Origin of the sequence: Azospirillum himalayense (genome assembly GCF_042657465.1) — a bacterium.
GTDB lineage: Bacteria > Pseudomonadota > Alphaproteobacteria > Azospirillales > Azospirillaceae > Azospirillum > Azospirillum himalayense.
In genome coordinates this window covers 56,115-113,052 of sequence record NZ_JBHSLC010000111.1, presented here as the reverse complement: position 1 = coordinate 113,052, position 56,938 = coordinate 56,115, and the positions used below count along the sequence as shown (strand labels likewise).

General features: G+C 68.1%; 46 protein-coding genes (1 of these 46 running past the window's edge). 30 read left to right on the top strand and 16 right to left on the bottom strand.

Annotated features, from left to right (window positions below; translation table 11 throughout):
* From ACFPMG_RS29950 to ACFPMG_RS29935, 4 genes are all read right to left on the bottom strand, one after another.
* Window positions 1–562, bottom strand: partial view of a branched-chain amino acid ABC transporter permease gene (locus ACFPMG_RS29950; protein ID WP_137117655.1) — the 5' portion only. Its footprint begins 512 nt before the window's first position; the window shows 562 of its 1,074 coding nt (coding positions 1–562); its start codon is at window positions 560–562; the stop codon falls past the left edge of the window.
* A gap of 15 nt (window positions 563–577) precedes the next feature.
* A complete protein-coding gene (locus ACFPMG_RS29945) occupies window positions 578–1,465 on the bottom strand; it encodes a branched-chain amino acid ABC transporter permease (protein ID WP_376999089.1) in 888 nt (295 codons plus the stop codon).
* 190 nt (window positions 1,466–1,655) lie between these two features.
* On the bottom strand, window positions 1,656–3,587 hold the full coding sequence (locus tag ACFPMG_RS29940; protein WP_376999087.1) for a long-chain fatty acid--CoA ligase: 1,932 nt from the start codon (window positions 3,585–3,587) through the stop codon (window positions 1,656–1,658).
* Complete coding sequence (locus ACFPMG_RS29935; RefSeq protein WP_014241713.1) at window positions 3,587–4,474, bottom strand: ABC transporter ATP-binding protein; 888 nt, start codon at window positions 4,472–4,474, stop codon at window positions 3,587–3,589. Before ACFPMG_RS29935 ends, ACFPMG_RS29940 begins: the two co-directional genes overlap by 1 nt.
* A gap of 202 nt (window positions 4,475–4,676) precedes the next feature.
* On the opposite strand from ACFPMG_RS29935, the gene ACFPMG_RS29930 reads away from it, so the two are divergent.
* Complete coding sequence (locus tag ACFPMG_RS29930) at window positions 4,677–6,341, top strand: AMP-binding protein (protein WP_376999085.1); 1,665 nt, start codon at window positions 4,677–4,679, stop codon at window positions 6,339–6,341.
* A gap of 107 nt (window positions 6,342–6,448) precedes the next feature.
* Here the strand turns inward: ACFPMG_RS29930 and mmsB are convergent, their stop codons facing one another.
* Entirely contained in the window at window positions 6,449–7,339 is an 891-nt protein-coding gene (gene mmsB, locus ACFPMG_RS29925) for a 3-hydroxyisobutyrate dehydrogenase (RefSeq protein ID WP_376999083.1), read from the bottom strand.
* A 31-nt stretch (window positions 7,340–7,370) separates the two neighbouring features.
* On the bottom strand, window positions 7,371–8,510 hold the full coding sequence (locus ACFPMG_RS29920) for an isobutyryl-CoA dehydrogenase (protein ID WP_376999081.1): 1,140 nt from the start codon (window positions 8,508–8,510) through the stop codon (window positions 7,371–7,373).
* A 161-nt stretch (window positions 8,511–8,671) separates the two neighbouring features.
* On the opposite strand from ACFPMG_RS29920, the gene ACFPMG_RS29915 reads away from it, so the two are divergent.
* The 3 genes from ACFPMG_RS29915 (at window position 8,672) to ACFPMG_RS29905 (ending at window position 11,708) form a co-directional block, all read left to right on the top strand.
* Window positions 8,672–9,367, top strand: coding sequence for a GntR family transcriptional regulator (locus ACFPMG_RS29915; RefSeq protein ID WP_376999079.1), 696 nt, complete (start codon window positions 8,672–8,674; stop codon window positions 9,365–9,367).
* Between the two features lie 93 nt (window positions 9,368–9,460).
* Window positions 9,461–11,017 (top strand): malonate--CoA ligase, encoded by a 1,557-nt coding sequence (locus ACFPMG_RS29910; protein ID WP_376999077.1) that lies wholly within the window; start codon window positions 9,461–9,463, stop codon window positions 11,015–11,017.
* A 124-nt stretch (window positions 11,018–11,141) separates the two neighbouring features.
* Window positions 11,142–11,708, top strand: coding sequence for a TetR/AcrR family transcriptional regulator (locus ACFPMG_RS29905; RefSeq protein ID WP_137106107.1), 567 nt, complete (start codon window positions 11,142–11,144; stop codon window positions 11,706–11,708).
* A gap of 144 nt (window positions 11,709–11,852) precedes the next feature.
* Here ACFPMG_RS29905 and ACFPMG_RS29900 read toward each other — a convergent pair whose 3' ends face one another.
* From ACFPMG_RS29900 to galE, 3 genes are read right to left on the bottom strand one after another with little or no spacing between them, the layout of a single operon-like run.
* Window positions 11,853–13,031 (bottom strand): DUF2336 domain-containing protein, encoded by a 1,179-nt coding sequence (locus tag ACFPMG_RS29900; protein ID WP_376999075.1) that lies wholly within the window; start codon window positions 13,029–13,031, stop codon window positions 11,853–11,855.
* A gap of 50 nt (window positions 13,032–13,081) precedes the next feature.
* Window positions 13,082–13,603, bottom strand: a complete 522-nt coding sequence (locus ACFPMG_RS29895) for a MarR family winged helix-turn-helix transcriptional regulator (RefSeq protein WP_376999073.1) — start codon at window positions 13,601–13,603, stop codon at window positions 13,082–13,084.
* 14 nt (window positions 13,604–13,617) lie between these two features.
* A complete protein-coding gene (gene galE / locus ACFPMG_RS29890) occupies window positions 13,618–14,637 on the bottom strand; it encodes a UDP-glucose 4-epimerase GalE (protein WP_376999071.1) in 1,020 nt (339 codons plus the stop codon).
* 475 nt (window positions 14,638–15,112) lie between these two features.
* Here galE and ACFPMG_RS29885 point away from each other — a divergent pair, with 475 nt between their 5' ends.
* The 13 genes from ACFPMG_RS29885 (at window position 15,113) to ACFPMG_RS29825 (ending at window position 32,375) form a co-directional block, all read left to right on the top strand.
* Entirely contained in the window at window positions 15,113–16,834 is a 1,722-nt protein-coding gene (locus ACFPMG_RS29885) for a type I secretion system permease/ATPase (protein ID WP_376999069.1), read from the top strand.
* A complete protein-coding gene (locus tag ACFPMG_RS29880; RefSeq protein WP_376999067.1) occupies window positions 16,831–18,204 on the top strand; it encodes an HlyD family type I secretion periplasmic adaptor subunit in 1,374 nt (457 codons plus the stop codon). Before ACFPMG_RS29885 ends, ACFPMG_RS29880 begins: the two co-directional genes overlap by 4 nt.
* Window positions 18,205–18,297: 93 nt before the next feature.
* Entirely contained in the window at window positions 18,298–18,513 is a 216-nt protein-coding gene (locus ACFPMG_RS29875; RefSeq protein ID WP_174452364.1) for a hypothetical protein, read from the top strand.
* A gap of 735 nt (window positions 18,514–19,248) precedes the next feature.
* Complete coding sequence (locus ACFPMG_RS29870; protein ID WP_376999065.1) at window positions 19,249–20,070, top strand: calcium-binding protein; 822 nt, start codon at window positions 19,249–19,251, stop codon at window positions 20,068–20,070.
* Window positions 20,071–20,144: 74 nt separating this feature from the next.
* Window positions 20,145–22,496: a glycosyltransferase family 2 protein gene (locus tag ACFPMG_RS29865; RefSeq protein ID WP_376999063.1), complete on the top strand. Its 2,352-nt coding sequence runs from the start codon at window positions 20,145–20,147 to the stop codon at window positions 22,494–22,496.
* Window positions 22,497–22,500: 4 nt separating this feature from the next.
* Window positions 22,501–23,328: a class I SAM-dependent methyltransferase gene (locus ACFPMG_RS29860; RefSeq protein ID WP_376999061.1), complete on the top strand. Its 828-nt coding sequence runs from the start codon at window positions 22,501–22,503 to the stop codon at window positions 23,326–23,328.
* Window positions 23,325–24,626, top strand: coding sequence for a glycosyltransferase family 4 protein (locus tag ACFPMG_RS29855; protein ID WP_376999059.1), 1,302 nt, complete (start codon window positions 23,325–23,327; stop codon window positions 24,624–24,626). The genes ACFPMG_RS29860 and ACFPMG_RS29855 overlap by 4 nt, the downstream gene beginning before the upstream one ends.
* Entirely contained in the window at window positions 24,623–26,797 is a 2,175-nt protein-coding gene (locus ACFPMG_RS29850) for a glycosyltransferase family 2 protein (RefSeq protein ID WP_376999057.1), read from the top strand. Before ACFPMG_RS29855 ends, ACFPMG_RS29850 begins: the two co-directional genes overlap by 4 nt.
* Window positions 26,798–26,844: 47 nt before the next feature.
* Complete coding sequence (locus ACFPMG_RS29845; RefSeq protein ID WP_376999055.1) at window positions 26,845–28,158, top strand: glycosyltransferase family 4 protein; 1,314 nt, start codon at window positions 26,845–26,847, stop codon at window positions 28,156–28,158.
* A complete protein-coding gene (locus ACFPMG_RS29840) occupies window positions 28,158–29,450 on the top strand; it encodes a hypothetical protein (protein WP_376999053.1) in 1,293 nt (430 codons plus the stop codon). Before ACFPMG_RS29845 ends, ACFPMG_RS29840 begins: the two co-directional genes overlap by 1 nt.
* A gap of 63 nt (window positions 29,451–29,513) precedes the next feature.
* Window positions 29,514–30,701 carry a polysaccharide pyruvyl transferase family protein gene (locus ACFPMG_RS29835; RefSeq protein WP_376999051.1) on the top strand — a complete coding sequence of 396 codons (1,188 nt, stop codon included), beginning with the start codon at window positions 29,514–29,516 and terminating at the stop codon, window positions 30,699–30,701.
* Between the two features lie 163 nt (window positions 30,702–30,864).
* The gene (locus ACFPMG_RS29830) at window positions 30,865–31,635 is read left to right on the top strand and encodes a hypothetical protein (RefSeq protein WP_376999049.1); all 771 of its coding nucleotides are present in this window, start codon (window positions 30,865–30,867) and stop codon (window positions 31,633–31,635) included.
* A gap of 269 nt (window positions 31,636–31,904) precedes the next feature.
* Window positions 31,905–32,375, top strand: a complete 471-nt coding sequence (locus ACFPMG_RS29825; RefSeq protein WP_376999047.1) for a hypothetical protein — start codon at window positions 31,905–31,907, stop codon at window positions 32,373–32,375.
* Window positions 32,376–32,459: 84 nt separating this feature from the next.
* Here ACFPMG_RS29825 and ACFPMG_RS29820 read toward each other — a convergent pair whose 3' ends face one another.
* Window positions 32,460–34,172 (bottom strand): right-handed parallel beta-helix repeat-containing protein, encoded by a 1,713-nt coding sequence (locus ACFPMG_RS29820; protein ID WP_465252040.1) that lies wholly within the window; start codon window positions 34,170–34,172, stop codon window positions 32,460–32,462.
* A 500-nt stretch (window positions 34,173–34,672) separates the two neighbouring features.
* On the opposite strand from ACFPMG_RS29820, the gene ACFPMG_RS29815 reads away from it, so the two are divergent.
* The 4 genes from ACFPMG_RS29815 (at window position 34,673) to ACFPMG_RS29800 (ending at window position 38,854) form a co-directional block, all read left to right on the top strand.
* Window positions 34,673–35,746, top strand: a complete 1,074-nt coding sequence (locus tag ACFPMG_RS29815) for a Bug family tripartite tricarboxylate transporter substrate binding protein (RefSeq protein WP_376999043.1) — start codon at window positions 34,673–34,675, stop codon at window positions 35,744–35,746.
* An 84-nt stretch (window positions 35,747–35,830) separates the two neighbouring features.
* The gene (locus ACFPMG_RS29810; RefSeq protein ID WP_376999041.1) at window positions 35,831–36,337 is read left to right on the top strand and encodes a tripartite tricarboxylate transporter TctB family protein; all 507 of its coding nucleotides are present in this window, start codon (window positions 35,831–35,833) and stop codon (window positions 36,335–36,337) included.
* Between the two features lie 223 nt (window positions 36,338–36,560).
* On the top strand, window positions 36,561–38,051 hold the full coding sequence (locus ACFPMG_RS29805; RefSeq protein ID WP_376999039.1) for a tripartite tricarboxylate transporter permease: 1,491 nt from the start codon (window positions 36,561–36,563) through the stop codon (window positions 38,049–38,051).
* A gap of 98 nt (window positions 38,052–38,149) precedes the next feature.
* Window positions 38,150–38,854, top strand: coding sequence for a TerC family protein (locus ACFPMG_RS29800; protein ID WP_376999037.1), 705 nt, complete (start codon window positions 38,150–38,152; stop codon window positions 38,852–38,854).
* Between the two features lie 4 nt (window positions 38,855–38,858).
* Here ACFPMG_RS29800 and ACFPMG_RS29795 read toward each other — a convergent pair whose 3' ends face one another.
* Window positions 38,859–39,047 carry a hypothetical protein gene (locus ACFPMG_RS29795; RefSeq protein ID WP_376999035.1) on the bottom strand — a complete coding sequence of 63 codons (189 nt, stop codon included), beginning with the start codon at window positions 39,045–39,047 and terminating at the stop codon, window positions 38,859–38,861.
* A gap of 161 nt (window positions 39,048–39,208) precedes the next feature.
* On the opposite strand from ACFPMG_RS29795, the gene ACFPMG_RS29790 reads away from it, so the two are divergent.
* Entirely contained in the window at window positions 39,209–39,895 is a 687-nt protein-coding gene (locus ACFPMG_RS29790) for a CBS domain-containing protein (protein WP_376999032.1), read from the top strand.
* Window positions 39,896–39,931: 36 nt separating this feature from the next.
* On the top strand, window positions 39,932–40,690 hold the full coding sequence (locus ACFPMG_RS29785; RefSeq protein WP_376999029.1) for a GntR family transcriptional regulator: 759 nt from the start codon (window positions 39,932–39,934) through the stop codon (window positions 40,688–40,690).
* Window positions 40,691–40,852: 162 nt separating this feature from the next.
* Here the strand turns inward: ACFPMG_RS29785 and ACFPMG_RS29780 are convergent, their stop codons facing one another.
* Window positions 40,853–42,352 (bottom strand): CoA-acylating methylmalonate-semialdehyde dehydrogenase, encoded by a 1,500-nt coding sequence (locus ACFPMG_RS29780; protein WP_376999026.1) that lies wholly within the window; start codon window positions 42,350–42,352, stop codon window positions 40,853–40,855.
* A gap of 28 nt (window positions 42,353–42,380) precedes the next feature.
* The gene (gene aptA, locus ACFPMG_RS29775) at window positions 42,381–43,742 is read right to left on the bottom strand and encodes an omega-aminotransferase AptA (RefSeq protein WP_376999023.1); all 1,362 of its coding nucleotides are present in this window, start codon (window positions 43,740–43,742) and stop codon (window positions 42,381–42,383) included.
* Between the two features lie 124 nt (window positions 43,743–43,866).
* Between aptA and ACFPMG_RS29770 the strand changes: the two genes are divergently transcribed.
* The 3 genes from ACFPMG_RS29770 to ACFPMG_RS29760 all read left to right on the top strand — a co-directional run bounded on the left by ACFPMG_RS29770 (window position 43,867) and on the right by ACFPMG_RS29760 (window position 46,117).
* Window positions 43,867–44,781, top strand: a complete 915-nt coding sequence (locus tag ACFPMG_RS29770; RefSeq protein WP_376999020.1) for a LysR family transcriptional regulator — start codon at window positions 43,867–43,869, stop codon at window positions 44,779–44,781.
* A 110-nt stretch (window positions 44,782–44,891) separates the two neighbouring features.
* Complete coding sequence (locus tag ACFPMG_RS29765; protein ID WP_040136483.1) at window positions 44,892–45,452, top strand: hypothetical protein; 561 nt, start codon at window positions 44,892–44,894, stop codon at window positions 45,450–45,452.
* A 197-nt stretch (window positions 45,453–45,649) separates the two neighbouring features.
* Window positions 45,650–46,117 (top strand): DUF4112 domain-containing protein, encoded by a 468-nt coding sequence (locus ACFPMG_RS29760; RefSeq protein ID WP_376999018.1) that lies wholly within the window; start codon window positions 45,650–45,652, stop codon window positions 46,115–46,117.
* A gap of 9 nt (window positions 46,118–46,126) precedes the next feature.
* Here the strand turns inward: ACFPMG_RS29760 and ACFPMG_RS29755 are convergent, their stop codons facing one another.
* Window positions 46,127–46,852, bottom strand: coding sequence for a pyridoxamine 5'-phosphate oxidase family protein (locus tag ACFPMG_RS29755; protein ID WP_376999015.1), 726 nt, complete (start codon window positions 46,850–46,852; stop codon window positions 46,127–46,129).
* 100 nt (window positions 46,853–46,952) lie between these two features.
* Here ACFPMG_RS29755 and pdxR point away from each other — a divergent pair, with 100 nt between their 5' ends.
* The 4 genes from pdxR (at window position 46,953) to ACFPMG_RS29735 (ending at window position 53,438) form a co-directional block, all read left to right on the top strand.
* Window positions 46,953–48,395 (top strand): MocR-like pyridoxine biosynthesis transcription factor PdxR, encoded by a 1,443-nt coding sequence (gene pdxR / locus ACFPMG_RS29750; protein WP_376999013.1) that lies wholly within the window; start codon window positions 46,953–46,955, stop codon window positions 48,393–48,395.
* 313 nt (window positions 48,396–48,708) lie between these two features.
* Window positions 48,709–50,484, top strand: a complete 1,776-nt coding sequence (locus tag ACFPMG_RS29745) for an N-acetylglutaminylglutamine amidotransferase (protein WP_376999011.1) — start codon at window positions 48,709–48,711, stop codon at window positions 50,482–50,484.
* A 7-nt stretch (window positions 50,485–50,491) separates the two neighbouring features.
* On the top strand, window positions 50,492–52,258 hold the full coding sequence (gene ngg / locus ACFPMG_RS29740; protein WP_376999008.1) for an N-acetylglutaminylglutamine synthetase: 1,767 nt from the start codon (window positions 50,492–50,494) through the stop codon (window positions 52,256–52,258).
* Between the two features lie 16 nt (window positions 52,259–52,274).
* Entirely contained in the window at window positions 52,275–53,438 is a 1,164-nt protein-coding gene (locus ACFPMG_RS29735) for an osmoprotectant NAGGN system M42 family peptidase (RefSeq protein ID WP_376999006.1), read from the top strand.
* 161 nt (window positions 53,439–53,599) lie between these two features.
* Here ACFPMG_RS29735 and ACFPMG_RS29730 read toward each other — a convergent pair whose 3' ends face one another.
* Together ACFPMG_RS29730 and ACFPMG_RS29725 are read right to left on the bottom strand one after the other, a co-directional pair.
* A complete protein-coding gene (locus ACFPMG_RS29730) occupies window positions 53,600–54,853 on the bottom strand; it encodes an MFS transporter (RefSeq protein WP_376999003.1) in 1,254 nt (417 codons plus the stop codon).
* Between the two features lie 228 nt (window positions 54,854–55,081).
* The gene (locus tag ACFPMG_RS29725; RefSeq protein WP_035679491.1) at window positions 55,082–56,893 is read right to left on the bottom strand and encodes a carbon starvation CstA family protein; all 1,812 of its coding nucleotides are present in this window, start codon (window positions 56,891–56,893) and stop codon (window positions 55,082–55,084) included.
* Window positions 56,894–56,938 lie beyond the last annotated feature (45 nt).

The window sequence follows — 56,938 nt, the reverse complement described above, 5'->3', positions numbered from 1 at the left end:
CCACATAGACCAGCACGACGTAGAAGAAGCTCTCGTCGGTGTCGAAGGCGTAGCCGAACAGGCTGAACGGCTCCGCGATCGTGCCGGCGGTTCCCCCCGTGAACCAGTCCGCCCGCGAGAAGAAGTCCTGGAGGATGTACTGCGCCGCCAGCGTGGCGATGGCGAGGTACAGGCCCTTCAGCCGCGCCGCCGGGATGCCGAACAGCATGCCGACCGCGGTGGTCATCACGCCGGCCAGCGGGATGGCGAGCGCCACCGGGATGCCGAAGCTGTTCGACAGCCACGCCGACGAGAAGGCGCCGAAGCCGAAGAAGGCGGCGTGCCCGATGGAGATCTGGCCGGTGAAGCCGACCAGGATGTTCAGCCCCAGCGCCGCGATGCCGAGATAGCCGATCTGGATGCACAGGTTCAGCCAGTAGCGGTCCATGAAAGCCGGGCAGAGCAGCAGCAGCGCCACGCCCAGGATGGCGAAGTTGCGGCTGGTCCTGGTCGGGAAGATGGTCGTATCGGCGGCGTACCGGGTCTTGAAGTCGCCGCAGGGGATGAGACTGATGTTCGCCATGATTGCGGCCGCTCCTTACACGCGCTCGATGTCCTTGGTGCCGAAGAGGCCGTAGGGCTTGATCATCAGGATGACGATCAGGACGTAGAAGGGGGCGATCTCGTACATGTTGCCCCAGTTCAGCCACTGGCTGTCCAGGTAGTGCGCGAGATTCTCCAGCACGCCGACGATCAGGCCGCCCAGCACCGCTCCGGCCACGCTGTCCAGCCCGCCGAGGATGACCGCCGGGAAGACCTTGATGCCGAAGAAGGAGAGCGCGGAGGACACGCCGTTGACCACGCCGACCGTGACGCCGGCCACCGCCGACACCATGGCGGAGATGGCCCAGCTCATCGCGAACATGTGGCGGACGGAGATGCCGAGCGACTGCGCGACCTGCTGGTCGAAGGCGGTCGCCCGCATCGCCAGACCCATGCGCGAGTATTTGAAGAACCAGCCGAAGCCCGCCATGATCAGCAGCGAGATGACCAGGCTCATCACGTAGACGGTCTGCACGTCGAGCCCGAGGATGTTCACGGTCGGGCTGGCGAAGATGGTCGGGAAGGGTTTGGCGAAGACGCCGAACATCCACTTCATCATCGCCTGGAAGAAGATCGACAGGCCGATGGTGACCATGATGACGGAGATGATCGGCTCTCCGATCATCGGCCGCAGCACGACGACCTGAAGCACGATTCCGAAGACCAGCATGAAGGCCAGCGTGATCGGGAACCCGATCCAGAAGGGCAACTGCCAGGAGGTCAGCAGCCACCAGCAGGTCCAGGCGCCGATCAGCAGGAACTCGCCCTGGGCGAAGTTCACGATGCGGCTGGCCTTGTAGATCAGCACGAAGGACATCGCCACGACGCCGTACAGCGCGCCGACGATCAGTCCGTTGACGAGAAGCTGGAAGAGCAAGGTCATGGCGTGGCCTCGTTCTCAATCCCCTCTCCCGTCCCGGGAGAGGGTGGCGCGAAGCGCCGGGTGAGGGTGCATTCGAGGATCGAGAGCCGGCCCGTTGCCGGCACCCTCACCCTTCCCACGCCGGGGGCGTGGGCCCCTTCCCTCTCCCGGGGCGGGAGAGGGGAATACAGGCGCGTCATCCTCACCCCCCTCATGCCGCGGCCTGCGCCGGCTTCTTGGCCGGCGTGGGCAGCAGGTCGACCACCTTCAGCACGGTGCGGATGCGCTGCTTGGTGCCGTCCTGGAAGGTGATGGTGGTGTCCACGTCGATGGCCGGCTGGCCCGCGTAGATGGAGTCGATGATCTCGCCGTACTTCTCGGCGATCACGCCGCGCCGCACCTTGCGGGTGCGCGTCAGCTCGCCGTCGTCGGCGTCCAGCTCCTTGTAGAGCAGCAAGAACTTGGTGATTCGCTGGAACTCCGGCAGCGTCGCGTTCACCCGCTCCACCTCCTGGCGCAGCAGCTCGTAGACTTCCGGCTTCGACGCGAGGTCGGAATAGGTGGTGAAGGCGATGCGGTTCTTCTCCGCCCACTTCGACACGATGGGGAAGCGGATGCAGATGATCGCCGACAGGTAGGGCCGCTTGTTGCCCAGGATCACCGCCTCGGCCACGTAGGGGCTGAATTTCAGCTTGTTCTCGATGTACTGCGGGCTGAAGCGGTCGTTGTTGCTGGTGGTGGCGATGTCCTTGATGCGGTCGATGATGACCAGATGGCCCTTCTTGTCGAAGAAGCCGGCGTCGCCCGTGTGCATCCAGCCGTCGCGCAGGTCCGCCGTGGTCGAAGCCTCGTTGCGGTAGTAGCCGGCGAACATGTTGGGATGGCTGACGACGATCTCGCCGATGCCGTTCTGGTCGGGCTCGATCACCTTGACCTTGACGCCGTCGTCGAAGGGCACGCCCACCGTGTCGAAGTCCACGTCGTTGGAGCGGTGCACCGTGTAGGCGCCCATCGTCTCCGTCTGGCCGTAGATCTGGCGCAGCGGCACGCCCAGCGCCTGGAAGAACTTGAAGGTGTCGGGGCCGAGCGCGGCACCGCCGGTCGCCGCCGACTTCAGGTTGGTGAAGCCCAGGCGGTCTCGCAGCGCTGCGAAGAGAATGCGGTCGGCAACGGCGGAGCGGGTTCCGTTGGCGAGCGCCTCCAGCCCCAGCTTCATGCCGTAGTCGTACATCTTCTGCTTGAAGGGCGAGGCGTCCATCATGCGGGCGCGCACGTCGGCGGCGATCTGCTCCCACAGGCGGGGGGCAAACAACACGAAGCTCGGCCCGATCTCGCGGAAGTCGTTCATCATCGTCTCGGCTTCCTCGACGAAGTTCACGCGCATCCGCGACACCATGCCCATGCCGACGGCGTAGATCTGCTCCATGATCCAGGACAGCGGCAGCACCGACACATACTCGTCGGTCGGCCCCTTGGGATCCACCGACAGGTAGCTGGCGACGTGGCGGATCAGCCGCCCGGCCGGCAGCATCGCCAGCTTCGGGTTCGAGGTGGTGCCCGAGGTGGTGCAGAGCACCGCCACGTCGTCGCCGCGCGTCGCGCCGACCAGATCCTCGTAGAGGTTCGGCTTCTCGGCGTGCAGCGCGTTGCCCAGCTTCACCAGCTCCGCCGCCTCCATCAGGCGGGGGTCGCTGTACTTGCGCATGCCGCGGGGGTCGGAATAGATGATGTGCTTCAGCGTCGGCAGGCGCTCGCCGAGGTTCAGCAGCTTGTCGACCTGCTCCTCATCCTCCGCGAAGATGACGTGAACGTCGGCGTAGGTGATGAGGTAGGCGACCTCCTCGTCCATGGCGTCACGGTAGATGCCCAGGCTCATGGCGCCCATGGCGTGGGCGGCGATCTCGCCCATCACCCAGTCGGGCCGGTTGTCGCCAAGCAGGGCCACCACATGGCCGCGCTCCACGCCGAGCTTGATGAGGCCGAGCGTGAAGGCGCGCACGCGGGCATGCATGTCCGCCCAGGTGAACTCGCGCCAGATGCCGAAGTCCTTCTCGCGCATGGCGACGTCGCCGCCATGCTCGCGGGCGTGCAGGGTCAGCAGCTTCGGCAGCGTGTCGTGGGTCTTGATATCAGGAAGAGACATCACGCGACCTCCTGCTTGGGCGGCGGGGCCACGGCCTCGTCCTCCTCGTCGTCCTCGCCGAGATAGGCGCGCTTGACGCGCGGGTCGGCCAAAACCTCCTCCGGCGTGCCCTCGGCGATCTTCTTCCCGAACTCCAGGACGATCACGCGGTGGGAGATGTCCATCACGACGCCCATGTCGTGCTCGATCATCACCACCGTCATGCCGAACTCCTCGTTCAGATCGACGATGTAGCGGGCCATGTCCTCCTTCTCCTCCAGGTTCATGCCCGCCATGGGCTCGTCCAGGAGGATCAGGTCGGGCTTCAGCGCGATGGCGCGGGCCAGCTCCACCCGCTTGCGCAGGCCGTAGGAGAGCGTGCCGGCGGTGGCCTTGCGGACATGCTGGATTTCCAGGAAGTCGATGATCTCCTCGACCTCGCGGCGGTGGGCCAGCTCCTCCTTGCGGGCGCCGGTCAGCCAGTAGAGCGACCCGGTGAAGAAGTTGTTCTTCAGCAGGTGGTGGCGCCCGACCATGATGTTGTCGAGCACCGTCATGTGGCCGAACAGCGCCAGATTCTGGAAGGTGCGCCCGATGCCGAGCGAGGCGCGGTGGTTGGGCGTCATGCCCGTGATGTCCTGGCCCTTGAAATAGACCTTTCCGTCGGTGGGCCGGTAGCGGCCGGAGATGCAGTTGACCATGGAGGTCTTGCCCGCACCGTTCGGGCCGATGATGGAGAACAGCTCCCCCTTGCGGATGCTGAAACCGACGTCGGTCAGCGCCTGCACGCCGCCAAAGCGCAAGGACACGCCCCGGGCTTCGAAGATGGTGTCCGATGGGGAGGCCGCGCGGGTGGCGTCGGCCGGGTGGGCGTAACCGCGTGGCGATGCGACGGGCGCGCCTGACATTTCCTCCTCCGTTGCTGTGGAACTGCCTTTTTTATCGTTCGCCGGACTGTTTGAGTGGCGAACTGGTCCATATTGTGGACCGTCCTTTGTGCAACGTCCGAACTATAGCCTGTGATGCGCACCGTTTTCAACACGGACATTCCGTGTATGCATGTTTTTTGGAGCGACATCCGGCCGGAAGGTCCATAATATGGACCCCACCATGACCCGGCCCGATTCCGACACCGAAACCACCCCCGCCGGAGCGTCCGGCGGCACGCAAAGCCTGGAGCGCGCGCTGGCCCTGCTGCGCGCTGTCGCCTCCCATGGGGCCGAGGGCGCACGGCTGGCCGACCTGATGAGCGACACCGCCCTGTCCAAGGCGACCGCGCACCGGCTGCTGACCGCGCTGGCGCGGGAACGCTTCATCGACCAGGACCCGCGCAGCCGCCGCTATCATCTGGGGCCGGAACTGGATTCGCTGGGCCGCATCGCCGCCGCCCGCCACCGCCCCGAAGGAGAAGGCGAAAGCGACGTCGCGGCGCCCGGCCCGGCCACTGTTCAGCCCACCGCCTTCCTGCGCCCCGACTACCAGGGCGAGGCGATTCCGCTCGCCGACCTGCTGTGCGACCGCCACGCCCGCGCCGACGGCGCCCGCGCCGCCCTGCTGCACGAGAGCGTCGCCGGCCAGACGACGGAGCTGAGCTTCGCCCGGCTGTCCCGCGATTCGGCGCGCTTCGCCGCGGTGCTGCGCGGCCTCGGCGTTGGGCGCGGTGACCGGGTGGCGGTGCTGCTGCCCAAGGGGGCGGAGCTGCTGATCGCCGCGCTGGCGATCTGGCGGCTCGGCGGGGTCTACATGCCGCTCTTCACCACCTACTCCGCCGCCGCGGTCGCCTACCGTCTGGCCGACAGCGAGGCGCGGGCGATCGTCACCACCGGCTTCCTGCGCCGAAAGATTCCGCGCGACAACAGCCGCCCCGTGGTGATGGTGGAAGGCGACGAGGCCTTCGGTCCCGGCGCCGACGCGGTGCCCTTCTGGTCGGCCCTTCACGAATCAGCCCCCTTGCCCGACATCGCCCGCTACGCCGACCGCGACGCCTTCGCGCTGATGTACACCTCGGAGGCGGAGCCGAAGCCGCTCGGCGTGTCGCTGCCCGTGATGGCGCTGGCGGGGATCGAGCAGTACATGCGCATCGGCCTCGACCTGCGCGACGACGACATCTATTGGAACATGGCCGACCCCGGCTGGGCCTACGGCGCCTATTACGGGCTGGTCGGGCCGCTGCTGCTGGGGCGCACGACGATCTTCTGCGACGGCCCCTACGACGTGCGGCAGGGTTACCGGATGCTGACGAAGTTCGGCGTCACCAACCTGACCTGTGCGCCGTCCCAGATCCGCGCCTGGCACAGCGCCGACCCGGAGGGCGGACCGCACAAGCTGGCGCTGCGCATCCTGTCGGTGGTCGGCGAGCCGCTGCCGCCGGAGCTGATCGGTTGGGCGAACCGGGTGGTCAGCGTCCCGCTGCTCGACCAGTACGGGCAGCGCGAGACCGGCATCTTCATGATGAACCGCTACGACCCCGGCCACGCCGACCGCACCGCCGATTCCTCGCTGGGGCGGCCGCTGCCCGGCTTCCGCGTGGTCATCCTCGACCCGCAGGGCCGCGAGGCGCCGGTCGGCGGCGCGGGCGAGATCGCCATCGACGTGGAGTCGTCGCCGCTCTTCTGGTTCGACGCCTACGCCAACGATCCGGGACGCACCGCCGCCCGCTTCCGCCACGGCCGCCGCTACTACCTCACCGGCGACTGGGCGTTCCTGGATGGCGACGGCAACATCCACTTCCGCGGCCGGGCGTCCGACGCCATCGTCATGCAGCAGGCGGATTGAGCGCGGCCCCCTCCCCGGCCCTCCCCCGCTTTTCGCAGGGGAGGGAGGATAGTGTCCCCTCCCCTGCGAAGCGGGGGAGGGTTAGGGTGGGGGCTCCATGACCGCCCTTACGGCTTCCCGCGCAGCAGATTGACGATGCCGGAGAAGTCCTTGCCGCCGAAACCGGCGTTGCAGAACAGCGCGTACATCTGCGCCGCCTCGCCGCCCAATGGCAGCGGGCTACCGGTGCTCTGCCCGGCCTCGACCGCCAGCTTCAGGTCCTTCAGCATCAGCGCCGCGGCGAAGCCCGGCTGGTAGTCGCGGTTGGCCGGCGAGGTCGGGACCGGACCCGGCACCGGGCAATAGCTGGTCAGCGACCAGCACTGGCCCGACGACTTGGACGCCACGTCGAACAGCTTCTGCGACTCCAGCCCCAGCTTCTCGGCGAGCGCGAAGGCTTCCGACACGCCGAGCATCGAGATGCCGAGGATCATGTTGTTGCAGATCTTCGCGGCCTGACCGTTGCCCGGCCCGCCGGTGTGCACGATGGCCTTGCCCATCGCCGACAGGATCGGCTCGGCGCGGCGGAAGGCGGTGTCGCTGCCGCCGACCATGAAGGTCAGCGTCGCCGCCTCGGCCCCGCCGACGCCGCCCGACACCGGCGCGTCGACCATGGCGTGACCCGCCGCCTCCGCCGCCGCGGCGACGGCGCGGGCGCTGTCGACGTCCACGGTGGAGCTGTCGATGAACAGGCTGCCCGGCTTGGCCTTGGCGATGATGCCGTCGGGTGCCGTGTAGACCTCGCGCACATGCTTGCCGGCGGGCAGCATGGTCACGACCACCTCGGCCTCCCCGGCCGCGGCGCCGGGGCCGGTGGCGATGCTGGCGCCGGCGTCGCGCGCGGCGGTGCAGGCGGCTTCCGACAGGTCGAAGGCCAGGACGGTGTGGCCGGCCTTCAGCAGGTTGCGCATCATCGGCGCACCCATGTTGCCCAGACCGATAAAGGCGATCGTCGCCATAGCGTTTCCCCCTCGCTTTATAATGACGCTATCAGCCGCCGGTCAGATGGCGGGCGATGATGACGCGCATGATTTCGTTGGTGCCTTCGAGAATCTGGTGAACCCGCAGGTCGCGGAAAATCCGCTCGATCGGGTACTCCTTGATGTAACCGTAGCCGCCGTGAAGCTGCAGCGCCTCGTTCACCACCTGGAACCCGGCGTCGGTGGCGAAGCGCTTGGCCATGGCGCAATGGGCCGTCGCCTCCGCCGATCCGGCGTCGAGGCTAGAAGCGGCGCGGTGCAGCATCAGCCGGGCGGCGTCCAACTCCGTCGCCATGTCGGCCAGCTTGAACTGGAGGGCCTGGAAGGCGTTCAACGGCTTGCCGAACTGCTTGCGCTCCGTGGTGTAGGCGACGGCCTGCTCCAGGCAGAAGCGCGCCCCGCCGACCGAGCAGGCGGCGATGTTCAGGCGCCCGCCGTCCAGCCCCTTCATGGCGATGCGGAAGCCCTCCCCCTCTTCGCCGATGCGGTTGGCGACGGGGACGCGGCAGTTCTCGAAGATGACCGCCGAGGTCGGCTGGCTCTTCCAGCCCAGCTTGTGCTCCTGCTTGCCGAAGGACAGGCCGGGCGTGCCCTTCTCCACGACGATGCAGGAGATGCCCTTGGGACCGGGCTCGCCGGTGCGGACCATGCAGACATAGACGTCCGACGTGCCGCCGCCCGAGATGAAGGCCTTCGACCCGTTCAGCACGTAATGGTCGCCGTCCCGCTCCGCCCGCGTGCGCAGCGAGGCCGCGTCGGACCCCGCCCCCGGCTCGGTCAGGCAATAGCTGGCGAAATGCTCCATGGCCGTCAGCTTCGGCAGGAAGCGGGCGCGCTGCTCCGCGTTGCCGAAGCGGTCGATCATCCAGGAGGCCATGTTGTGGATGGAGATGTAGGCCGCCGTGGACGGGCAGGCCGCCGACAACTCCTCGAAGATCAGCGCCGCGTCCAGCCGCCCGAGCCCGGAACCGCCGAACTCTTCCCCCACATAGATGCCGGCGAAGCCGAGCGCCGCGGCCTGCCGCAGGGTGTCGACGGGAAAGACGCTGTTCTCATCCCAGTGCGCGGCGTTCGGCGCCATTTCCTGCTGCGCGAAGTTGCGCGCCGTGTCGCGGAACGCCTGCTGCTCCTCCGAAAGCGCAAAATCCATGCGCATCCTCCCCAGAACCGCAGTGGCCCGGAGTCCAGGACGGATCTCCGGTTCTCATTGTTGGGTGGAAGGACTATCATGCTGGATACGCGCTGTCCATCTCTTGTATACACAGACCGGGGCGGCGGAAGGCCGCGGACGAGGAAGGGGACACGCTCGGGATGAGCGACCGGATTGCCGCCAGCAAGACCACCGACAAAAGCGCCACCCGCGCCGACGAGGTGCGGCTCGCCATCGAGGAGGACATCTTCCTGGGCCGCCTGCGCCCCGGAACGCGGCTGGATGAGGAAAGCCTCGCCCAGCGCTTCAACATCTCCCGCACACCGATCCGCGAGGCGATTCTCCAGCTCGTCCACGCCGGGCTGGTGGAGAAGCAGCCGCGCCAGGGCGCGGTGGTCGCCCCGCTGAAGCTGCACCGCATGGTGCAGATGTTCGAGGTGATGTCGGAAATCGAGGGAATCTGCGCCCGCTACGCTGCCCGCCGCATGTCGGAGGAGGAAAAGCAGGCCCTGAAACACCTGCACGACACCTCGAAGGCGCACATGGAGGCGCGGGAACTGGACGCCTACTACGCGGTCAACCGTTCCTTCCACGAGGCGGTCCAGGCGGGCAGCCACAACGAACCGCTCCAGGAGATTGCGCGCGGCCTGTTCGCCCGGCTGGCCCCCTACCGCCGCTACCAGCTCAACCACCCGTCCCGGATCAAGGACAGCTTCAAGGAGCACGACGACGTGGTGGAAGCGATCCTGGCCGGCGAGCCGGAGGCCGCCTACAGCGCCATGCGGCGCCACGTGACCATCCAGATCGACATCTTCACCGAGTTCGTGTCCATCATGGGCGGAAACGAAATACAATAGACACGCCATCCGTATACAAAATGGTGGCCCGCCCCATGCGCCTGTGCTAAACCCCTGGGCACCGGAATCAAGGGGCGCAGGGAGGGAATGCACATGTCCGACGCGGGTGACAATCTGTTCGAGCTGTTCCGCTCCCGCTTTCCGGCCGACCGCAGCCGCCCCTTCGCCGAAACCGAGCCCGGCACCGCCAACGCCCGCACCGTCACCTACGGCGATCTTGAGGCGTTGACCGGCCGTTACGCCAACCTGCTCGCCGACCTCGGCCTGAAGAAGGGCGACCGGGTCGCCGTCCAGGTGGAGAAGTCGGTCGAGAACATCATCCTCTATCTCGCCACCGTGCGGGCGGGCGGCGTGTTCCTGCCGCTGAACCCGGCCTACACGAAGGCGGAGGTCGAGTATTTCCTGACCGACGCGGAACCGCACGTCTTCGTCGCCCGTCCCGAATCCGCCGACGCTCTGCGCGAGGTCGCCGACAAGGCCAAGGTCGCCCATCTGCTGACACTCGGCACCCATGGCGAGGGCACGCTGCCGGAGCAGGCCGCCGGCAAGGGCACGGACTTCGTGACCGTCCCAGCCGAGGCCGACGATCTCGCCGCGATCCTCTACACCTCCGGCACCACCGGGCGGTCGAAGGGCGCGATGATGAGCCACCGCAACCTCGGCTCCAACGCGCAGACGCTGCACAAATACTGGGGCTTCCAGCCGGACGACGTGCTGCTGCACGCCCTGCCGATCTTCCATACGCACGGCCTGTTCGTGGCGACCAACTGCGTGCTGCTGAACGGCTCCTCCATGCTGTTCCTGCCGAAGTTCGACGCCGAGCAGGTGATGGGGCTGCTGCCGCGCGCCACGGTGATGATGGGCGTTCCGACCTTCTACACCCGCCTGCTCGCCCATCCCGGCCTGACGCGCGAGGCGACGGCGCACATGCGGCTGTTCGTCTCCGGCTCGGCGCCGCTGCTGGCCGACACGCACAAGGAATTCTCCGCCCGCACCGGCCACGCCATCCTGGAGCGCTACGGCATGACCGAAACCGGCATGCTGACCTCCAACCCGCTGGACGGCGACCGCATCCCCGGCACGGTCGGCTTCCCGCTGCCCGAGGTCTCCGTGCGCGTCGTCGACCCGGAGACCGGCGCAAGCCTCGGCACCGACGACATCGGCATCATCGAGGTGGCCGGGCCGAACGTCTTCTCCGGCTACTGGCGGATGCCCGAGAAGACGAAGCAGGAGATCAAGCCGGACGGCTTCTTCATCACCGGCGACGTCGGCAAGGTGGACGGGCGCGGCTATGTCCACATCGTCGGGCGTGCCAAGGACCTCATCATCTCCGGCGGCTTCAACGTCTACCCCAAGGAGGTCGAGACGGTCATCGACGGCATCGACGGCGTCGTCGAATCGGCGGTGGTCGGCGTGCCGCACCCCGACTTCGGCGAGGCGGTGACCGCCGTCGTCCTGCGCAAGCCCGGCAGCACCACCCCGGACGAGGCCGCGGTGATCGCCGTCTGCAAGGAGCAGCTCGCCAACTTCAAGGTGCCCAAGCGCGTCTTCTTCATGGACGAGCTGCCGCGCAACGCCATGGGCAAGGTGCAGAAGAACCTGCTGCGCGACGCCCACAAGGATCTGTTCACCGCGGCGAAGGCGCGCTGAGGAGCGCACGGCTTTCCCTCTCCGGTCAAATCCGTATAAGGTTCGGCGCTCGTTCCGCCCGGCGGGTTGTGGACAGGCCACCGGCGAATCGATACGCTGCCGTATGGTCTCCGGAGTGTTGCCGATGGAAGCGAAGACGCTGAACCGCGAATCCTGGCTGTCCGCCGCCTTTTCCGCCCTGGCGGAGGGCGGCGTCGAGCAGGTGCGGGTCGAGCTTCTGGCCAAGCGGCTGAAGGTGACCAAGGGCAGCTTCTACTGGCACTTCCGCGACCGGATGGAGCTGGTCGAGGCGATGCTGGAGGGCTGGAAGACCGGCCGCATCGAGGCGATCAAGGCGCAGACCCGGCTGGACGGCCGCACGCCGGCGGAGGGGTTGCGCTATGTGCTGTCGCTCTACGGCGGCAGCAGCAACCCGCGCGGCATCGCCATCGAGCTGGCGATGCGCGACTGGGCGCGCCGCGACCCCCGCGCGTCCGAGATCGTGGCGGAGGTCGACCGCGAACGCCTGCGCTGCGTGTCGGACCTGTTCGCCGGCCTGGGGCTGGATCCCGACGACGCCTTCGCGCGGGCGTACCTGTTCTATTCGTTCATCTTCGGGGAGGGGCTGCTCGCCCGTTCCGCCGCGCCGGACCGCTTCGAGAAGGCGCGGGACATTTGCGGGAAGGTGCTGGTGCCGGAGGGGGTTGTTTAGCGGGCGCGGTGTTGCCCCCACCCTTCCCACGGCTGACGCCGCGGGCCCCTTCCCTCCCCCGCTTCGCAGGGGAGGGAGTTTTATCCCCTCCCCCGCCCAGCGGAGGAGGGTCAGGGAGGGGGCAAGCGTCGCCCCACCCACAAGTTACGTCCCCGTCCCGCGCACCGGCGCAAAGGGCAAGCCCGCCTGATCCAGCGCGCGGTCGATCACCTCGTCCGATGCGCCGTCGAACAGTTGCAGCAGCAACTCATCCACCACCCACTCGTTCGTCGGGGTCAGGGCGGCGAACAGGTCGGCCATGACTTCCGCCTGGAAATCGTCGCGGCGGTTGTCGCTGCCCTCGTAGCCCATGCGCTTGGCGGTGGCGATCGCCACCTGGAAGGGCGGCACCAGCACCGGCGCGACCGATGCCTTCTTCAGCACCGCCCGCAGCCCCAGCGCTCCGTCGTCCCAGGCCAGCTTGCGGGCGTTGTCCGCCGGGATGCCGGCCTTCGCCCCGAGCCCCGCCGCGAACAGCGCCACGTCGCCCGCGCACAGCACGCGGAAGAGCAGCGCCGCGGTGAAGCGCCCGTTGGCGTGCAGCCAACGGGCCACCGCCTCCACATCCTCGTCACCGCGCAGCGCCGGGCGCAGCAGCCGCAGCGTCGCCGACTCGCGCCCGCGGTTGGCCAACCGGTCCAGCAGATCCTTGGACAGGCCATGGCTGTGGGCCAGCGTGGCGCGCATCGCGTCGGACACGAAGGCGATCAGCCGCTCCACCACGGCCAGCGGCAGGCCGGGGCGGGTCGCCGCGGCCTCGCTGACCATGCGCACGCGGCCGAAGCGGTCCAAGGCCCGGTGGAGCGCCGGCTCCGCCAGTTCCGCGCCGGGGTTGCGCAGCAGCGCGGTCACCACCGCGACGTTGCCGGTTTCGACGACGGCCCCGGCCACCCGCGCCGACACGGTGTGGCGGTTGGCGACGGCCATGTGCTTGCCGGCGTCGGGGTCGGCCAGCACGTCGAGCAGCAACTCGTCGCTGAGGCTCCCGGCGTCGCGCAGGATCGGGAAGGCCACGCGGGCCACGTCTTTCACCAGCCGCTCGGCCAACTCCGCGGTCAGCATGGCGTTGTTGCGGATCTGCCAAGCCACCGCCTCGCGCACCGCGACCTGGGCGTCGGCGGCGAAGCAGTGCATGACCTCCAGAGCCAGCGACCGTTCGGCGTCGGTCAGCCCGCCTTTCTCCAGATCGCCGGCCAGCTTCTGCATCGTGTCGATGCGGGCCTCCGCCGACGAGGATTCGAGCAGGCGCTCGACGTCGCGGATGGACAGGGATGAATCGCTCATGTGCGGATGCCTGCGGGTGGGAGATGCATAAGGCGGTTCAGTCGAGCCACTCAATCAAGGCCCTGGCCGGCGTAGCGGACCATGTCGCCCCAAATGCGGTCGAGCCGGCGCAGCGTGCGGTAGGCGGCCTTCAGGTCGGCCGCCTCCGCCTCGTTGCGGACCAATGCCGTGGCCTGCACCTGCTCCAGCGTGAACAGCTCGTCGCGCAGAGCCCGTCCCTTGTCGGTCAGGCGCAGCCGGGCCGTGCGGCGGTCGCGCTGGCTGGCGCCGCGGTCGATGTAGCCGGCCTCCACCAGGATCTTCAGGCTGTAGGAGGCGTTGGACCCCAGGTAATAGCCCCGCTCCATCAGGTCGCGGACCGACGGCTCGTCGTCGCCGATCAGCATGACCATCAGCGCCTGGACCGGCCCGATGTCGTCGATCCCCTGCCGTAGCAGGCCGGCCCGCACGACGTCGAGGAACCGGCGGTGCATCCGCTCGATCAACCGGGCGAGCCCGTGATACTCGGCCAATTCCGCCGCATCGATGGCGTCCGGCTTGGATTCGGCGCCCGCCCGGCGCTGCGTGCTCATCCCTCGCTTCTCCGTCACTCGGCGGCCTGCGCCACGGCCGGGCCGCGGTAGCCGCCCGGATGGCGGCGGCGCCATTCCCACGCGCTGCCGATGATGCTGTCCAGATCGGGAAAGCGCGGGGTCCAGCCCAACTCGCCCCGGATGCGCTCCGACGAGGCGATCAGCACCGCCGGATCGCCGGCGCGGCGCGGCCCGACCTTGACCGGGACCGTCAGGCCGGTGACCCGCTCCGTCGCCTCGATCACTTGGCGGACGCTGTAGCCCGTGCCGTTGCCCAGGTTGTAGCGGACGCTGCGCGTCTCCAGCGCCGGCAGCACCCGCAGATGCGCGTCGGCGAGGTCGCAGACATGGATGTAGTCGCGCACGCAGGTGCCGTCCGGCGTCGGGTAGTCGTCGCCGAAGATCTCGATGTGCGAGCGCCGGCCGCTGGCCGCATCGAGCACAAGCGGGATCAGGTGGGTTTCCGGGTCATGGTCCTCGCCGATGATCCCGTTCGGATGCGCGCCGGCGGCGTTGAAGTAGCGCAGGCAGGCGGAGCGCAGGCCGTGGCAGCGATCCGCCCAGTGCAACGCGCGCTCGATGAAGAACTTGGATTCACCGTAGGGGCTGCCGGGGTCGATGGTGGTCTCCTCGTCGATCGGCAGGCGCTCCGGCGTGCCGAACAGGTTGGCGGTCGAGGAGAAGACCATCTTGCGCACGCCGGCCGTGGTCGCCGCGCGGATCAGGTTCAGCGAGTTGACGGTGTTGCCGTGCAGATAGAGGTGCGGGTCGCGCATCGATTCACCGACCAGCGACAGGGCGGCGAAATGGAACACCGCGTCGAAGCGCCATTCGGCGAAGACACGGGTCAGCGCGTCCATGTCGGCAAGGTCGGCCTCCACGAAGGCGGCGTCGGACGGCACGGCGGCGCGGTGGCCCTGGCGCAGGTTGTCGAGCACGACGACCCGGAAGCCGCGGTCGAGCAGTTCGGCCACGCAGTGACTGCCGACATAGCCGGCACCGCCGGTCACGAGTACGGTCTGGGGCGTGTTCATCGTAAATATTCCTTGGATTTGAGAAATATTCGTCAGTCCAGGCACCCGCCGGCATCAAAGGATCGTATATCCCCCGGTGGCAAGTGCAAGAGTTCCGCGATGCACCATGCCGTCAACTCAGACGGAAGGCCAGTTGACGAAAAAGAGACACGGCCGTCGGGACACGCTCGTCACACGACGAGAAAAATGTTATGAAACAACATTTTACAGCGCTGCAAATACCCCTTTCGATCCTCGTCGGACGGGGTAAGGACCCAAACTTGTCACACGCCGCAGCGCAGCGCCGGACGTAAGCGGAAATGGCGCGCGGCATACTCTCCCGCAATGGGCGGCCTTTGTCCGGACTTCGTCTCAAAAGGAGTTCATGCGGCACGGCCGCGCCTCAACATTTCGTTAACCATGAAACCCTTTGCATGACCGGCTTCATGGCCCGCCCCACAGCGTGAGCGCGCGGGACGCAAGAAAAGGAACTGGCATGAGCGGTACGGATCGGACCCTGCTGACCCAAGCCTACCGGAAGATCGGACGCGGCCTGCTGCTGGCCGGCGCCCTTACCTTCTTCGTCAACATCCTGATGCTGGTGGTGCCGCTCTACACCATGCAGGTCTACGACCGCGTGATGAGCAGCCGCAGCCTGGAGACGTTGACCATGCTCGCGGTGATCTCCGTGGGCGGGCTGGTGCTGTACGGCGTGCTGGACTTCATCCGGGCGCGCGCCTTCCTGGTCTGCGGGGCGGTCATCGCGCACCGCTTCAACGTGCCGGCGCTCCAGGCGGCGATCGTGGACGCACTGGGCGGCGGGACGCGCAACGCCGGCCAGACGATGCGCGACCTGAACGACCTGCGCAACTTCATGACCAGCAACGCCGTCGTGGTGCCGCTGGACCTGCTGTGGACGCCGATCTTCCTGGTCATCCTGTTCATCCTGCACCCGATCTACGGCTGGATCGCGGTGGGGTCGGCGCTGCTGCTGCTGACCATGAACGCGCTGACCGACGCGCTGACCCGCCGCCCCATCGCCGAGGCGAACGAGGCGTCCGCCAAGGTCTTCGCCGACGTCGCCAGCACCGTCCGGCACGCCGAGGCCATCGAAGCCATGGGCATGCTGCCGCCGCTGGCCCGGCGCTGGCAAATGGCGCAAATCGGCTCCGCCTCGCTGATCGACCGGGGCGTGGTGCTGTCGCGGGGCATGGCGTCCGCCTCCCGCTCTTTGCGGTTGATCCTGCAGATCGCCACCATCTCCGCGGGCGCGGCGCTGGTCATCCGGAACGAGGCGTCGCCGGGCAGCATGATCGCCACCGGCATCATCATGGCCCGCCTCCTCCAGCCCTTCGAGCATCTGGTGGAGAACTGGCGGCAGTGGGTCGTCGCCCAGACCGCCCACAAGCGCATCCGCGAGCTTCTGAACGGCGAGGGCGCGCGGCGCAGCACCATGCCGCTGCCGCGCCCCGACGGGCGCCTGACCGTGGACCGCGTCAGCCATGTGCCGAAGGGCCTGCAACGCCCGGTGCTGCGCGGCGTCTCGTTCGCGCTGGAGCCGGGGGAGGTGCTGGGGATCATCGGCCCGTCGGGGGCCGGCAAATCGACCCTCGCCCGCCTGCTCGTCGGCATCTGGGAGCCCACCGCCGGCGGCATCTATCTGGACGGCACCAGCACCTTCCTGTGGGAGCGCGAGAGCTTCGGCCAGTATGTCGGCTATGTGCCGCAGTCGGTCGCCCTGCTCGACGGCACCATCGGCGAGAACATCTCCCGCATGGCCCAGGCCGACCCGGCGGAGATCGTGCGCGCCGCCCGGCTGGCCGGCGTCCACGACATGATCGGCCGCCTGCCCTTCGGCTACGACACGCCGGTCGGCGAGAATGCCTTCGCCCTGTCCGGCGGGCAGCGGCAGCGCATCGCGCTGGCCCGCGCGCTGTTCGGCAAGCCGCGCCTGATCGTGCTGGACGAGCCGAACTCCAACCTCGACCACGAGGGGGAACAGGCGCTGCTGACCGCGATCAACCACGCGCGACGCGACGGCGCCACCATCGTGATGGTCGCCCACCGCCCCTCCATCGTGTCGGTCGCCGACAAGCTGCTCGTCCTCAAGGACGGCATGGTCGAGCATTTCGGCGAACGCACCGACGTGCTGAAGATGGTCCAGCCCGGGGGCGCCGTGAAGGTGGCGCGACTGGTCCGGACGGGAGAATCCGCATGACCGACACGACGATCACCTCGGCCCCGACGCCGCAATCCCCGCTCACCGCCGCCTGGGCGCCGATCATCGACGTGACGCCGCACGAACCGACGCTGCGGGGCACCGCGCTGGCGGGAGCACTGGCCGTCGCCATCGGCTTCGGCGGCTTCTTCGGCTGGGCCTTCACCGCCAGCCTGGACAGCGCGGCCATCGCGCCCGGCACCATCATGGTGGAAAGCCACCGCAAGACCGTGTCCCACCTGGAGGGCGGCATCCTCAGCGAACTGCTGGTCAAGGACGGCGACATGGTCACGGCCGGACAGGTCCTGCTGCGGCTCGACACCACGCAGAGCGGCGCGGTGGTCGCCCAGCTTCACGGGCAGTACTGGACCTCGCTGGCCCGTCTCGCCCGGCTGCGCGCCGAGCAGACCGACGCGAAAGCCCCGGTCTACGCCGACGAGCTGGTGGCCGCCGCCAAGACCAGCTCCGTCGCAGCCGAGGCGCTGGCCGCGGAGCAGCGGCTGTTCGAATCGCGGCGCGACGCCTACGAGGGTCAGATCTCCATCCAGCGCAAACGAATCGGTCAGCTCCGCGACGAGCTGGTGGCGCTCGATTCGCAGCGCGTCGCCGCCAACGACCGGCTGCGCTATACCCAGGACGAGTTGCGGATCGTCGAAACGCTGCTCGCCAAGGGCTACGAGCGCAAACCGCGCATGCTGGAGCTTCAGCGCAACGTCGCCGACACCAAGGGACGGCTGGGCGAGATCCAGGCCGACAAGTCGAAGGCCGAGCAGGGCATCGCCGCGGCGGAGCTGGAGATCATCAACCTCGGCAACAACCGCCGGTCGGAGGTCGGGAACGAGCTTCAGACCATCCAGGCCACCGTCTCCGACCTGTCGGAGCGGCTGCGCAGCGCCGGCGACGTGCTGAAGCGCCAGGAACTGGTCGCCCCCCAGGCGGGCAGGGTCACCAACCTGCGCTTCTACACGCCGGGCGGCGTCATCCCGGCGGGTCAGGGCATCCTCGACATCGTCCCGCAGGACGACGGGCTGATCGTCGAGGCCCGCGTCGCACCCGCCGACGTGCAGAACATCGATGTGGGCGGCAGTTCCATGGTGCGGCTGGTCGGCTACCGCCAGCGGCTGGTCCCGCCGGTGCAGGGGAAGGTGCTGACCCTCTCCGCCGACCAGCTCGAAGACGAGCGCACCGGGCAAGCCTACTTCCTCGCCCGGATCAGCCTCGACGCCGCGGCGCTGAAGGCCCTGCCGAACGTGGACCTGCACCCCGGCATGCCGACCGAGGTGATGATCCACGGGCACACCCGCAAGGCCATCGAGTATTTCCTGACGCCGCTGACCGACGGCATGAACCGCGCCTTCCGCGAGAACTGACCGCGGCAGTCCCATACCGGATCATTTCGCACGCTCCCCCGTTGCCCAGCAGGCAAGACGGGGCCGACAGGCCAAGGAAGGGAGCGTGCGAGCATGACCACACAGTGGGACCGGAACACCCTGAAGCGCGTCGCCGACGCCATCGGCGACGTCCATCTCTACGACAAGCACCACACCGGCGAGTTCATCGCCATGCGCCTGCGCGATTCGCTGGCCGACAGCCCCGGCTATGACCGGGCGGCGGTCGACGACAAGCTGATGCAGCTGGCGCGGGTCGCCCTGGACGCCGCGGAAGCCGGTAAAGTCTGATCCGGCTCTGACGCCGGATCGAAGCGCAAGACAAAAATTTTCGCCCCTCTCAAGGGCATCGGTGACGGCCATCCGGCGGCCTTCCGCCCGACATCGGCGGGCCGCCGGAACGGACGGGGCATGGAGAGACACCCTGCCGGGCGGTTTTGGAGGCGCGTTCTCCGGATGCCCATCGCCCCAGCCGACCCACACGGCACAGCCGCCGCTTTCAAATTCCGGCTTTTAAAATCCCCGGTTCTTGCTCTCGGGTTTTAAAAGGGCCGTGGTTTTGAATGCGCTGCAGCATCGCGCGGCGCCACCAACGGACAATGATCAACAGCATAATCCTAAGCCAAACGCATAGGACTTGCGGATCATTTCAAGGCATTTCGTCGAATTTCGACAGGATCCCTTCTTGGCGACTTTAAAAGTATTATGAACGAACAATTCAAAATCTCCCATTAATCATGAGCCATAGCCGTGAATTGGCGGCTTAAAATCCCCCATTCAGCGCAGCGTCCAAAATTAGATGTTTAGATTTTCGAAGGGCTTTGAAGCCAAGGTGACAGGAATGACGTAATGAACGTTGATGATTATTGTGTTTTGACTCTATGAACTCAAGATTTGCCTGGGTTTGACCTTATGTTTGTCACAGCCATGCCGGACGGTATTTGGGTAAAGGCTTAGTGGTACCTCGCCATTTCGGGGTAGGAAATCCCCCACCCCACCGAATCCCATCGTTAAGGAGTATGATTCATGGCCACCCTTCCTGGCGGCAACTATGACGACATCATCACCGGCACCAACGGCAACGACTTCATCGACGGCGGCAACGGTGACGACATCCTGATGGGTGGCAACGGCGCCGACACGATCCTGGGCGGCGACGGGCGCGACGCCCTGTTCGGCGGGAACGGCGACGACCTCCTGAACGGCGGCCGCGGGGCCGACGTCCTGGACGGCGGCAACGGCAACGACACGCTGGAAGGCGGAGACGGTGACGATTACCTGTCGGGCGGCAACGGCGACGACGTCCTGAACGGCGGCCGCGGCAACGACATCATCGACGGCGGCAACGGCGACGACGTCCTGAACGGTGGCGACGGCGCCGACATTCTGCGGGGCGGCAACGGCGACGACGTCCTGATGGGCGGCGGCCACAACGATTACCTGGACGGCGGTGCGGGCAACGACATCCTGATGGGCGGCACCGGCGACGACATCCTGAAGGGTGGCGAGGGCGACGACTTCCTGTCCGGCGGTGACGGCAACGACATCCTGGACGGCGGTGCGGGCAACGACATCCTCGTCGGCGGCGCCGGCAACGACATCTTCGTCTTCTCCGGCGGCGGTGGCCAGGACGTGGTTCTCGATTTCCGCGCGGGCGAGGACGTCCTCCAGATCGAGCGCAACATCAACGGTCTGGAGATCAACGACGCCTCCGATCTGGCGGCCCGCGTCACCGACATGGGCGGCAACGCCGTCATCGATCTCGGCAACGGCGACAGCATCATGCTGAAGGGCGTTTCGGCCGACGAAGTTCACAACAACCCGAACGACTTCTTCGTCATTCACTAAAGCCGTAACCCACCCAGGGACCGGACCGGCGGCGTGCTTTCCGCACGCCGCCGATGGGTCCGGCTAAGGAACGCATGACCGTGCTCGCCGTCCTGCCGGCCTCCGCCTCCATCGCGTCTGCCCAGCTCCATGCGCTCGGCGACGACTTCGTGCTCGCCTCTTGGGAGAGCGACGGACCGGAGCCTTCCGGCCGCGTCGTTCCCACCCTCGACGGCGAGGAGGTCCGGCCGCCCTACACCACCTTGTCCGTGCGGACGAGCTGGGGTGGGCAGCGGGTGCTGTCGATCCTGCGGGCGCCCCGGACCTCCGGTGTGCCCGTCCGTTTCGTGGCCCAGAGCCGCGTCGTCGCGGAGGTCCTGGCCGAACCCCAGGTTCCAGACCCCGACCCCGCCTTCCTGCTGGGCAGCCTCGACGCGCCGTCGCGGCTGCGCGTCGTCCGTTTCCTGTTCGATTTCGCGCGCTCCACCCCGGCGCTGCGCAGCGACGCCGGCTTCGCCGCGGTCTGCCGCCGCATGGTGCTGGAGCTGTCGCCCACCCCCTCCCCGCTGGTCGCCCGCGCCCTGGCGACCGACGAGCTTCTGCTCTGCGGCGGGTCGCTGTCCTCGGGCTTCGGCGAGGTGACGGGGGCGGTCATCATCACCGCGGGCGCCGTCGGGCCCTCCCCCTTCGACGTCTGCATCGGGTCCGCTCTGGACCGGCGCGGGCGCGCGGCCATGTCGCTGCTGGTGGACAAGGCGCTGTGCGCGCCGGGCAACCTGCTGGTGGTGCTCGGCCGCAACGGGCTGGCCTGCCGCGCCTTCTCGGCCGTGGCGCCCAACCTGCCGAGCCTGACCGAGCGGCTGTCGACCCGCCGCGACACGCCGCTGGAGTTGCGCCAGTACATTCTGAACGCGCTCGCCCAACGCGGGCGGTCGGACGCCACGGCGGCGGCGGCGGTGCGCGAACTCCAGGTTCTCGCCCCGCTGCCCAAGCGGCAGGTCGCCGACGCCAAGCGCTCCATCGGCGCCGCGCTCGACCTTGCGGTGCCGACCGGCGACGGCGGGCTGTTCCTGGCCGGTTGGGTGCACGACCCGCACGCCCTGTCCGGCGGCCTCACCGTGCACACGCCGTTCGGCGGCGAGCGCCGGCTGGAGGTGCTGGAGCACCGCTTCCCGCGCGAGGACGTGGCGAAGCTGTTCGGCACCGCCCCGTCCACCGACCGCAGCGGCTTCGTCGCCTATCTGCCCGGCGCGCCCGAGCCCGCGGCGGCGCTTCAGGTCCATGCGGAGCTTCGCCTCGGCTCCGGCGGGTCGATCCGTCTGGTGCCGCCGCTGCGCCCGCTGTCGCCCGCCGACGCCCGCGCCGCGGTTCTCGGCAGCCTGCCGCCGCAGCACGCGACTCCGCTGGTGCTGGAAACCGTGATCGCCCCGGCCGTCGCCCCGCTCCACGCCGCCCACATGGCGAGCCGCGGCGAGCCGGAGACGGTCAGTTTCGGCCGCGGTCCGGAGACGCCGGCCGTCTCGGTCATCATCCCGCTCTACAAGGCGCTGGAGTTCCTGCGTTTCCAGCTCTCCAGCTTCGCCACCGATCCCGGCATGGCCGGGGCCGAACTGATCTTCGTGCTCGACAGCCCGGAGCAGCGCGACGAGCTGGTGCACATGCTGCACGGCTTCCACGCGCTCTACGGCCTGCCGATGCGGGTGCTGGTGCAGCCGGCCAACTACGGCTACTCGGCGGCCAACAACGCCGGGGTCGCGGCCTCCACCGGGCGGACGCTGCTGTTCCTGAATTCCGACGTGATCCCCGACCAGCCCGGCTGGCTGCCCGCCCTGCTCGGCGCGCTGGAGCGCACGCCGGGCACCGGCGCGGTCGGGCCGAAGCTGCTGTTCGACGACGACAGCCTGCAGCACGCCGGCCTCTACTTCGACCGCGACGTCCGCGGGCGCTGGTACAACCATCACTTCTTCAAGGGCTTGCCGCGCGACTTCCTTCCCGCCCGGCGGGAGCGCAGCGTGCCCGGCGTGACCGGCGCCTGCCTGATGATGACCCGCGAGACCTTCGACGCCGTGGGCGGCTTCTGCGAGGACTACGTCATCGGCGACTACGAGGACTCCGACCTCTGCCTGCGCATCCGCAAGGCCGGGCTGGACATCCGCTACGTCCCCTCGGTGGAGCTGTACCATCTGGAGCGCCGCTCGATCAGCCGGCACCAGGGCTACACCCGCGGTGTCGCCTCCGAATACAACGGCTGGCTCCACGCCCGCCGCTGGGGCGCGATGATGGAAGAGCTGGCCGCCCGGGACTGGGACCAGCGGACGCCGCCGCCCGCGCTGGAGGACAGCCTGATGCGCCCCCTGTCGGCGGGCGCCCCCACGGACACCGCCCTTCCCGTTGCCGTTCCGGGCAAATCCCGCCTGTTCGGGCGCGCGAACCGGAACCGGAGCTGACTTGATGAACGAGATCCTCACCGGGCGCCGCCTCGCCGTCCTGCGCCGCAACACCGATCCGCGGCTGGAATGGCTGTGCGCGCAGATCGCCCGCAACCGCTTCCTGCCCGTGCCGCCGCCGGACCGCGTGTTCATCGGCGACGGCGATTTCCGGGCCATCGGGGCGGAATTCCTGCGCCACTTCGTGCGCGTCGGCGGGCTGAAGCCGAAGCACCGCGTTCTGGAGATCGGCTGCGGCATCGGGCGCATGGCCGTGCCGCTGACCCAGTATCTCGACTCCAGCTACGACGGCGTGGACATCGTCGAGGATGGTATCCGCTGGTGCGCGGAGACGATCACCCCGGCCTACCCGGAGTTCCGCTTCCGGACGCTCGACGTGGCGAACGCGCTCTACAACCCCGGCGGGGCGGAGGACGCGGCGCGGACCCGCCTGCCCTTCCCGGACGGCGGGCACGACTTCGTGATTCTGACTTCGGTCATCACCCATCTGCGGACGGCGGAGACGGTGCGCTACGCCGCGGAGATCGCCCGCGTGCTGAAGCCGGGCGGCCGCTGCTTCCTCAGCCTGTTCCTGGTGGACGCCCGCGCGCGGGACGGCATCGCGAAGAAGACCGCCCGCCCGGCCTTCCTCGAGGCCGCCGGGCCGGAGTTCATCGCCGACGAGGCCAACCCGAACGCCGCCGTCGCCTACAGCGAATCCTTCCTGCTGGATACCTTCACGGAACAGGGGCTGCGCCCGGCGCGCCCGGTGCTGCGCGGCCACTGGAGCGGGCAGCGCAACGCCGAGAACTTCCAGGATCTCCTGGTTCTGGAGAAGGAGGGCGCGCGATGAGCCTGCCCCGCGTCCTCGTCGTCGCCCACAACCACCCCAGCCTGCACCCCGGCGGCACGGAAATCTTCGCGCACGAGCTGTTCGGAAGCCTGAAGGCCAAGGGGGCCGAGGCCCTGTTCCTCGCCTGCACCAACGGCGTCCACCGCGACCGCAAGCCCGGCACCAATCTTCAGACGCTGGGCCGCAGCGCCGACGAGGTGGTGCTGTGGGCCGGGCATTTCGATCACTTCTTCCAGAGCCAGATCGACCTGCACGGCATCGTGCCGGACCTGTCGAACCTGCTGCGCGCCTTCCAGCCGGACATCGTGCACATCCACCACACGCTGCTGCTGGGCGTGGAGATGCTTTTCCTGATCCGCCGCGTCTGTCCGTGGGCGCGGATCGTCTACACGCTGCACGACTACTACCCGATCTGCGCCAACGACGGGCAGATGGTGACGACGGGAAGCCACGCGCTGTGCCGCATGGCCTCGCCCGACGCCTGCCACCGCTGCTTCCCCGACCGGCCGGCCGACCAGTTCGTGCTGCGCGAGAAGCACATCAAGGCGATGTTCGGGCTGGTCGATCATTTCCTGGCGCCCAGCGCCTTCCTGCGCGACCGCTACATCGCCTGGGGCATCGACCCGGACAGCATCTCCGTCATGGAGAACGGGCGCCCGGCGGTCCGTCCGGCGCCGCACCGGCCGCTGCCCGCGGGAGCGCCGCGCAACGCCTTCGCCTATTTCGGCAACCTGAATCCCTTCAAGGGGATCACCGTCGCGCTGGACGCCGCCGCCCGGCTGGAGAAGCAGGGGCAGGACCTGACGCTGGCCGTCCATGGCGGCGCGCCCTTCCAGACCGACGCCTTCAAGGACAAGGTCGAGCAGGGCTTCAAGAACGCCCGCGGCACCGCCGTCCGCCACGGTCCCTACCGGCGCGAGGAGATGCCCGAGCTGATGGCCGCCGCCGATTGGGTGGTGATGCCGTCGATCTGGTGGGAGAACGCCCCGCTGGTCATCCGCGAAGCCTTCCAGCACCGCCGCCCGGTCATCTGCAGCGGCATCGGCGGCATGGCGGAATCGGTGACCGACGGGGTGGACGGGCTGCATTTCCGGGCGGGGGACGCCGCGGATCTGGCGCGCGTGATGACGCGCGCGATGACCGAGCCGGGGCTTTGGGACCGGCTCGTTTCCAACATGCCGGCGGTCCCGACGACCGGGGAGTCTGCCGAAAAACACGTCATTCTCTATGACGACATAATGAATGGTCCGGGGGGAACGCATGGGCAGGGTTCGATTGCGGGGAGCATCGCGGGATGAGGGAACCGATCACCAAGGCCGACATCACGGCGGCCATTCTACTTGACGACGACACGCTCGTCCTGTTCGGCGCCATCGACCGGGCTCTGCCCGCGCAGGGCGCCGTGCATCTCGACGGGTCGGTGGAGGGCCGCTACGCCGGACGCTCCTGGGCCGACGCCGAGGGCGAGCGCTGGTTCCTCGGCGGCATCCGCGTGCCGGGGCTGGCGCAGATGCGCCCGTCGCGCGTCGAGCTGGCGGACGAGAAGGGGGAACGCCTCGTCCTGCCGCGGCTGTCCAACGTCCGCACCAACCCGTCGCACCTCGTCTCGGCGCTGAAGGGCTTCCAGCCCGGCGCGCTGGCCGTGGCGCTGGATTTCGCGATCCAGCTCGCCGCCTCCTCAAAGGACGGGACGGAGAACGAATCCGACCGCATCGGGCGCCTGCTCTCGGGCCTCGCCCAGGAGGTGTCGCAGCCGGATGGCTTCGCTGAGGTGTTCGGGCGTTTCCGCGACGGCAGCCTGATGCTCCAGGGCTGGGCGCGCAGCTTCCGCAACGGTGCCCAGAAGATCCTGATCGAGGCGGAGGAGACCGCCGCCTACCGCGCCACCGCCGGCTCCTTCGCGCGTCCCGACCTGCCGCCGGAGGCGTCGGGCGTGATGGCGGTGCTGACCGACGAGACCCCGCTTCCCACCGCCATCCGCCGCATCCATTACCGCGCCGCCGAGGGCTGGCGCCATCTGGAGATCTTCGAGCACCGCACCATCCTGCCCGACGGTGTGGCCTCCGCCCATGTGCGCGACATGCTGGGCAACATCCAGGACGCCGAGACGCGCCAGCGGATGACGCGCATCGCCGCGTCGCGCTACGACGGGGCGGAAACGGTGTCGCGGCTCGACATCCCGGTGCGGACCGGGCTGGACATGGCGCTGCGCGTGCCGGGGGCCGGGCTGTTCGTCGCCGGCTGGCTGCTCGACCCGACGCGGCAGGTCCGCGCCGTCACGCTGAAGGGACCGGGCGTCGCCGTCCGGCTCGACGAGGGCTGGTCGCGGCTGGCCCGCCGCGACGTGACGGAGGCCTTCCAGCACGACGGCCTGTTCGCCGGGCGCATGGTCCCCGGCCAGGACCAGCACGGCTTCACCGCCTTCGCCGCCGAGCCGTCGGGCCTGCCCCCGGGCGCCGAGTTCCATCTTGAGCTGGAACTGGCCGACGACCGCTTCGCCTTCCTGCCGCTGAGCTGCCTGCCGCCGGCTCCGGAAGCGCTGCGCCGCATGCTGTCGCTGGTCAATCTGGACAGCCCGTCCATCGACACGCTGATCGCCCGCCATGTCGGCCCGATGCTGCGCACCGCCCGCGCCCGCTCCGGTGCCGCGCCGTCGTCGGGCGTGCACCCGATGGGCCGTCCGGTGAAGGCGCCGCGCGTCTCGGTGATCCTGCCGGTGACCGACGGGCGGGAGGACGTGGACCTCAACATCGCCCGCCTCGCCATCGACCCGGACTTCGCCGAGACCGAGCTGCTGGTGGTCGCCGCCGCCGGTACGCACGAGCGGCTGGGCGGTGCCGTCCGTCAGGCCGCCGCCTTCTACCGCATGGCCGTCACCTTCGTGGCCGCGCCCGACGCCACCGACGCGTTCGAGGCGATGGCCGCCGCCCTGCCCCACGCCCGCGGCGAGCGGGTGCTGACGCTCTCCCCCTCCGTCCTGCCGACCGAGAAGGGCTGGCTGGCGGCTCTGGAGCGGGTGTCGCGCAAGTCCGGCGGGCCGGTGATGGTCAGCCCGACGCTGCTCTACGAGGACCATTCGATCCGCTTCGCTGGCATCATGGCGGTGGAGGGTTCGGACGGCGCCAAGACCTTCGAGCGCCGCTTCGCCGGCTATCCGCGCGACTGGCTGAAGGAGCAGGACGCGGCGACGGTGGACGCCGCCGCCCCGGAATGCGCGCTGCTGCCCAAGGACGCGCTGGTCCGGGCACTGGCCACCATGGGCTCCTACATGGGGGCCGACCACAAGGGGCTGGATCTCTGCCTGCGCCTGCGCGCGCTGGGCGGGGCCTGCGTCTGGCTGCCCCGCGTCACTCTGGTGGCGCTGGACGAGCAGCCGCGCGACGCGCACGCCGACCGCTGGCGCCGCGCCGGCGCCATGGTGGACCGCTGGAGCTTCGAGGACATCTGGTCCGCCCGCGCCGCCGCCTGAGTCCCCTGAAAGCTCCCCCAGCAGCCCCATTCGAGATCGGCCCGACCATGAGCAACAAGCGCGTCCTGATCATCAGCCACGGCCATCCCGCCTTCTCGCTGGGCGGCGCGGAGGTGGCCTCCTACAACCTGCACCAGGGGCTGCACGACCTGCCGGGCTGGGAGAGCCATTACCTGGCCCGCACCTCTCCGCCGGTCACGCCGCACGGCAGCTCCGCCCTGATGGCGCTGCGCCAGAAGGAGCGGGAGGTCCTCTACCACGCCAACGACTACGACCATTTCCGGCTGTCGAACCGCAACCTGCCGGGGCTGGAGAAGGACTTCGTCCGCTACGTCCGCGACCTCCAGCCGGACGTGGTGAACTTCCACCATTTCCTCGGTCTGGGCATCGAGACGATCCAGGCGATCCGGCAGGCGCTGCCGCGCGTGCCGATCGTGGTGACCTTCCACGAGTATCTGTCCATCTGCCACCACCACGGCCAGATGGTGAAGACCAGCCGCAACACGCTGTGCTACCGCGCCAGCCCGGCGGACTGCGCCGGCTGCTTCCCGCACATCGGCGAGGCCCAGTTCTTCAAGCGCGAGCTGTTCCTGAAGACCTTCCTGGAGCAGGCGGACTTCTACGTCAGCCCGTCGAACTTCCTGATCGACCGCTACGTCGACTGGGGCCTGCCCCGCGAGAAGTTCCGCATGATCGAGAACGGCCTGACCGTCGAGGGCATCGCCCCGCCCCGCCCGCTGGCCCGTGGCGGCAAGCGCAACCGCTTCGCCTTCTTCGGCCAGCTGACCGAGTTCAAGGGCGCCCACGTGCTGGTCGAGGCGATCGGCCGCGTTTCGGAAAAGGCGTGGGGCGAGGACGGCGCGCTGATGATCTTCGGCGGCAACCTGGAGCGCCAGCCCGAGGCCTACCAGAAGAAATTCAACGAGGCGGTGGAGCGCGCCGGCGACCGCGTGCGCTTCTACGGCAGCTACCGCTCCGCCGAACTGCCCGGCCTGATGAAGGACGTGGATTGGGTGGTCATGCCATCCATCTGGTGGGAGAACTCGCCGGTGGTGATCCAGGAAGCCTTCCTGCACGGCCGCCCAATCATCTCCAGCAACATCGGCGGCATGGGAGAGAAGGTCACCCACGGCGTGGACGGCCTGCATTTCCGCAACGCCAGCGTCGAGGATCTGGTGGACCGCCTGACCGAGGCGCTGACCACGCCGGACCTGTGGGACCGCCTGCGCATGCGCATCCGCCGCCCCATCGACCGCGCGGAAAGCGCCCGCCGCCACGCCGACGTGTTCGACGCGCTGATCGCGAACGCGGGTGGTGGCGCGGTGTCGATGCCCGAGCGGGCGGTGGCGCAGAAGCCGTGATGCGCCTCCCCTTTGCCCCCACCCTCCCGCTTCGCGGGTCCCTCCCTCCCCCGCTGCGCAGGGGAGGGCTTGAGGGGCATGCGGCGAAGTTCCCTCCCCCGTCCAGCGGGGGAGGGTTAGGGTGGTGGCATTACGCCGGCATCCTCCTCGCCACCCTCCTCCTCGCGACCCCCTCCCACGCCGCGGACCTCCGCGTCAGCGTCCCCACGGACGCTGCGCTGGAGACCGTCTACGACCACCGCACCCAGGCCTGCGAGGACTGGGACGTGCCGGACGCCCCGGCGCGCGCCTGGAGGGCGGCGGACGGCAGCGTCCGGCTGCTCGCCGCGCACACCCGCGCCCGCACCCTCAGCGGCCCGTCGCTGAACGAGTTGCACCACGGCTGCCGCATCGTCTTCCAGTCGGCCAAGCGCGACGACCCGGCCCGCTTCGACGACATGGGCTGGCTGACCTCGCCCTACACGCTCGACGGAGCGACCGTCTACGGGCTGGTCCACAACGAGTATCACGGCCACAAGCGCCGCGACCTTTGCCCGACCGGCGACTACATGGCCTGTTGGTGGAACGCGCTGACCCTCACCGTCTCGCACGACGGCGGGGAGAGCTTCGGGCCGGCGCGCTACGTCGCCGGGGTGCCCTACCGCTTCCGCGGCGATCTGGGAAAGCGGGCCGGGCTGTTCGCGCCGAGCAACATCGTCGCGCGCGACGGCTGGTACTACGCCATGGCCTTCGCCGAGGGCATCGGCGCGCAGAAGCGCGGCGTCTGCCTAATGCGCACCCGCGACCTCGGCGATCCGGCGTCCTGGCGGGCGTGGGACGGGCGGGACTTCACCGTCCGCTTCCGCGACCCCTACACCCAGGGCGAGGCGGATCCCGCGGCGTCGGTCTGCGCGCCGCTGCCGCCCGACCGGCTGCCCTTCACCGTCACCAGCCTCGTCCGCCACACGCCGAGCGGACTCTACGTCGCGGTCATGGCGGGACGGCGGGCGGAGCGCAAAGGGGCGGATCCGGTGTCCGGCGTGTGGGTGTCAACCTCCGCCGACCTGATCGGCTGGTCCGCCCCCCGCCTCGCCTGGGCGGCACCGCTGCTCACCGACAAGACGTGTGCCGTGGACGAGACCTTCTACTACCCGGCCATTCTCGATCCGGACGCCAGAAGCCGGAATTTCGAGGACACGGATGGAAAGGCCTGGCTCTACCTGACCCGGCTTGCCCAGAAGAACTGCAAGCCGACCAGGGATCGCGATCTGGTCCGAATAATGATCCGGGTTGAGCCGTCCCAAAGCGGTTAGAATTCATCAAGATAAAACCCGAACCCCGCAACCTTCCACCACCCCGACCCCAGGAGAATTAAATTGGCTAACATCCTAGTCATGATTCCCTCCGGCGAAGTCTACGACCATGACTGCGTGCGGTGGTACAGCTACCAGAACATTCAGCGTAGCATTAACCATTACCACAACATCGGCGATGCCTTCGTCTACGATTCCTCGCTGAAGCTGCTGACCTTCGACCGTCTCGACGTCGTCGAGATCCGCGAGTTCAAGCAGGAGGTGGTGGACCGGGCCAACGCCGAATACGATTACGTGTTCCTGCGCGGGTCGAACTACATCCACGACCACATGACCTGGCCGGAAGGCACCGAGCAGGTGCTGTCCAAGCTGCGCATCCCGGTCATCGCCTTCGGCGTCGGCGCCCAGGCCCCGGCCACCGGCAAGCTGACGCTGTCGGACGAGAGCAAGCGCATCTGGCAGATGTTCGCCGACAAGTCCACGACGCTGGGCGTGCGCGGCACCTACACCGCCGAAGTGCTGTGGGACCTCGGCATCAAGAACGTCCGCATCGTCGGCTGCCCGACCGCCTTCCGCAACCGCGATCCGGAGCTGCGCATCGACCTGCCCGCCCTGGAAAGTGTGCGCAACGTCGGCATCACCATGCGCCGCGAGGTGTCCAGCCACTATTCGCCGGACGTGAAGACCTACCTCACCCGCCACCGCGACTTCGTCAAGGACATGAGCCGCCGCTTCGACACCGTCCTGATGATGCAGGGCGAGGTCGAGGAGAAGAAGCTGCTCTGGGGCACCGACGAGCAGAAGGCCGAGGCCTGGAACGAGCTGCACAACAACAACTGGCTGAAGAGCTGGTACTTCGACGAGGAGCTGGACGAACTGTACCGCTCGCGCCTGTGGTACTCGGACGTCGTCGCCGACTATGAGAACATCGTGCGCTCGAAGGATCTCGTGCTGGGCTACCGCTTGCACGGCAACCTGATGGCGCTGTCGAACGGCACGCCGTCGGTCTATTTCAGCTACGACAGCCGCACGGCGGAGTTCGCGGAGACCTTCGCGATCCCCTGCTACGACGTCTATTCCGACAAGCCCTTCGTCCTGGAGGAATACTGGGACCAGAGCCTGTTCGAGAAGTTCAACCGCACCTTCTACCAGCGCTACCGCGACATGCGGGAGTTCCTGGACGAGAACTACATCCCGCACCGCATGCCCAGCCCGACCGCGCGCAAGACCCCGCAGCGCAAGGCTGCCTGACGGCGGATTCCGTCTCAGCCCTCTCCCCTCTGGGGAGAGGGTGGCCCGGAGGGCCGGTGAGGGGGGTGCACATGGCGGGGCGTCCGTCACATGCGCAACCCCCTCACCCTAACCCTCTCCCCAGAGGGGAGAGGGGACTTCAATTATTTCGCGAGTGCCCGCCATGCCCGACGTCGCCACGCCCGACACCCTGTCCTCCACCCCCGTCGCGGCGGAGCCTGCGGCGTCCGTCATCGAAGGCCGGGTGGACGCCGTCCAGGCCGGGCGGATCTACGGCTGGGCCTGGGACCGCTCCTATCCCACCGACCGCCTGACGGTGGAGCTCCGCGCCGAGCTGCCGGACGGCCGCAGCGTGGTTCTGGGACGCGCGTTGGCCGACCGCCCGCGCGAGGATCTGGTCGGCGGCAACTTCGGCGACGGGCACCACGCCTTCGAGGCCGATCTTGAAATTCCGGCCGGGCTCGACCCCACGCGCGTCGTCGCCGTGGCGGCCGCGCCGAGCACCGGCACCATCGCCACCTTCGCCCAGCCGAGCGCCGAGGAAAAGCTGCTGGAGCGCACGCTCGCTCCGCATCTGGTGCGCATCGGCGCCGGGCTGGACGCCGCCCGCCGCGACCACCAGCAGATCGCCGCCGGCCAGCAGGGCATCGCCCGGCTGCTGCGCGAGACGCAGGAGCGCATCGCCGCCGGCCAGGCCGGAACCGGCGCCGCCGCGGCGCAGCAGGCCGCCCTGTCGGACGCGCTGCACAGCCTTCAGGAACGGGTGGCCGGACTTGAGGTCTTCCTCGTCCGCATGGACACGACGCTGCGCGGCTTCGACGACGCGCTGAAGGTGAAGTCGGCCAAGTCGCACGCCCCCACCATCATCGCCGCCCTGGCCTCGGCCGTGGGAGCCTTCGCGGCGACGGTGATCGGACTGGCGATCTTCGGGTAACGGGGCCCCGCCGCCCTCCCGGTTCCTGCTCCAAGCCTCCGTTTCATCGTTCCCAGGCGCTTCAGCCGCCGCCGATCCCGGCGGCGGCTTTGCCGTGCGCCGGTGTCGGGTGCGCCGATGATGGACGCGCGGCCGTTCCGCGTGCCACCCTGCATGACGCGCGCCCCGCCGGGATCATGCGGGCCGCGATGCGGCGTTCAGGACGTCCCTGAAACGAACCGCATTCCAAACCGACAAGGCCAGCGGCCTTCTACCGGGAGACATGCGACATGCCCGCAGATGGTCCTTCCACCCCTCCGACCTCGCCGCTTGGCGGCGACCTGATCACGCCCAGGGATCTCCACGCGATCACCGAAGCGCAGGAGATGGCGCGCCTGAAGGAGGCGCAGGATCTCGCGAAGAAGAAGCAGGAGGAGCAGACCGCGATCCACGACGCCTTCATGCACCAGCACATCCGCCCCGACGCCAAGGAGCGCTTCACCCGCGCCGTGCGCACGGCGGCCGAGCGCGGGGAGACTGAAATCGAGATCGTGCGCTTTCCCAGCAGCTACTGCAGCGATGGCGGCCGGGCGATCAACAATTTCGAGCCCGACTGGCCGGACAGCCTCACCGGCTTCGCGCGGGAGGTCTACGACAATTACGACCGGTATCTGCGCCCCGCCGGCTACAAGTTGCGCGCCCAGATTCTGAGCTATCCCGGCGGCATGCCGGGCGACGTCGGCGTCGTCCTGCACTGGTGATCGCCGGCATCCGAACGCACCGACGCCCGGCCAAGGAATGGCCGGGCGCGGTCGTCGCCGAAAATTTGGAGAGAGAACCCGTCCTTAGGCGGTCGGGCTGGCCTTGTTGGCCGAGGAGATGGTGTTGTTGACGACGTTCTGGCTGATGCTGTCGGCGATGGACACCGCGGAGCGGCCGTTGTTGTTGTTGAAGATGTTGTCGTGCACGTCGAGCGTGATCGACCCGGCGCCCTTCAGGTGCTCCATGATGCCGCCGTTGTTGTTGAAGATCTCGTTGCCGTAGATCTTGTAGGTGACGCTGGTGCCCTGGTTCTGGCCGACCGAAATGCCGACGTTCGAGTTGCCGTAGATCGTGTTGTCGTAGATCTCGGTGCTCGACTTGGCGAGGATGCCGGCGCCGCGCGGGTTGTCGTAGATCGTGTTGTCGTGGATCTTCAGCGTGCTGTTGGCCTGGCTGTGGTCGTGGTACAGCCCGTGCGACCGGCCGTCGCCGCCGCCGGCACCGTTGTTGAAGATCGTGTTGCCGGCGATCTCGCCGCTCAGGATGCGGCCGTTCCAGCCCGAATACACACCGTCGGTCCGCCAGCCGTTGTCGCTGATGGTGTTGTTGGTGAAGTACTGGTCGGCGTTGTCGGCGGAGTAATGCACGATGCCGTAGGCGCCGTTGCCGTCGATCGTGGAGTGGTCGATCCGCAGACCGTGGGAGGTGCCGCTGATGACGACGCCCGAGCCCTGGTTGTCGACGATCTGCGAGTTGGTGACCTTCACGTTGTCGGCGCCGCCGTTCAGCAGCAGGCCGGCATCGCCCGAGCCCTTCATGGTCAGGCTGTCGAAGGTGATGTTGTCCTTGTTGTTCAGGCTGACGGCGTAGCTGGAACCGCTGGCCGCCTCGATCACCGGGTTGGCGCCGGTGCCGTAGGCGCCGTAGATGATCGGCTTGTCGGAGGTGCCGGAGGTGGAGGCCAGCAGGCTGTCGTGCCAGGTCTCGCCGCGCTCGAACAGGACCAGCGAACCGGCGGCGAAGTTGGTCGAGTTCACCTTGTCCAGCGACTTCCAGGCCTGGTTCGCATCATGGCCGGAGTTGCTGTCGCTGCCGTTGGTCGCATCGACGTAGTAGATCTGCGAGGCCGGGGTGGACGGGTAGTCCGACGTGCCGGAGGTCGGCGCCGTGGGGGCGGCCGGGGCCGCGGCGGCGGTCGTCGCGAAGAACTCCTTGGGAGCGGCGACGGCCAGCGTGCCGTTCCACCACATGTTGGCCTGACCCGGGACGACGTCCTTGCCGTCGAGCGCGCCCTTGTCATAGGTGACGGACGGATCGGTCGGGGCGACCTTGTGGCCGTTGATGGTGACGGCGTTGACCGTCAGGTTGCGGTCCTGCCCATCGACGGCGCCATCGTTGTCGTACTGGATCTGAATCTTGTGCGCCTGATCGGCGGTCACGTTGGCGTCGAAGGAGAAATCCTTGGCGTCGCCGGCCGCGGTGCCTTCGCCGACCACGGCGCCGTCCACCAGCAGCTTGAAATGGGGCGAGACGCCGCCCGCGGCGGTGCCGGAGGCGTTCACGACGATCTTGGCGGTGGCGGCGGCAGCGGCCGTGGCATCGGCCAGCGCCAGAGGCTGTGCGGTGGTCTGGAGTGCCTGGAGATGGAGAATTGAGTCCGGCGTCGCGGTGCTGTCGGCGGTCACCGGGGTGATGCTGTCGACAACAGCCTGGAACGGATCGGCAGCAGAATCACCGACAAAACCGGTCGTGTCGGCGTGGTTCTGATGATCAAGCTCAATGGCCATATGTTCCATGGTCTTTCACTCTTTCCTTTTTACAGCGCCACGTTTGTGGCGGTGGGCGGGAATGTGCGCGGATCGCGCCGTCCCGCTTGCTGTGCGCTCAATCGTTTTCGACAGGACCGGAGCCTAGCCAGCACCGTGTGGCCTTAAATGGTTCGATTTTAGGATAATTAGTTTTTGAAGTGCGCCAAATCCGTCACAGGAAATCCCCTAACGAAAGGGGTAGTTCCCTGAATTTAAGCACTATCACGATCGGGTTAACTCTTTTGGTGAATTCCTGAAAATTCTACGAAGTACAAGAATTTAGCCGCCATTTTCCGACGGATTCTTGCGCTGCACCTAATGTTCGGGTCCGGTCGTCTTGTGACATTCCTGTTGAAGAAAGCTGGGATGCCACATACCATACGCCACACGGACAGTTTAATGAGCAAACAATCCGTGTCGCCAGACAATCCAAAAATGATGAGCCGCGCCGACGGAAGCCCGGCCACCCAAAAGGGAAGGAATGAGGCATGAAGGACGTACAGCGCCCGCGCTGCGCGCGGAAAACCCCTTTTGACTCCTTCGCTTTTAAAAGCTCCCATAGAAGAACGCTCGCCAGCGGAACGGCGCTGGCCGGCGCGCTTGGCCTTCTGCTGATCCCGAACGCCACCCAGGCCGCCTGGGAGCCGACAAAGTCGGTCGAATTCGTCGTCCCGGCGGGAACCGGTGGCGGCGCCGACCAGATGGCGCGGATGATCCAGGGCATCATTCAGAAGAACAACCTGATGGGCCAGCCCATCGTCGTCATCAACAAGTCGGGCGGAGCCGGTGCGGAAGGCTTCCTCGACGTCAAATCGTCAAACCGCAACCCGCACAAGATCATCATCACCCTGTCCAACCTGTTCACCACGCCCCTGGCGACCGGCGTTCCCTTCTCCTGGAAGGACATGACCCCGGTGGCGATGCTGGCGCTGGACAACTTCGTCCTGTGGGTGAACAGCGAGGCCCCGCAGAAATCGCCCAAGGAGTTCGTCGAGGCCGCCAAGGAGGGTGGCGCAAACCGCTTCAAGATGGGTGGCACCGGGTCCAAGCAGGAGGACCAGATCATCACCGCCGCCATCGAGCAGTCGGCGGGTGTCACCTTCACCTACGTCCCCTACAAGGGCGGCGGCGACGTGGCGGCCCAGCTCGTCGGCAACCACATCAACGCCAGCGTCAACAACCCGATCGAGGCGGTGTCGCAATGGCGGGCCGGCGCGCTGCGGCCTCTCTGCGTCTTCGACAAGGAGCGCATCCCGCTGAAGGAGCCGGTGGCCGACGGCAAGTCGTGGAACAGCATCCCGACCTGCAAGGAATCCGGGCTAGACGTGGAATACACCATGCTGCGCGGCATCTTCATGGGGCCGGGCGTCACGCCGGACCAGATCGCCTACTATGTGGACCTCTTCAAGAAGGTCCGCGAGACGGAGGAGTGGAAGGACTTCATGGCGAAGGGGGCCTTCAACGTCAGCTTCAAGACCGGCGACGACTTCAAGACTTGGCTGACCGCGGCGGAAACCCAGCACAAGACCCTGATGGACAAGGCGGGCTTCACCAAACAATAGCCCCTCTCGTCCAACGCGCGGCCCCCGGGGCATCGCGCCCCGGGCGCCCTCCCCCACCGTTTGGGTTTCTTGTGGGAGTGAGCCATGGAGCATGGAACGCAGAACAGTGATCCGGTCGTCTCGAACCGGACCATGGAAATCGTCGTCGCCGGTCTGTTCGCCCTCGTCGCCCTCGTGGTGATGGCCGACAGCATCCGCGTCGGCAACGGCTGGGGGTCCGACGGACCGAAGGCCGGCTACTTCCCCTTCTATGTCGGCCTGATCATGCTGGTCAGCAGTCTGGCCACGCTGGCCGTCAACCTCTGGCGCCACAGCGGCGAACGCACCGCCTTCGTCGAAAAACACCAGCTCGCCCTGGTTCTCCAGGTGCTGGTGCCCAGCGTCGTCTTCGTGATCCTGACCGCTTTCCTGGGCATCTATCTGTCGGCGATGCTGTTCATCGCCTTCTTCATGCACTGGGTCGGCAAGTATCCGATCAAGACGATCCTGCCCGTCGCCATCCTCGTGCCCGCGGGCCTCTTCGTGATGTTCGAGATCTGGTTCCTGGTTCCGCTTCCCAAGGGACCGGTCGAGACGATGTTCGGGTTCTGACGAGTCCAGTTTTTACCAGTCCAGTTTTTAAAAGCCGGGGCGGCCGCGGGAACGGCCGCGCACACCGAAGCAGCGGCGGGCATCCGCGACGAACCAGCCCATGCGGCGGGGCCGAACCCCGTCCTGCGCGCTCAAGACGCGACGCTTCCAAACGGAACGGGAGCGGATGCCGGAAAGGGAGGGAAACTTGGAAGCGCTCGGGTCACTCATACACGGGTTCGGCGTGCTCGCCGATCCCATGAACATCGCCTACATGTTCATCGGCATCACGCTGGGCGTCCTGATCGGCGTGCTGCCGGGGCTGGGCGGGGCGAACGGGGTGGCGATCCTGCTGCCCCTGACCTTCAGCATGTCGCCGACCTCCGCCATCATCATGCTCTCCTGCATCTACTGGGGGGCGTTGTTCGGCGGGGCCATCACCTCGGTCCTCTTCAACATTCCGGGCGAGCCATGGTCGGTGGCCACCACCTTCGACGGCCACCCCATGGCGCAGAAGGGTCACGCGGGCGAGGCGCTGACGGCGGCCTTCACCTCGTCCTTCTTCGGGGCGTTCGTGGCGGTCCTGCTCATCACCTTCCTGGCCCCGGTGATCGCCGGCTTCGCCCTGCGCTTCGGCCCGGCGGAGTTCTTCGCGGTCCAGCTTTTGACCTTCTGCAGTTTCGTCGGCATGGGCAGCGAATCTCCCTTCAAGGTGCTGTGCGCCATGATGCTGGGCTTCGCCCTGGCCGCGGTCGGGCTCGACAGCGTGACCGGCGAGCTGCGCATGACCTTCGGGTCGGTGGAGTTGCTGCGCGGCTTCGACTTCCTGATCGCGGTCATCGGCCTGTTCGGCATCGGCGAAATCCTCCTGACCATGGAGGAGGGGCTGGCCTTCAAGGGCAAGAGCGCGAAGATCAACGCCAAGGTCGTGTGGGAGACCTGGAAGAGCCTGCCGCGCTACTGGGTGACCGCCATCCGCGGCTCCATCGTCGGCTGCTGGATGGGCATCACGCCCGGCGGCGCCACCCCCGCCTCCTTCATGAGCTACGGCCTCGCCAAGCGCTTCTCCAAGAACCGCCAGAATTTCGGCAACGGCGAGGTGGAGGGCGTGGTCGCCCCGGAAACCGCGGCCCACGCCGCCGGCACCAGCGCGCTGCTGCCCATGCTGACTCTGGGCATCCCCGGCTCGCCCACCGCGGCGGTGCTGCTGGGCGGCCTGCTGATCTGGGGGCTCCAGCCCGGCCCGCTGCTGTTCGTCGAACAGAAGGAGTTCGTCTGGGGCCTGATCGCCAGCATGTATCTGGGCAACATCGCCGGACTGATCGTGGTGCTGACCACGGTTCCGGTCTTCGCCTCGATCCTGCGCATCCCCTTCAGCATCATAGCACCCGTCATCGTGGTGATCTGCGCGGTCGGCGCCTACACCGTGCACAACGCCTTCCTCGACATCGTCATGATGCTGGTGTTCGGCGTCGTCGGCTACGTCTTCAAGAAGCTGTCCTACCCGCTGGCCCCCCTGGTGCTGGCGCTGGTGCTGGGCGACATGGCGGAAAGCTCCTTCCGGCAGGCCATGCTGGTGTCGCAGGGCGATCTGGCGATCTTCTGGTCCAACCCGCTGGTCGGCAGCATCGTCACCCTGGCGCTGGTCATGCTGTTCTGGCCGGTGATCTCCGCCCTGCTGCGCAAGCGCCAGTCCCGGCAGGACGGCGGCACCCAGGTCATGCCCGTGAAATAGGTCATCCCGGTGAACCAGCTCCACCCACTTCCCCGCCGGCGTTCGGGACGGGACGACCGGCGGGGGGGATTTCTTCTCACATCGGGGGGTTCGGGACGATGGACACGTCCGATTTCATGATCGCTCTGCTCCAGATCATCTGGATCGACATCCTGCTCAGCGGCGACAACGCGCTCGTCATCGCGCTGGCCTGCCGCTCGCTGCCGCCGAAGCAACAGAAGATCGGCGTCTTCCTCGGCACCGGGGCGGCCATCGTGCTGCGCGTGCTGTTCGCCGTCATCATCGCCTATCTGCTGGCCATCCCGTACCTGAAGATCATCGGCGGGGCGCTGCTGTTCTGGATCGCCATCAAGCTGATGCTGCCCACCGAGGAGGAGGAGCAGGCGGCGCACTCCGGCACCTCCGCCGGGCTGTGGGGGGTGGTCCGCACCATCGTGATCGCCGACGCGGTGATGAGCCTGGACAACGTCATCGCCATCGCCGCCGCCTCGCACGGCAACACGGTCCTTCTCATCCTGGGGCTGGCCATCAGCATTCCGCTGATCGTCTTCGGCAGCACGCTGATCCTGAAGGCCATCGAACGGTTGCCGGCCCTGGTCTATGCCGGCGCCGGGCTGCTCGGCTACATCGCGGCGGAGGTCATCCTCACCGACCCGAGCATCCATTCCCACGTGACGGAAAGCCTGCCGGTGCTGACCGGGACGGCGCCCTTCGTCGCGGCGCTGGGGGTGATGACCGCCGGTTTCCTGATGGCCCGCAGCATCAACCGACGCCGCGCGGTGGTGGAGACCGATCCGGCTTGACGTCTCAGCAGGAGGAGGGGCGACGGGGCTCGCGGCAGCGGTCGCCCCGCACCGCCCGGAAGCGGCTCGGCAGGGCCATGGCGCGCACGTCGCTGGTGATCTCGGAGATGAGGCCAGGATCGTTCCGCAAAATCTCGGTCACCACGGCGGCCAACCCGGCCAGGGCGAACACGACGGCAAGACTCTCCAACATCGGGAACTCCGGGCTCTGACCACACTCATGCTGCGCTGCAGCAGAGATGGCGCAAAGTCCGTTGGGGAGCAAGGGATAAGAAACGTAGCATTTCGTATACCAGACACGCAGCAGGAGCCGGACACAGGCTCCGCACCGCCAGTTCAGGGAGGAACGTCGAGATGCAAGCGAAGGATGTCATGACATCGCCGGTCATCACGGTGGCGCTGGACACCCCCGTACCGGACATCGCCGAATTGCTTTTGACCCATCGGATCAGCGGCTTGCCGGTGGTGGACCAGGACGGCCGCGCGGTCGGCATCATCAGCGAAGGGGACCTTCTGCGCCGGGTGGAGACGGGAACCGACCGGCCGCGCGCCCGCTGGCTGGAGATGCTGGTGGGCCGCAACGTGCAGGCCGCCGACTTCCTGAAGACGCATGGACGCTGCGCGCGCGACGTCATGTCGCGGCCGATCCACGCCGTCGCCCCCGACACGGAGATCGCGGAGATCGCCGACCTGATGGAGGACAAGCGGATCAAGCGCGCGCCCGTCCTGGTCGACGGGCGTCCGGTCGGCATCATCAGCCGGGCCAACCTGCTGCACGGGCTGCTCCGCAACCGGCGCGGTGCCGCCGACTTCGGCACGTCCGGCGACGAGGCGATCCGCGCCGCGCTGCTGGAGGCGTTGGACGGACAGTCCTGGGTGGACCTCGATCGGATCAACATCGTCGTCAACGACGGGGTCGTGCAGCTCTGGGGCATGGTCGACAGCGAGGAGCAGCGCCGCGCCCTGCACACCGCGGCGAGCGGCGTGAGCGGCGTGAAGCGCGTGGAGGAGCATCTGAACCGGAACCGCTTCGTCGGGTGATCCCCCGGCCATCCGCCCCATCGAAGGAGCAGCCCGATGCCGCCACCCGAATTGACCGTCCAACCGCTGGACTCCGGTGCCACCTTCCGCAACCAGGTCTACCGACGGCTGAAACAGGCCATCATCCAGATGGACATTTACGACCACCCCGGCGACGTCCGGCTGGACGAACGCCAGCTCAGCGGCCTGCTGGGCGTCAGCCGGACCCCGATCCGCGAAGCCCTGACCCTGCTGGAGCAGGAGGGGCTGGTGCGGCTGGAGCCACGGCGGGGAATCTACGTCGTCCGCAAGACCAAGACCGAGATCATCGAGATGATCATCGCCTGGGCGGCACTGGAGAGCATGGCTACCCGCCTCGCCGCCGAGCGTGCCACCGAGGAGGACATCGGCACGCTGTGGGACATCTTCCGCAGCTTCGAGGAGCAGGCGCCCTCCGACAACATCCAGGAATACTCCGACGCCAACATCGAGTTCCACAAGGCGATCATCCGCCTCAGCCGTGCGCGCATCCTGGAGACGCTGACCGACAACCTGTTCATCCACATGCGGGCCATCCGCAAGCTGTCGATCCGGCAGGACAACCGGGCCGAACAGTCGATGCACGAGCACCGCGACATCATCCGGGCGCTGGAGCGACGCGACGGCGAACTGGCCGAGCGTCTGGCGCGCGAACACACGCTGGGTCTGGCCGCCCATGTCGAGCGGCACGGCGATTTCCTCGACTGGCTGCGGCTGGCCGAGGTGCGGGGTGCCGACGTGAAGGCCGCGTTCAAGGACGGCCTGCCGCTGATGTAACGGTTATCCCTCTCCCGCCCCGGGAGAGGGTGCCCGCGAAAGCGGGCGGGTGAGGGTCGTGCGAGAATAGTACCACCTATCCTTGGCGGCACCCTCACCCTCCCGCCGCCATGCGGCGGGCCCCTCCCTCTCCCGGGGCGGGAGAGGGCAAGCACGCCTCCCTCACTTCATCGACGGGAAGGAGAACTGCGCGCCTTCCCGCACGCCGCCGGCCGGCCAGCGCTGGGTGATCGTCTTGCGCCGGGTGTAGAAGCGCACGCCGTCCGGTCCGTAGGCCGCCAAATCGCCGAACAGCGACCGCTTCCAGCCGCCGAAACTGTGGTAGGACACCGGCACCGGCAACGGCACGTTGACGCCGACCATGCCGACCTTGATCGCGTCGGTGAAGTAGCGCGCGGCCTCGCCGTCGCGGGTGAACAGGCAGGTGCCGTTGCCGTACTCGTGGGCGTCGATCAGGTCCATGCCCTCCTGCATCGTGTTCACGCGCACGACGCAGAGAACCGGGCCGAAGATCTCCTCCCGGTAGACGCTCATGTCCGGCGTCACCCGGTCGAACAGGCAGCCGCCCAGGAAGAAGCCGCCCTCGTGCCCCGGCACCACCAGCCCGCGGCCGTCAACGACCAGTTCCGCCCCTTCGGCGACGCCTTGGTCGACAAACCCCTTCACCTTCTCGAAATGGGCGCGGGTGACCAGCGGACCCATGTCGCAGCCGGTGCCGGTTCCCGCCCCCACCTTCAGGGCGCGCACCTGCTCCGCCAGCATCGCCACCACGCGGTCGGCGGTCGCGTCGCCCACCGCGACGACCACGGAGATCGCCATGCAGCGCTCCCCGCAGGAGCCGTAGGCCGCCCCCATGATCGCGCTGACCGCGTTGTCAAGGTCGGCGTCGGGCATGACGATGGCATGGTTCTTCGCCCCGCCCAGCGCCTGCACCCGTTTCCCGTGGGCGGTGCCGGTGGCGTAGACGTACTCGGCAACCGGCGTGGAGCCGACGAAGCTGACCGCCTGGACGCGCGGGTCGGTCAGCAGCGTGTCCACCGCCTCCTTGTCGCCGTGGACGACGTTGATCACGCCCGGCGGTAGCCCGGCTTCCTGGGCCAGTTGCGCAACGAGCAGGGAAGCGCCGGGGTCGCGCTCCGACGGCTTCAGGATGAAGGCGTTGCCGCAGGCCACGGCGACCGGGAACATCCACAGCGGAACCATGGCCGGGAAGTTGAAGGGCGTGATGCCTGCCACGACGCCCAGCGGCTGGAACTCCGACCAGTTGTCGATGCCCGGCCCGACATTCTTGGAATGCTCGCCCTTCAGCAGATCGGCGATGCCGCAGGCGTATTCGACATTCTCGATGCCGCGGGTCAGCTCGCCGCGGGCGTCCTCCAGCGTCTTGCCGTGCTCCCGCGTGATCGCCGCGCAGATGCGGTCGGCATTGTCCTCCAGCAACTGGCGGAAGCGGAACATCACCCGCGCCCGCTTGGCCGGGGGCGTCGCCCGCCACGCAGGGAAGGCGGCCTCAGCGGCGGCGATGGCCGACTCCACGGTGGCGCGGTTGGCCAGTGGGACGCGGCCGACGGTCTCGCCCGTCGCCGGGTTCACGATGTCGGCGCTGCGGGTCTCGGCGGGGGCGTCGGCCGTGCCGCCGATGAGGTGCGGAACGAGGGTCATGGCTTTTCCATTGTCTTCCGTCGATGGCTCAGGCGGTCGCCTGGATGGCATCGGAAACGGCGTTCATCAGCCGGTCGAGGTCGTCGCGCTCGCTGATGAAATGCGGGCCGAACTGCAGCGTGTCGCCGCCGAAGCGGACGTAGAAGCCCGCCTTCCAGCACTTCATGGCGATCTCGTAGGGGCGGCGGGCCGGCTCGCCCGGCAGGCCCGCGATCTGCACCGCGCCGCACAGCCCGTAGTTGCGGATGTCAGTGACGTGCTTCAGCCCCTTCAGCCCGTGCAGCACCGTCTCGAAATGCGGGGCCAGCGCCGCCGCCTTCTCGGCCAGCTTGTCCCGCTCGAACAGCTCCAGCGCGGCGAGGCCGGCGGCGCAGGCGACGGGGTGGGCGGAGTAGGTGTAGCCGTGCGGAAACTCGACCATGTAGTCGGCGCCGCCGTTGTCCATGAAGGTCTGGTAGATCTCATGGCTGGCGACCACCGCGCCCATCGGCACCGCGCCGTTGGTCAGGCCCTTGGCGACGTTCATGATGTCGGGGACCACGCCGAAGGCGTCGGCGCCGAAGGCGGCCCCCATGCGGCCGAAGCCGGTGATGACCTCGTCGAAGATCAGCAGGATGTTGTGCTTGTCGCACAGCTCCCGCAGCCGCTTCAGATAGCCCTTGGGCGGCGGCAGCACACCCGCCGAGCCAGCCAGCGGCTCGACGATCACCGCGGCGATGTTGGAGGCGTCGTGCAGGGCGACCAGTTCCTCCAGCGCGTCGGCCAGTTCGGCGCCCTGCTCCGGCAGGCCCTTGGTGAAGGCGTTCTGCGGCAGCAGCGTGTGCGGCAGGTGGTCGGCCTCGACGCCCGAGCCGAACAGCTTGCGGTTGCCGCCGATGCCGCCCAGGCTAATGCCGCCGAAATTCACGCCGTGATAGCCCTTGGAGCGGCCGATCAGCTTGGTCTTCGTCGGCTGGCCCTTCAGCCGCCAATAGGCGCGCGCCATCTTCAGCGAGGTATCGGTCGCCTCCGACCCGGAATTGACGAAGAACACATGGTCCAGCCCGGCCGGCGTCATCAAGGCCAGCTTGTGCGCCAGCTTGAAGGCGGCGGGGTGGCCGAACTGGAAAGCCGGGCTGTAGTCCAGCTCGGCGATCTGGCGGGCCACCGCCTCGCTGATTTCGCGGCGGCTGTGCCCGGCGCCGCAGCACCACAGGCCGGACAGGCTGTCGTAGATCTTCCGCCCCTCGGAATCCCAGTACCACGCGCCCTCGGCGCGGGCGATCAGGCGCGGGTTCGCCTTGAACTCGCGGTTCGCCGTGAAGGGCATCCAGTGGGCGTCCAGCTCCTCGCGCGTCAGCCCAGCGGTCGGGGCGGCTCCAGTCTTGTGGCTCTCGTCCAAGGGCGGCATCGGACTGCACTCCTGCGGGCTGGGGTGGCATCGAATATCAGGTCGGAAAACAGTGTGCGCGGAGCCTTGGTTGCGGTTAAATCCAAACCATTCAAACCTTACGCAAGCATCCGCTTACCTATCCATGACCAAGCCCGCCCGCCCCCTGAGCGGCCTCAACGACGCCGACCTGCGCCTGCTGCGCGTCTTCAAGACGGTGGTGGAGTGCGGCGGCTTTTCCGCCGCGGAGGTGGAGCTGAACATCAGCCGCGCTGCCATCAGCCTGCACATGGCCGATCTGGAGCGGCGGCTGGGGCTGCGGCTGTGCCGGCGCGGGCGGGCGGGCTTCCTGCTGACCGACGAGGGGCGCATGGCCTACGAGGCGGCGCTGCGCCTGTTCGCCGGCCTGGAGAGCTTCCGCAGCGAGATCAACGCCGCGCACGGGCGGCTGCGCGGCGAATTGAACATCGGCATCACCGACAACCTCGTCACCATGCCGAAGATGCGGGTGACCGACGCGCTCCGCGGCCTCAAGCAGCAGGGGCCGGAGGTGCGGGTGAACATCCGCATGATCCCGCCCAACGAGATCGAGCGCGGCGTGCTGGACGGGCGCCTTCATGTCGGCGTGGTGCCGGCGCGGCGTGCCCTGCCCGGCCTGGACCGTCTGCCGCTGTACCAGGAGGAGTCACACCTTTACTGCGGGCGCGGCCATCCGTTGTTCGATGCCGAGACGGTGCACGACGCGGCGGTGGAGGCCGCCGACGCCGTCGCCCCGACCGAGGCGCAGCAGGTGCCGGAGGCGGCGGGGGTGCAGCGGGCGCTGACCGCGACCGCCACCGCGACCGACCGCGAGGGCGTGGCCTTCCTGATTCTGACCGGATGCTACGTCGGCTTCCTGCCCACCCATTACGCGCGGCAGTGGGTCGAGCGCGGGGCGATGCGCGCCCTGTTGCCCGACCGCTTCCATTACGCCCAGGACTTCCAGGCGGTCACCAAGAAGGGTGCTCGGCCCAACTTGGTGCTGGAACGCTTTCTCGACCTGCTGAGACGGACGGAATGAGGGGGTAGGCGGACCCCAAAAATCGGGGTGATTTCCATTGACGCCGACCCGATCACGCCCCACCGTAATTGAGGGGGATACGAACAAAGAACCGGTGGGGGAGCGCGGCCATGGTGATGCTGACCGAACAGTTCGTCATCGACTATCTGCTGTTCGCCGCGGTCCTGCTCACCGTCACCTGCTCCCTGCTCGGCAGTTTCTTTCTCAGCGCGCTCAGCCGCCAGACGGGGGCTCTGTCCCGCCTGCTGCTGTGGGGCGTTCCGGCGACCCTGCTCAGCACCGCCCTGTGGTCGCTCGCCATGCCCGCGAACGAGGCATTGGTCGTCGGCGTCGCTACCGCCGGGGCAACGCTCATCGGGCAGCATCTTTTGCCCTTCGGCCCGGTCGGCCCGCGCGGAGTCTGGTCATGGGAGGCGCTGCTGTTCCGCGGCCTGTCCTGGACCGGGCGCACCGCCCTCATGCTCGCCCCCGCCGTGTGGCTCGGCGGCATGCCGTCCTGGATCCTGTGGTTCGCCCTGGCCGGCCCGATGAACGCGGCCATCTTCGCCCTGTGTCAGTTGCGCGGCACCAACCCGGCGCTGCGCCGGTCGGTGGAGCAGGGCGACGTCCTGTGGGGTGGGGCCCAGGGGGCGGTTCTGGGCGGCCTGCCGGCCTTCCTGATGCTTTTGTGACCGGTGTCCAAGAATCGGGGATGAATCCACCGTGCTCATACGAAAATGCACCGGGTGGGTCTTGCGTGGGCGGGACGACCGGGCCATCTGTGCGGGACTGGCTCCGGGCCCCTCTGGCGGTCCACTTGGTACGGACCGCGATGTCGGAGCCCTTCACTTGAGCGGACGGCGCAGCCGTCCCCTTCTGGAGGGTCCGTATGACCGCTACCTCTTTTTCTTCGTTCCGTTACGGTTCCGCCTATAACGAAACGGCGCATGTCGCGGCGCGCCAGCGGCTTGAATGGCTGGCGCGGACGATGGACAGCGCCGTCCGCGTGCCGGGCACCAACATCACCTTCGGCGCCGACGCGGTGCTGGGTCTGATCCCCGGCTTCGGCAATCTCGCCACCACGGCGGTGTCCGGCTACCTCATCCGCGAGGCCTGGAGGCTCGGCGTGCCGCGCGGCAAGCTGCTGCGCATGGTCGGCAACGTGGCGATGGACAGCCTGATCAGCGCCGTTCCGGTCGCCGGCAACATCGCCGACGTGTTCTGGAAGGCCAACCGCAAGAACATGGCGATCCTGGCCGAGCATCTGGACAGCCAGCCCCCACAGGGCGATCGGACGCACCGTCGCCGCCGCTCGGCGCCCTACACCATCGACGGCGAGTGGCGCCGGACGCGGTAACGGAGGGCGTTACTCCCCGCCGAACCTGATGCGGTGGTTTTCCAGCATCAGTTCGTCCAGCCGGCGGCCGGCGGTAAAACCCGCCAGCCCCGGCGGGACCGGCGTATCGGCGGGAAGCCGCGGACAGGGTTCGGCGGCGCCGATCACCTGAACCACCGGGTAGCGGGCCGTGTAGATGGGCAGGTCCATGTCCTCTCCCTCGTCCGACAGGCCCTTGCCCCGGACCTTGGCGCTCGCCTCCTCGATCTCCATGCCGACCACCATGGTCGCCTTGATCTCCTGTGCCGTGCTGACCCGCAGGTCGGCGCTGCGCCCCGGATAGAAGCGGTCGACCATAGCGTCGAGCGCGCGGGTCTTGGCCTCCGGCTCCTCGACGATGCGCGCGGTGCCGAAGCACATGGCGGACCGGTAATCCGCCGAGTGGTTGAACCCGCTGCGCGCCAGCACGAGGCTGTCGAGATGCGTGACGGTCAGGCAGACCGGCAGGCCGTCGCGCTGCGCCCGCAGCATCCGGCTGGCCGAGGACCCGTGCCAATAGAGATGCTCCCCCTCCCGCCAGAAGGCCGTGGGCGTGCAGTAGGGCTGCCCGTCGATCACGTAGGCGATGTGCGCGATCATCGCGCCGTCGAGGATGGCGTGAACGGATTCCCGGTCGTAGCGGCCCCGCTCGTGCAGGCGCTTCACCCGGTTGCGGTCGGTGACGGGATAGCATTCGGACGGAACGGCCTCGGACATCGCGGAACTCTCTTCGCGGCGGTGGACAACGGCGCTATTAGAGCCTAGCCATTGGTCCGGCGTGAGAGCCAATTCCGACCTTGTCGACTGGACCAATCCGATGCCCGCCGGTCTCTCCGACCTGATGCTCCTCCCCATCGACCGGACGGGTGGGGAACCGCTGCTGCGGCAGGTCTACGGCGCGTTGCGCCGGGCCATCCTGTCCGGCGCCCTGCCGCCCGGCGGGAAGCTGCCGCCGACGCGCGCGCTCGCCGAACGGCTCGGCGTCGCCCGCAACACGGTGGTCGTCGCCTATGAGCAGCTTCTGGCCGAAGGGTTCATCGAGGGCCGCGTCGGGGCGGGCAGCTTCGTGTCCCGCGATCTGCCGGACGGGCTGGAGATTCCGCCACCGGAACCGCCCCGCCGCGTCCCCTCCCCGCCGCCATCGGCCACCTCCTTCGGCATCCTCCCGTTCAGCACGGGGCGTTGCGCGCTGGACGAGCGCAGTTTGCGGATCTGGCGCAGCCTGACCCTGCGGCACCTCCAGCGGCCCGACCCGGAGATGCTCGGCTACGGCGAACCCGGCGGACCGGCGGCGCTGCGGGAGGCCATCGCCCGCTATCTCCAGAGCGCGCGGGCGGTGCGCTGCGAACCGGAGCAGGTGGTGATCACCGCCGGCGCCCAGCAGGCCATCGACCTTGTGCTGCGGGTGCTGCTGCGGCCCGGCGATCCGGTGTGGCTGGAAGACCCCTGCTACCCCGCGGTGCGCGCCGCGCTGGAGGCGGCACGGGCCCACATCGTGCCGGTGCCCGTCGATGGGCAGGGCATGGCGGTGGCGGCGGGCGTCGCCACGGCGCCGGACGCCCGGCTGGCCTATGTCACCCCGTCCTCCCACTACCCGCTGGGGGTCGTGCTGTCGATGGCGCGGCGGATGGAGCTTCTGGCCTGGGCGCGGACAGCCGGCGCCTGGGTGCTGGAGGACGATTACGACAGCGAGTTCCGTTACACTGGCCGTCCGCTCGCCTCGCTCCAGGGGATCGACGGCGGCGGGCGGGTCATCTATGTCGGCACCTTCAGCAAGGTCCTGTTTCCCGGCCTGCGGCTCGGCTACGCCGTGCTGCCGCCCGAGCTGTTGGACCCGGTGCTCGCCATGCGTCGTCTGACCGACTGGCACCCGGCGACGCTCTACACGGGCGTGGTGACGGATTTCCTGAACGACGGTCATTTCGGCCCGCACCTGCGCCGCATGCGCCGGCGCTACACGACCGCGCGGGACGCGCTGGCCGACGCCATCGGCGCCCATCTCTCCCCCTGGATGGAGGCGGAGGTGCCGGAGCAGGGCATGAAGCTGATCGCGAGGTTGCGCCCCGGCCTGTCGGACCGCGACGTCGAGGCGGTGGCGGCCCGGCGTGGCATCGCCGTCCGTGCGGTCAGCCCGATGCACATCGCCGCAGCGCCCCTTCAAGCGCTGATGCTGGGCTTCACCGGCCACGAGCCGGGCGCCCTGCGCCACACAGCCCGCGAACTCGGCGCTGCGCTGGCGGCTGCACGATTAGACGTCTAATCCTCATTTTCGAGCGCAAAAGAGTTAATCTCAAAAAGCCCATTCCCACCAATGCGCTTTGGCGCGCCGCACCCCCTGGCTTTCTCCGGTCGCGCGGCCGTCCCGGCCCTATGGGGTAGCCCCGATACCCCGTTTTCGGACCGTTCCCCTCCGGTCGTTCGGCGCGCCCTACCCCCGATACCCTGTGCAAGGCAGGCCCCAACCTTGCGACGATCAAGCTGCACGCCTGTTGAGGGGTGGCTCCGGTCCTTCGCCGTTTCGCGGCGTTTTTTGTCGGCGTCCAGTCCATTCGAATACGGAGATATTTCTTACAATGTGTGGCATCAGCGGGGAAATCCGCTTCGATTCTCGCCCGGCCTCCACGTCCGCGGTCGGCTCGATGACCGAAGCCCTGGCGTTGCGCGGCCCCGACGGGCAAGGCGTCTTCGCCCATGGCAGGATGGCCTTCGGCCACCGGCGGCTGAGCATCATCGACCTGTCCGAGGCGGCGCAGCAGCCGATGACCGACCCGGAACTGGGCCTCGGCATCGTCTTCAACGGCTGCATCTACAATTACCCGGAACTGCGGGCGGAGCTGGAGGCCAAGGGCTACCGCTTCTTCTCGCACGGCGACACCGAAGTCCTGCTGAAAGCCTATCACGCCTGGGGCCGCCGCTTCGTCGAGCGGCTCTACGGCATGTTCGCCTTCGCCATCTGGGAGCGCGACAGCGGGCGCGTCACGCTGGGCCGCGACCGGCTGGGCATCAAGCCGCTCTACCTGTCCGAGACGGCGGGGCGGCTGCGCTTCGCCTCCACCCTGCCCGCCCTGCTGGCCGGCGGTGACATCGACACCGCGATCGACCCGGTGGGGCTCTACCAGTACATGAGCTTCCACGCCGTCGTGCCGGCGCCGGGGACCATCCTGAAGGGCGTGCGCAAGCTGCCGCCGGCCACCCTGTTGACGCTGGAGCCGGACGGGCGCCGCACCGAGGAAACCTATTGGGAGCCGGTCTTCGGTCCGCAGCCCGGCGACGAGCGGATGTCGGAAGACGACTGGCAGGACGCCGTGCTGTCCACGCTGCGCAAGGCGGTGGAACGGCGTCTGGTCGCCGACGTGCCGGTCGGCGTGCTGCTCTCGGGCGGGCTGGACAGCTCGGTCATCGTCGCCCTGCTGGCGGAGGCCGGGCAGACCGGCCTGCAGACCTTCTCCATCGGCTTCGAGACCGTGGGCCAGGAGAAGGGCGACGAGTTCCAGTATTCCGACCTGATCGCCCAGCGCTTCCAGACCGACCACCACAAGCTGTTCATCGACAGCAACCGCGCCCTGCCCGCCCTTCAGGACTGCGTGCGGGCGATGTCGGAGCCGATGGTCAGCCACGACGCCATCGGCTTCTTCCTGCTGTCGCAGGAGGTGTCCAAGCATGTGAAGGTGGTGCAGAGCGGCCAGGGCGCCGACGAGATCTTCGCGGGCTACCACTGGTACCCGCCGATGATGGAGGCGGCGGACCCGCTGTCCACCTACGCCAAGGTCTTCTTCGACCGCAACCGCGCGGAGATGGCCGAGGCGCTGAACCCGCAATACCTTGCCGACGAGGACGTGGCGAGCGCCTTCGTCGCCGCCCATTTCGCCCGGCCCGGCGCCGACCGCCCGGTGGACAAGGCGCTGCGCCTCGACACCACGGTCATGCTGGTCGACGACCCGGTGAAGCGGGTCGACAACATGACCATGGCCTGGGGGCTGGAGGGGCGCGTGCCCTTCCTCGACCACGATCTGGTGGAGCTGGCCGCCCGCGTCCCGGCGGAGCTGAAGCTGCGCGACGGCGGCAAATACGTGCTGAAGGAGGCGGCGCGCAAGGTCGTCCCCTCCGAGGTCATCGACCGGCCCAAGGGCTATTTCCCCGTTCCGGCGCTGAAGTACCTGCGCGGTCCCTATCTGGAGCTGGTGCGCGACGTGCTGAACCAGCCCGCCGCGCGGCAGCGCGCGCTGTTCCAGCCGGCCTATCTGGACCGCCTGTTCAGCGATCCGGAAACCCACATCACGCCGCTTCGCGGTTCGAAGCTCTGGCAGGCCGCCCTGCTGGAGTTCTGGCTGCAAACCCACGGGATCTGAACACCGCATGATGACGATGCAGAATCGCACCCAGACGCCTTTCCGGATCGAACGCGCTCTGGTCTCCGCCCTGATGGGCGAAGACTCGCCGCGCCCGAGCCGACGGACGGGAGCCGGACTTGGTCCGACGCCGCGCGCTGTGGTGAATTGCGGCTGGGGACGCCTGCTGTTCGCCAACACCTTTTCCGACGTGGGCGAGCTGATCGCGGCGATGCGCCAGGAGGGGCCGGGGCGGCGCGACATCGCGCTATATCTGGAGGACCCCCACGTGGCGCTGGCCCAGGCGCCGAACGAGCTGTTCCTCGACCCCTCCCACACCTACCGCCTGCGGCTGGCCGGATTCCGGCCCGGCATGGAGACTCGCGGCTTCACCATCGAGCCGCCGCGCGGCCGCCAGGACGCCGACGCCGTGAACCGCATCTACGGCGCGCGCGGCATGGTCACCATGGACCCGGAATTCTGGTGGGGTGAGCGCGACAGCCGCGTGCTGACTCACCTGATCGCCACCGATCCGGTCAGCGGGGCGGTGATCGGCTCGGTCACCGGGGTGGATCACGCCCGCGCCTTCAAGGACCCGCAGAACGGCTCCTCCCTGTGGTGTCTGGCGGTCGATCCGCAGGCGGCCTATCCCGGCATCGGCGAGGCGCTGGTCCGCGCGCTGGCCGAGCATTTCAAGGATCGCGGGCGCAGCTTCATGGACCTGTCGGTCCTGCACGACAACGCCAACGCCATCGCGCTCTATGAAAAGCTGGGCTTCCGGCGGGTTCCGGTCTTCGCGCTGAAGACCAAGAATCCGATCAACGAGAAGCTGTTCGCCGGCCCGGCGGTGGAGGCCAGCCTCAACCCCTACGCCATGATCATCATCAACGAGGCCCGGCGCCGCGGCATCGGGGTGGAGGTGGTGGACGCGGAATCCAACCTGTTCCGCCTCAGCTTCGGTGGGCGCAGCATCCTGTGCCGCGAAAGCCTCAGCGAGCTGACCTCGGCGGTGGCCCTGTTCCGCTGCGACGACAAGGCGGTGACCCGGCGCACGCTGCTGCGGGCGGGCCTGTCGGTGCCGGACCAGATGACCGCCGACGGCATGGACGACAACGCCGCCTTCCTGGAACGCCACGGCAGCGTCGTGGTGAAGCCCGCCCGCGGCGAGCAGGGCCAGGGCATCACCGTGGATGTGCGCGACGCGGAGACTCTGGCCTGGGCGGTGGCCAAGGCGAAGAAGATCTGCGACACGGTTCTGCTGGAGCAGTTCGTGCAGGGCCAGGACGTGCGGATCCTGGTCATCGACTACCGAGTGGTCGCCGCCGCGGTGCGCCGCCCGGCGGAGATCGTCGGCACCGGCGACCGGACGATCGCGCAGCTGATCGAGGCGCAGAGCCGCCGCCGCGCCGCCGCCACCGGCGGGGAAAGCCGCATTCCGATGGACGAGGAGACGGAACGTTGCGTGCGCGACGCCGGTTTCTCCATGGACTCGGTCCTTCCGGAGGGGCAGACGCTGGCCGTGCGCAAGACGGCCAACCTGCACACGGGCGGCACGCTGCACGACATCACCGACCGCCTGCACCACCGCGTGGTGGAGGCGGCGGTGGAGGCGGCGCGTGCGCTCGACATTCCGGTGGTCGGCCTGGATCTGCTGATCCCCGACCTGCTGGGGTCCGACTACGCGATCATCGAGGCGAACGAGCGGCCCGGTCTTGCCAACCACGAACCGCAGCCGACCGCCGAACGCTTCCTTGATCTTCTCTTCCCCTACTCCGCGGTCGATCCGCGGGCGTGACCGTTCAGGAGGTGGTATGGAGCAGGCAGCCTTGACGCGGACCGGAATCGTCCGGCCGGTCATCGACATGGACTATCTGACGGGCCTTCTCCGCCGCCTGCTGGAGATCCCGAGCCCGACCGGATACACCGACCAGATCGTCCATTTCTGCGGCGACGAGCTGCACCGGTTGGGCATCCCCTTCGAGCTGACCCGGCGCGGCGCGATCCGCGCCGATCTGGCGGGGCGCCAATACAGCCCCGACCGCGCCGTGGTCGCCCATCTCGACACACTGGGCGCCCAGGTGAAGATGCTGAAAGCCAACGGCCGTCTGGAGGTCGTGTCCATCGGCACCTGGTCGGCGCGCTTCGCCGAGGGCGCGCGCTGCACCGTCTTCACCGACAAGGGCAGCTACCGCGGCACCATCCTGCCGCTGAAGGCGTCCGGCCACACCTTCAACGAGGAGATCGACACCCAGCCCGTGGCCTGGACCAACCTGGAGATCCGGGTCGACGCCCGCTGCGAGACGCTGGAGGCGTTGCAGGCCCACGGCTTCAACGTCGGCGACTTCGTGGCCATCGACCCGCAGGCCGAGTTCAACGCCAGCGGCTTCATCAACTCCCGCCATCTCGACGACAAGGCGGGTGTGGCGGTGATCTTCGCCGCCGCCAAGGCGGTTCTGGACGCCAAGCTGCCGCTGCCGGTGGATTGCCACCTGCTGCTGACCATCTCCGAGGAGGTCGGGTCCGGCGCCTCGTCGGTCCTTCACAAGGACGTGGCGGAGATGGTGACCATCGACAACGGCACCACCGCCATGGGCCAGAACAGCCGCGAGTTCGGCGTGACCGTCGCCATGGCCGACAGCACCGGCCCCTTCGACTATCACCTGACGCACAAGCTTCTGAAGCTATGCCAGCAGCACAATATCGAGCACCAGCGCGACGTCTTCCGCTATTACCGCTGCGACAGCGCCGCCGCCATCGAGGCGGGCAACGACATCCGCACGGCGCTGGTCTGCTTCGGCATCGACAGCTCACACGGCTACGAGCGCATCCACGCAGACTCGCTGCGCTCGCTGGCCGAGCTGATTGCGCTTTACATGCAGAGCGATGTGGCGATCCCGCGCGACCGCGTCGGCATGGGCCCGATGGGCGCCTTCCCCTGGCAGCCCACCGCACCGGCGAAGGTTACGGAGGAATAGGCCCTCTCCCGCCCCGGGAGAGGGTGGCGCCGTAGGCGCCGGGTGAGGGTAAATCCAAGGATCAAAACGCTGATTCCCGGCAGTACCCTCACCCTTCCCACGCTTCGCGCGGGTCCCCTCCCTCTCCCGGGGCGGGAGAGGGTTTCACACCGCAGATCCCCTCAATCCCCCGCCGCCAACTCCGGCCGGGGCGGACCCAGCGGGTCGAGCGGGGTGACGGTCGGGGTGGTCTGGGGCAGCGGGCGGAAGCTTGCCTGCGCCTCGGCCGGCGGCGGCGGGCGCATGCGCGTGCGCCACAGGCCGTAGAGCGTCGCCGAGCCCGCCCCCGCCGCGATGAAGCCGAACAGCGCCTCCGGCCCGGCGAAGCCCATGGCCGCAGACGCCAGCGGCGGCCCGATGATCGCCCCCACCGAGTTGGCGAGGATCAGGCCGCCGCTGACCGACACCACATTGTCCGGCCCGGCGTGGTCGTTGGTGTGGGCGGCGCAGACCGGATAGAGCGTGAAGGCGAGACCGCCAAACAGCGGCGCCACCAGCAGCAGCGTCTCCTGGCGTCCGCTGCCGTCCGCCAGGATCATGCCGACGCTGACCAGCGCCAGCGCCGCCGACAGGCCGATGATGACGGCGCGCCGGTCGAAGCGGTCGGACAGCCGCCCCAGCGGCCACTGCAGCGCCACCCCGCCCAGGATCAGGGTGCTCATGAACAACGCGGTCCCCGACACCCCGAAGCCGGAGGCCGCGCCGAACACCGGGGCGAGGCCGTAGATGGAACCGGTGACCGTCCCGCTGATGAAGACGCCGACGACCCCCAGCGGCGACGCCTCGTACAGCCGCCGCAGGCTGTAGGATTCAACGTTGGGCAGGGTCGGCGGCGTGGTCCGGGTCAGCGCCACCGGCACCAGGGCGAGCGTCAGCAGAATGGCGATCAGCATGAAGATGCGCACGCCCGCCTCATCGTCCAGCTGCAACAGCTGCTGGCCCACCGCCGAGGCGGCGTACAGCGTGACCATGTAGAGCGACAGGATCTGCCCGCGCGTCTCGTTGTTGGCGGTGCCGTTCAACCAGCTCTCGATGCAGATGTAGAGGCCGGCCATGCAGAAGCCCTCGGCCAGCCGCAGCACGGTCCACAGCGGCACCGCGGCGAACAGGGCGTGCGACAGCGCCGCCGCCGACAGGACAGAGGCGAAGGCGGCAAAGGCGCGGATGTGGCCGACCCGCGTGATGACCCGATGGGCGAACAGGGAGCCGCCGGTGAGCCCGGTGTAGAAGGCTGCGGTGATCAGGCCCACCGCGACCGCACCGGACTCCGTGCCGGCCAGCCGCAGACCGATGAGCGTGCTGAGCGCACCGTTGCCCAGCATCAGGAATGCGACCCCGAGCAGGAGCGAAAGTACCGACCGTGCAACCTGCGGCATGTGTCCGACCACCCGTTCCTTTCACGAAAAACCGCCGCCGCAGCCCGGAGGCCACGGCGCCGGCCCTTGGATGGCACCCGCCGGATGGCGAATCAACCCTTGTAATTCGCGGATTCGGTAGTGTCTCAGCCATTCCACAGAAATGCAGAAGAGGTACCGCTGGGGGAGCAGCGATACCTCTTCCGGTTGAGCGCTTGATCGTCTCCGGGCGGCTTGCCCGGTGTCCGGCTATTCCGCCGGGGTGGCGATCAGCGTCTCAGGCAGGGTGTCCTTGCGGATACGCAGGAGTTCCTTCCACTTCTTGAGGGCGGCGATCAGGATCACGAAGCCGAGCGACAGCATGATGATCGAGATGCCGGCGTTGAAGACGTTGTAGCCCTTGGCCAGCGGGTTCAGATAGACGTTGGTGATCATCCAGTAGCCGGCGTAGTTCACCGTCACGAACAGATAGGCCAGCGGGACGAGGCAGGTCAGCATGTAGACCCGTTTCTGGCCCAGGCGCAGGATGATCGTGGCGCCGATGATCAGGCCGACCGAGGCCATGAGCTGGTTCGACACTCCGAACAGCGCCCACACCGAGTTGATGTCGCCCGACGTCAGCAGGTAGCCCCAGGCCACGCAGGCCAGCACGCTCGCGGCGATCGAACCGGGCACCCAGTCGAGACGCTTCAGCGGGGCATAGAGGTCGCCACCCAGGTCCTGGATCAGATAGCGGGCCACGCGGGTGCCGCTGTCAACGGCGGTCAGGATGAACACCGCCTCGAACATCACGACGAACTGGAAGAAGTAGGAGGCCAGCGTGCCGAACCACGGGATGCGGGTGAAGATTTCCGTCATGCCGACGGCGAGCGTCACAGCGCCGCCGGTGCGGCCGTAGAGGTCGAGGCCGATTTCCTGGCTGAGCCGCGGCAGATCGACGACCTGCATGTTCAGGGCCTGGAAGGCGGCGGGAGAGGAGTTGATGGCGAAATAGTCGGCAGGGTGCAGGGAGGTGGCGGCGATCAGCGCCATGACGCCGACCACGCATTCCGCCAGCATGCCGCCGAAGGCCACGGTGCGGATGTCGCTCCATTTGTCGATCAGCTTCGGCGTGGTGCCCGAGCCGATGAAGGCATGGAAGCCGGAGATGGCGCCGCAGGCGATGGTGATCGAGATGAACGGCCACACCGGGCCGGCCAGCACCGGGCCGCCGCCATGGATGAAGTCGGTGAGCGCGGGGAAGCGGATTTCCGGGTTGATGAAGACGACGCCGACGACGAGCGCGCCGAACACGCCGATCTTCATGAAGCTCGACAGGTAGCCGCGCGGGGTCAGCAGCATCCACACCGGCAGCGCCGTGGCGAAGAAGGCGTAGATCGGCAGGATCAGCGCGACCGTCTCGGCGTGCAGCGTCAGCCAGCTGCCCAGGACCGTGCCCTGGATGTAAGGGCCGGCGAAGACGGAGGCGGCGATGGCGGCGATGCCGACCTGGGTGGCGCCCTTGGACGAGCCGGTGATCTTCTCGTAGAGGCCGAGCGCGACGGCGATCGGGATCGTCATGAAGACCGCGAAGGCGCCCCAGGCGTTGCGTTCCAGCGCATGGACGACGACCATCGACAGGCCGGCCATGGTGATGGTGATGATGAACAGCATCGCCAGACCGGTGCACCAGCCGGCGACCGGGCCGAGCTCGGCCTTGGCGACCTCCGACAGGGACTGGCCCTTGTGCTTCATCGAGGCGAACAGCACGACCGTGTCGTGCACCGCGCCGCCGATGACGCAGCCGATCAGCAGCCACAGGAAGCTCGGCAGATAGCCGAACTGCGCGGCCAGCACGGGGCCGACCAGCGGGCCGGCGGCGGCGATCGCCGCGAAATGCTGGCCGGCGTTCACCCACTTCTTGGTGGGAACATAGTTTCGCCCGTCGGCCAGGATGTGGGACGGCGTCACCTCGGAATCATCGGCACGGAGCACCTTGCGCACAAAGAACACGCCGTAGAAGCGGTAGCAGAGGGCGAGGATGCAGAGTGTCGCGATCACAAATGTTAGGGCGTGATCCATGACAGCTCTCCTTGGAAGGAACTGCCGTCACGTTAGGCCGGGTTT

What these genes read in the sequence shown, in the direction of transcription:
- ACFPMG_RS29945 (WP_376999089.1), bottom strand. Translation starts at nt 1,465, where the DNA reads ATGACCTTGCTCTTCCAGCTTCTCGTCAACGGACTGATCGTCGGCGCG.
- ACFPMG_RS29940 (WP_376999087.1), bottom strand. Translation starts at nt 3,587, where the DNA reads ATGTCTCTTCCTGATATCAAGACCCACGACACGCTGCCGAAGCTGCTG.
- ACFPMG_RS29935 (WP_014241713.1), bottom strand. Translation starts at nt 4,474, where the DNA reads ATGTCAGGCGCGCCCGTCGCATCGCCACGCGGTTACGCCCACCCGGCC.
- ACFPMG_RS29930 (WP_376999085.1), top strand. Translation starts at nt 4,677, where the DNA reads ATGACCCGGCCCGATTCCGACACCGAAACCACCCCCGCCGGAGCGTCC.
- mmsB (WP_376999083.1), bottom strand. Translation starts at nt 7,339, where the DNA reads ATGGCGACGATCGCCTTTATCGGTCTGGGCAACATGGGTGCGCCGATG.
- ACFPMG_RS29920 (WP_376999081.1), bottom strand. Translation starts at nt 8,510, where the DNA reads ATGGATTTTGCGCTTTCGGAGGAGCAGCAGGCGTTCCGCGACACGGCG.
- ACFPMG_RS29915 (WP_376999079.1), top strand. Translation starts at nt 8,672, where the DNA reads ATGAGCGACCGGATTGCCGCCAGCAAGACCACCGACAAAAGCGCCACC.
- ACFPMG_RS29910 (WP_376999077.1), top strand. Translation starts at nt 9,461, where the DNA reads ATGTCCGACGCGGGTGACAATCTGTTCGAGCTGTTCCGCTCCCGCTTT.
- ACFPMG_RS29905 (WP_137106107.1), top strand. Translation starts at nt 11,142, where the DNA reads ATGGAAGCGAAGACGCTGAACCGCGAATCCTGGCTGTCCGCCGCCTTT.
- ACFPMG_RS29900 (WP_376999075.1), bottom strand. Translation starts at nt 13,031, where the DNA reads ATGAGCGATTCATCCCTGTCCATCCGCGACGTCGAGCGCCTGCTCGAA.
- ACFPMG_RS29895 (WP_376999073.1), bottom strand. Translation starts at nt 13,603, where the DNA reads ATGAGCACGCAGCGCCGGGCGGGCGCCGAATCCAAGCCGGACGCCATC.
- galE (WP_376999071.1), bottom strand. Translation starts at nt 14,637, where the DNA reads ATGAACACGCCCCAGACCGTACTCGTGACCGGCGGTGCCGGCTATGTC.
- ACFPMG_RS29885 (WP_376999069.1), top strand. Translation starts at nt 15,113, where the DNA reads ATGAGCGGTACGGATCGGACCCTGCTGACCCAAGCCTACCGGAAGATC.
- ACFPMG_RS29880 (WP_376999067.1), top strand. Translation starts at nt 16,831, where the DNA reads ATGACCGACACGACGATCACCTCGGCCCCGACGCCGCAATCCCCGCTC.
- ACFPMG_RS29875 (WP_174452364.1), top strand. Translation starts at nt 18,298, where the DNA reads ATGACCACACAGTGGGACCGGAACACCCTGAAGCGCGTCGCCGACGCC.
- ACFPMG_RS29870 (WP_376999065.1), top strand. Translation starts at nt 19,249, where the DNA reads ATGGCCACCCTTCCTGGCGGCAACTATGACGACATCATCACCGGCACC.
- ACFPMG_RS29865 (WP_376999063.1), top strand. Translation starts at nt 20,145, where the DNA reads ATGACCGTGCTCGCCGTCCTGCCGGCCTCCGCCTCCATCGCGTCTGCC.
- ACFPMG_RS29860 (WP_376999061.1), top strand. Translation starts at nt 22,501, where the DNA reads ATGAACGAGATCCTCACCGGGCGCCGCCTCGCCGTCCTGCGCCGCAAC.
- ACFPMG_RS29855 (WP_376999059.1), top strand. Translation starts at nt 23,325, where the DNA reads ATGAGCCTGCCCCGCGTCCTCGTCGTCGCCCACAACCACCCCAGCCTG.
- ACFPMG_RS29850 (WP_376999057.1), top strand. Translation starts at nt 24,623, where the DNA reads ATGAGGGAACCGATCACCAAGGCCGACATCACGGCGGCCATTCTACTT.
- ACFPMG_RS29845 (WP_376999055.1), top strand. Translation starts at nt 26,845, where the DNA reads ATGAGCAACAAGCGCGTCCTGATCATCAGCCACGGCCATCCCGCCTTC.
- ACFPMG_RS29840 (WP_376999053.1), top strand. Translation starts at nt 28,158, where the DNA reads ATGCGCCTCCCCTTTGCCCCCACCCTCCCGCTTCGCGGGTCCCTCCCT.
- ACFPMG_RS29830 (WP_376999049.1), top strand. Translation starts at nt 30,865, where the DNA reads ATGCCCGACGTCGCCACGCCCGACACCCTGTCCTCCACCCCCGTCGCG.
- ACFPMG_RS29825 (WP_376999047.1), top strand. Translation starts at nt 31,905, where the DNA reads ATGCCCGCAGATGGTCCTTCCACCCCTCCGACCTCGCCGCTTGGCGGC.
- ACFPMG_RS29820 (WP_465252040.1), bottom strand. Translation starts at nt 34,172, where the DNA reads ATGGAACATATGGCCATTGAGCTTGATCATCAGAACCACGCCGACACG.
- ACFPMG_RS29815 (WP_376999043.1), top strand. Translation starts at nt 34,673, where the DNA reads ATGAAGGACGTACAGCGCCCGCGCTGCGCGCGGAAAACCCCTTTTGAC.
- ACFPMG_RS29810 (WP_376999041.1), top strand. Translation starts at nt 35,831, where the DNA reads ATGGAGCATGGAACGCAGAACAGTGATCCGGTCGTCTCGAACCGGACC.
- ACFPMG_RS29800 (WP_376999037.1), top strand. Translation starts at nt 38,150, where the DNA reads ATGGACACGTCCGATTTCATGATCGCTCTGCTCCAGATCATCTGGATC.
- ACFPMG_RS29795 (WP_376999035.1), bottom strand. Translation starts at nt 39,047, where the DNA reads ATGTTGGAGAGTCTTGCCGTCGTGTTCGCCCTGGCCGGGTTGGCCGCC.
- ACFPMG_RS29790 (WP_376999032.1), top strand. Translation starts at nt 39,209, where the DNA reads ATGCAAGCGAAGGATGTCATGACATCGCCGGTCATCACGGTGGCGCTG.
- ACFPMG_RS29785 (WP_376999029.1), top strand. Translation starts at nt 39,932, where the DNA reads ATGCCGCCACCCGAATTGACCGTCCAACCGCTGGACTCCGGTGCCACC.
- ACFPMG_RS29780 (WP_376999026.1), bottom strand. Translation starts at nt 42,352, where the DNA reads ATGACCCTCGTTCCGCACCTCATCGGCGGCACGGCCGACGCCCCCGCC.
- aptA (WP_376999023.1), bottom strand. Translation starts at nt 43,742, where the DNA reads ATGCCGCCCTTGGACGAGAGCCACAAGACTGGAGCCGCCCCGACCGCT.
- ACFPMG_RS29770 (WP_376999020.1), top strand. Translation starts at nt 43,867, where the DNA reads ATGACCAAGCCCGCCCGCCCCCTGAGCGGCCTCAACGACGCCGACCTG.
- ACFPMG_RS29765 (WP_040136483.1), top strand. Translation starts at nt 44,892, where the DNA reads ATGGTGATGCTGACCGAACAGTTCGTCATCGACTATCTGCTGTTCGCC.
- ACFPMG_RS29760 (WP_376999018.1), top strand. Translation starts at nt 45,650, where the DNA reads ATGACCGCTACCTCTTTTTCTTCGTTCCGTTACGGTTCCGCCTATAAC.
- ACFPMG_RS29755 (WP_376999015.1), bottom strand. Translation starts at nt 46,852, where the DNA reads ATGTCCGAGGCCGTTCCGTCCGAATGCTATCCCGTCACCGACCGCAAC.
- pdxR (WP_376999013.1), top strand. Translation starts at nt 46,953, where the DNA reads ATGCCCGCCGGTCTCTCCGACCTGATGCTCCTCCCCATCGACCGGACG.
- ACFPMG_RS29745 (WP_376999011.1), top strand. Translation starts at nt 48,709, where the DNA reads ATGTGTGGCATCAGCGGGGAAATCCGCTTCGATTCTCGCCCGGCCTCC.
- ngg (WP_376999008.1), top strand. Translation starts at nt 50,492, where the DNA reads ATGATGACGATGCAGAATCGCACCCAGACGCCTTTCCGGATCGAACGC.
- ACFPMG_RS29735 (WP_376999006.1), top strand. Translation starts at nt 52,275, where the DNA reads ATGGAGCAGGCAGCCTTGACGCGGACCGGAATCGTCCGGCCGGTCATC.
- ACFPMG_RS29730 (WP_376999003.1), bottom strand. Translation starts at nt 54,853, where the DNA reads ATGCCGCAGGTTGCACGGTCGGTACTTTCGCTCCTGCTCGGGGTCGCA.
- ACFPMG_RS29725 (WP_035679491.1), bottom strand. Translation starts at nt 56,893, where the DNA reads ATGGATCACGCCCTAACATTTGTGATCGCGACACTCTGCATCCTCGCC.